The organism is Streptomyces sp. NPDC045701, from assembly GCF_056432045.1.
The window spans coordinates 74,943-129,041 of the sequence record NZ_JBWKJV010000018.1 but is presented as its reverse complement, the minus strand read 5'-3'; the positions used below and the strand labels follow the sequence as shown (position 1 = coordinate 129,041).

Here is a 54,099-nt window from a genome sequence, read left to right as displayed (position 1 = left end):
ACGCACCCACCAGCCACCAGCGGCGGGCCCGCCGCCGGACCCGCACGGTCACGGCCCGGTCCTGGAGGAAGTCCGCCCGCGCCGCCCTCGTCGCCCCGCCGGCGAGCCGGGTGTAGCGCCCGCGCCGGGCCAGCGCCACGACGGCGGCGGTCACCAGGAACAGGGCGGCGCCGGCCGGCAGCCCGGTGCGCCACCCGGTGAGCCCGGGCAGCGGCGCTCCGGCGCCGGCGGCCAGGAGCCCCGCCCACCACAGGGGCGCGGCCCCCGCCCGTACCACCACGGCCACTCTCGCCAGCGACTGTCCGCCCCGCGCCACGTCCGCCTCCCTGTCCCATCCGTCCGGGTGCGGCGGGAGGGTAGCGCCCCTTCCTTAAAGGTTCCTGAGAGGAGGGGCCGGACGCGGACCGGGGCGGCGCGCGCCGACGCGGTGCCGGTGCACGCCGCCCTCGGGCGGAAGGAGTATCGGAGGTCGCGCCGCGCGGGGCCGGCCGGAGGCCGTCCCGGCTACTTCGGGTCGCGGTCGAAGACCGACTTCGACCAGACGTGGCCGAGCGCGGTGAGGGCCAGGCACCAGGCGACGGCGAGCCACCCGTTGTGGCCGATCTCCGAGCCGAGCAGCAGCCCGCGCAGGGTCTCGATGGCCGGCGTGAACGGCTGGTACTCGGCGATCGGCCGGAACCAGCCCGGCATCGAGTCGACCGGGACGAAGGCGCTGGAGATGAGCGGCAGGACGATCAGCGGCATCGCGTTGTTGCTGGCCGCCTCGGCGTTCGGGCTGACCATGCCCATCCCGACCGCGATCCAGGTGAGCGCCAGGGCGACCAGCGCCATCAGCCCGAACGCCGCCAGCCACTCCAGAGCCGTGGCGTTCGTGGACCGGAAGCCGATGGCCAGGGCGACGGCGCCCACGAGGACCACGGCGACGACCGACTGGATCACGCTGCCGACGACGTGGCCGACCAGCACGGACCCGCGGTGGATCGCCATCGTGCGGAAGCGGGCGATGATGCCCTCGGTCATGTCGTTGGAGACGGACACCGCGGTCCCGACCACGGTGCCGCCGATGGTCATCATCAGGATGCCGGGCACGACGTAGGCGATGTACGCGGAGCGGTCGGCGCCGCCGCCCATGCCCGCGCTCATCACGTCGCCGAAGACGTAGACGAAGAGCAGCAGCAGGACGATCGGGGTGAGCAGCAGGTTCAGGGTGAGGGAGGGGTAGCGCCGGGCGTGCAGCAGGTTGCGGCGCAGCATCGTGGACGAGTCGCGCACGGCGAGGGAGAGGGAGCTCATCGGACAGCCTCCTTGGGCTGGTCGGTGCCGCCGGTCAGGGCGAAGAACACGTCGTCGAGGTCGGGGGTGTGCACGGTCAGTTCGTCCGCCTCGATGCCTGCCGCGTCCAGCCCGTCGAGGAGGGAACGCAGCTCGCGCTGGCTGCCGCCGCTCGGGATCTGCAGCGTCAGCGCCTCGTCGTCCGCGGTGACCTCGCGCAGCGCGGAGGCGGCGGACCGGTACGCGGCCGGGTCGGAGAAGCGCAGCCGCACGTGACCGCCGGGGACGAGCCGCTTCAGTTCCTCGGCGGTGCCCTCGGCCGCGATCCTGCCGTCGTTCAGCACGGCGATGCGGTCGGCGAGTTCGTCGGCCTCCTCCAGGTACTGCGTGGTGAGGAAGACGGTGACGCCGCCCGCGACCAGTTCCCGGATGATCTGCCACATGTTGTGGCGGCTGCGCGGGTCGAGGCCGGTGGTCGGCTCGTCGAGGAAGATGATCCGCGGGTCGCCGACCAGCGTCATGGCGATGTCCAGGCGGCGCCTCATGCCGCCGGAGTAGGTGGAGGCGGGCTTCTTCGCCACGTCGGTGAGGTCGAAGCGCGCCAGCAGTTCGGCGGCGGCGCGGCGGCCCTCGCCGCGGGGCAGGTGGTGCAGGTCCGCCATCAGGAGCATGTTCTCCTCGCCGGTGATCAGCCCGTCGACGGCGGAGAACTGCCCGGTGACGCCGATCGCGGCCCGCACGGCCTGGGGGTCGGTGGCGAGGTCGTGGCCCGCGACCTGGGCCTGCCCGCCGTCGGCGGTGATGAGCGTGGACAGGATCTTCACGGCGGTGGTCTTGCCGGCGCCGTTGGGCCCGAGGAGCGCGAACACGGAGCCGGCCGGGATGCGCAGATCGATGCCGTCGAGGACGGTCCTGTCGCCGTACGACTTGCGCAGACCGACGGCGGAGACGGCGGCGGGCGACTGCGGACCGCCACTCCGGCTGGACGTGAGCATGACAGATGAAGGCATGGAGCCCTCCCGTTCGAAGGGTGGAGTGGCTTGGGGCGGGGTGAAGGGGGCGAGTGCGCCAGGGAGGGGCCGGTGGCCGGACCCGGCGGGCGGACGCCGGGAGCCGGTACTCGGACCCGGGCACGGCGGACGCGGGGAGGCGGTACTCAGACCCGGGCACGGCGGACGCGGGGAGGCGGTACTCAGACCCGGGCGCGGCGGACGCCGGGAGGCGGTACTCAGACCCGGGCGCGGCGGACGTCGATGTTGCCGTACCGGGTGCGGGCGCGGACCTTGACGGTGTCCTCCGCCTGCCCCGGGGCTCCCGACTCGGTGAGGCTGTTGCGCACCTGGCCGGAACCCGAACTGACGTCGAGCCAGGCGGCCGTGCCCTCCCGGACGCCGACCTCGATGGCGCCGTAGGAGGTCTCCAGCTGGACGGTGCCACGGACCACGTCACCGACGCGCAGGGTGCCGTGGGCGGTGGTGGCGGTGACCGAGTCCTCGGCCCGCCGGATCTCGATGTCGCCGTTGGCGCCGCTCACCCGCAGCTCGCCGGTCGCGGCGTCGACGGTCGTGGTGCCGTGCGAGTTCTTGAGGACGGCGGGGCCGTCGACGAGACCGACGCGCAGGCTGCCGGAACTGGTGGTGATCTCGGCGGGGCCCTCGACCCGGTCCACGGTGATCGAGCCGTGCGAGGCGGTCAGCTTCAGCGGGCCGGTCGTGTCGAGGCGTACGTCGCCGGATGAGGTCTTCACGCGGACCTCGCCGAGCCGGCCCTCGCCGATCACCTGGGCCCAGGCACCGGTCAGGTCGACGTGCGAGCCGGTGGGCAGTTCGACCGTCACGTCGACGACACCGGTGCGGCCGAGGCCGAGCAGGTTGCCCTTGGGGGTCCGGACGGTCAGCGTGCCGTTCGCGTACGCGGCTCGGGTCTGGTCGGCCGCCCGTACGTCCAGGTCCTTCTTCGGGTCGCGGGGGCGCACCTCGACGACGGTGTCGGAACGGTCGCCGGCGGTGAACTGGATGGAACCGGCCTCCACGTGAGCGGTGACCGAGATCGATTCGGGTGTGTCGAAAGAAGGCATGGCTGTCCCGTCCTCTTGGGTCTTCAGGACGTCCCCGCTGGTGGGACGCGGTGTGGGGTGAAGCGGCGCGGGCAGGGGGCGGCTAGCGCACCCAGCCCGTGAAGCTCTGCCCGAGGGTTTGGGTCCGCTCCGTCGTACGCGGCCGGGTGCCGCCGTCGACCGCGGCCGACACGGCGCGCACCAGCCACGCGTTGACCGACAGGCCCTCGCGGCCGGCGGCCTCCTCGGCGCGGGCCTTGAGGTGGGCGGGCAGGCGCAGGTTGACGCGGGCGATGCCGCCCTCGTCGCCCTCGGCAGCCGGGGCCCTGAGCGGTTCGGCGGACACGGCCGGCTCCGCGGTGGCGCCACCGTCGGTGGGCGGCGGTGTCACCACGAAGTCGGGGTCCAGCCCCCGCAGCCGTACGTCGACCGAGCCGGGCGCGAGCTCGCGGGTGATCTCCGCCATCGCGGCGGAGAGCACGTTGAGCATGGTCAGCCGGGTCGCCGACTCCAGGGGAGCGGTGAGCCGCTCGGCGAGCTCGCGGGCTTCGTCACCGCCGGCCTCGGCGGCCACCGCGAGTTCGCGGCGGAGGTTGTCGACATAGGGGGTGAGGTCCATAGCGCCATCATGGCAGCACAATGGCGCCACACGCAACCGCGTATGGTGCCGAGCTGACGCCGGTCGCCCTGAGAACCTCCCTCACCTGCGGAAATCCCGTGAACGTAACCACGACCACTGCCCGCCGGAGGCCCGCACCGCACCCTACGGCAGCACGAATGGCGCCACATCGCACCGCGTGGCACCAAGTGGCACCAAGTGGCACTGCATGGCATCACGCGGCATTACGCGGCATTACGCGGCCCGAGTGGCGCCACCCGCGCCAGACGCCCCCAGGTGCGAGGCGGCGTGGACCACCCAGCACCCACGCCCCCGGCGGCCGGCGCGCGGCCCGCCCCGGAGGTCGAGGCGGCCCGGTGCGACCGCTACTCCACGAACAGGCCCCGCGCGGCCGCCGCCGCGTCGAACCGCTCCAGCCGCGCCTGCGCGTCCGGCAGCCCGTCGCACATCGCCTCCAGCAGCACCCGGCCCAGAAGCATCGGCGCGCACGCCGTGTCGAAGGCGAGGCCGGTGCCGACCGCGGCCGGGATCAGCAGGTCGCTGTGCTTGGCGACCGGGGCGAACGCGGAGTCGGCGACGGTGACGACGGTCAGTCCCGCGTCGCGCGCGTACGCGAGGGCGTCCACGACCTCACGGGGGTGGCGGGGCAGCGCGAAGCACAGCAACACGGTGGCGCCCGCGCGCACGGCGGCGTCGATCCGGTCGGTGAGCATGGTGCCGCCCTCGTCGAGCAGCCGCACGTCCGGGTGGACCTTCGCCGCGAAGTACGCGAAGCCCCGCGCCTGCGAGGAGGCGGCGCGCAGTCCCAGCACCGGCAGCGGCCGGGAGGAGGCGAGCAGCCGTCCGGCGCGCTCCACCGGCCCCGGGTCGGCGAGCAGTTCGGCGAGGTGCCTGAGGTTCTCGATCTCCCCCAGCACGGCCTGCTGGTACTCGTTGTACGTGGACCCGGCGCCGGCGGCCGGCTCGGCCGGGGCCACCTCGCGCAGATGCTTGCGCAGCGCCGGGTAGCCGTCGAACCCGAGCGCCACGGCGAAGCGCGTGACGGACGGCTGGCTGACGCCGGCCAGTTCGGCCAGCTCCACACTCGACAGGAACGGTACGTCCGCGGCGCGCCGGACCATCGAGTGGGCGATCCGGCGCTGCGTGGGCGTCAGCCGGTGCCCCTCGAAGAGCGCCTGCAGCCGTGCGGCAGGGCTGTCGCTCATCCTGTCCCCCTCGTTCCCGACCGGTTATTCAGCCATCCAAAACTCTGCATGACGATATGCAGCCGGGCAAGCGGCACGGAGGGGTACGGGGGTGGCCAGGGGGGCGAAAAGGGGGGTTAACCCCAGCGACACGACGGCTCCGGCTCCGTACCGTTTACGGCATGGAAGCCCGCGACACGGAGCTCGAGAAGGAGCTCGACGCCACCCTCCAGGCCCGCCGCGAACTGGGGACGGAGTACGAGTCGGCCCTCGTCGAGTCGTTCCTGGAGAAGCTGGAACAGCGCTTGGACGCCACGGTCGACCGCCGCGTCCGCCGTCAGGTCGCCGAGCAGCGGATGGTCGTCGCCCGTGGCGGCCGGCCCGGCGCCGGTTCCGCGGCCGGTGACCACTTCGGCGAGCGCTTCGGCTTCGCCATCATCTCGCTGATCCTCGCGATACCCCTGTCCGCGATCGGTGTGGCCAACGCGGGGTTGAAGGGCCTGATCGTCACCTGGGCGGGCATAGTCGGCGTCAACGCGTTCCAGGTCGCCCGCAGCGCGCCCTGGCGCCACTCCCGGCGGACGGACGACGAGGACCGATAGGGGACTCCCAGGCGCTCGCGCACCGTCTGCACGAGACTCTCACAACCCCCGATCACGCGAGGAGATAGTCCCGTCATCCCGGCGAATCCGGCGCGGGCGGCGGGCGCGACCGGGTCGGTGCCCCGGGACGCCGACATAGGATGCCGACACGAAATCGTGATCACCAGCATCCGGGGGAGGCGCCATGGGATTCGATGAGGAATGGGCCCAGTTGCGGGCCGAGGCCGCGAGCCGCCGGCAGACGTCCATGCGGCTCAACCAGCTGCCCGCCGACCAGGGCGGAGGCGGCAAGGACCTGGTGTCCTCCCCCGCCGAGAAGCGGGCGGCGGCCAACACCATCGAGACCCTCATCGTCCCGGACACGAAGAAGGCGACCGACTGGGCGGACGAGGCCACGACGGGCGCCATCGGGGCGCTCAAGGGCTGGGAGACCGCCGCCGGCCTCAAGACGGTGCAGACCACGTGGGACAAGCAGGTCAAAACCCTCACCGACCGGCTCAACCGGGAGAAGGGCGCCCTGCGGGCCACCGTCACCACCCTGACCGGCGTCGACGTGGGCCGCGGCCAGGACATCGCGAGCATCCCGTCGAACCTCAGCACGTACTGACCCTCGGTTCCGTCGATCCCCGGCCGTCACGTACCGACGGCTGACCCGGCACGTACGTGTCCGACGCCGATGCCCCGTCGCCCCTAGGGAAACCGCATGCTGACGTACCACGAAGTCATGTCCACCGACTTCGGGCCCCTCAACACGGCCGCCGACAAGTGGCAGAAGATGGCCGACGAGATACACAAGGTCGAAGGCGTCTACCGGGACCACGTCCAGAAGATAACCATGGGTCCGACGTGGCTGGGCGAGAGCGCGACCGCGGCACACACGAACTTCGCCGCGACGCGTTACGAGTACCAGGCCGCTCAGACCCAGGCCAAGGCGACCGCCACGCTGCTGCGCAACGCCCACCAGCAGTTCGTCGAGTTGAAGAAGCAGTTGGAGACCGCCCGCGCGGACGCCGTCGAGGCCGGGATGAAGGTGTCCGAGCAGGGCAACGTCGCCTACGACTGGGACAGGCTCACCCCGGCCGAGCGCGACGCCGCCCGGCACGACCCGGATCACGCCAGGACCGTCCGGGAGAGCGAGCAGTCCTGGGCCGAGTACATCAAGGCCTGCGTCAAGGCCGTCGACGACGCCGACAAGGACCTGAAGAAGGACCTGGAAGCGGTCGTCAAGGACGGCCGGGCCGGCAAGGACGACGAAACCCTGGGCACCGGGTTCAACGGTGACGCCGGGAAGGTCTCCGCCGCCGACGACAAGCAGAGGCAGGAGCGCATGCAGCTCAACGAGCTGAGCATGCGCGACGACGAAACGCTGGACGACTACGTGAAGCGCCTGCAGAAGGCGGGCATCGAGAACGTCACCGGCAGCAAGAAGGCCGCCGAACTGTTCGCCGCCGTGCAGAAGGGCACCCTCAGCGCCGCCGCGTTCGCCACCGCGATGGGCACGACGCTCAAGGGCTCGTACAAGCTGTACAAGGCCCTCAAGCACGGCAAGGACGTCACGGCGCCGGGCACCATGCTGGCGAACTTCATCAACAGCCGGCTGCCCGGGGCGCCGGGGAGCATGCTGGCCCGCGTCCCTCCCGGCATGGTGACCGCCATCACCGGCTCCGACGAGGCGGCCATGTTCGGCGGGTTCATGCGGAACGGCGCCTTCCACATGCCCTCGGCGGCCGAGGCCAACCTGGTCAGGGTCGCCCAGAACGGCGGTCTGGCGAACGCCGCGAAGGCGGCCGGCTGGATGCGCGGCGCGGGCGTGGTCGGAGGCGTGGCTGCCACCGCCTACGGTGTGGCGAACCTCGCCACGTACGACATGGACATGATTAAGGCGAACCCGTCGAAATTCGCCACCGACCTCACCGGCACGGCGTTCAGCGCCTCCATGACCGCGCTCACCGTGGCTCCCAACCCGGTGACGCTGGGCCTGGCCGTCGGCACGGGCATCGCGTACGGCGGCGCGGTGATCTGGGAGAACCGCGAGGCCATCGGCGACGGTCTGGAGAAGGCCGGAGACTGGGTGGGCGACAAGGCCTCGGACCTCAAGGACGACATCGCCGGCGGGGCGAAGAAACTGGGCAGCGCCCTCAACCCGTTCGACTAGCGAGGGAAACCATGCACACCACCATCACCCCGTTCACGCTCACCCACTGGAGGGAGCGGACGAAGGGCGAGCGGACCCAGTGGGGCTGGCAGGGCACCTCTCCCGAGTTCGGCGACATCCGCGTGGTCCACCCGGCGGGGCCGTACGTCCGGGAGAAGGTCGTCGCCCAGGTGAGCGGCGGTCTGATCCCCACGGCGACCTTCGAGGCGCGCGGGATCCACACGGAGGGCATGTCCCGGCCCTCGCTCAACCGCGCGGTCCTCCGGGTGGGGGACGGGCACGTCCGGATGAGCCGGAACAGGTGGGGCGTGACCCACCGGGGCCGGTCCCTGCACATGACCTTCCTCGGGGACGGCTACCGGCTGACGGCGATCGACCGCGGCTCGTACACGCTGACCCGGGCGGCCGACGCCGAGGACCCCGGTGTCGTCATCGCCGTGCGGCAGTCGGGGTGGGGCAGGAACAAGCGCATGACGGTGCGGGCGGAGGGCCGGGTGCTGCACGCCGACATCGCCCTCGCGGCGCTCTTCTGCGGAGTCGACCGTTCCGTACTGACCCGGCGAGGGGCCGTGCGGGCGGGGTTCTCCCGGGTCTTCGACCTGTGGGCCGAGTCCCAGTACTGACCGCCCGGCGGCCCGCGACCGGGGCCCGGAGCGGGCCGCGGTGAGTGACTACCAAGTGAGTGGAATATGCCTTCGTTCGACGTTTCCCGGTCCCGCTTCCGGCTGGCCGACGAGCATGTGACGGTGCTCTCCGAGCTGGCCTCCGGGCAGGAGGTGCCCGAGGAGTTCGGGACGGCCCACCAGGAGCTGCTGGAGTGCGGGCTGGTCCACCGGGACGGGAAGCTGTCCCACCTGCTGCTGCCCCTGATGAAGACGGTCCTCTCCCCCGTCGTGGTCATATCGCTGGAGGCGGCCGGGCGGCAGGGCAAGCTGCACCACGGGATGATGATCGGCCAGGACGACGTCGTCGCCCACCAGGCGTGGCCCGGATCCACCGAGGCCGAGTACTCCCTCGTGGAGCCGAAGACGCTGGTCTGGAAGCTCGCCGAGATGGTCAACCTCCAGCAGTCCCCCACTGTCCGGGCGGCGGCGCTCCCGGTCGTCGAGACCACCGTCGGCACCGTCGAGGCGGGGCTCGGCGGGCTGGAGGCCCTGCCGCACGGTGGCTCCGCCGAGCAGGAGCGCGCGTACATCGGCCAGGGTCTGGCCGCCGCCGGCACGCCCGCCGGACCGGCGCTGACGCTGCTCACCGAGCTGATCTCCGAGCTGCGGTCGAGCTGGCGGATGACCGCAGCCTGGCGGTCCGCCCACGAGGGCCGGCAGGGCGTCGAGGGGCGCGGCTTCGCCGTGTGGGACTGCGGGCCGCTGGGCTACTGGCTGCGGGACCTGCCGGAGGAGCCCCTGCCCGCGGACCGCATCACTCCGGAGAGTCCCTTCCGGCTGGTCCGGGTGGACGCGAAGACCCTCTGGACGAGGATCACCGACCTCCTGCCCGGGGAGGGGGACATCCAGCGCGTGGAAGCCCGCTGACGGGCGGGACGCAGGGCGCGGGCGCCCGGCGGAGGAAGGTGGCGCGGGGACCGCCGCACCCCCGTTGCCGGGGGGCGGGACGACGGCGGTCCCCGCGGGGGACACGGGCCCGGGTCAGGGCCGGTCTCCGCGTCCGCGGCGTATCAGGAGGTCCGGGAGCCGCTCCGGAAGTCCGTGACGCCGACACAGATCACGATGCACTACGCGTGTTAAGCGCGTGCTGCCACCACGTGTCGTGCCCGTACCGATCGCGCGAAGCGGCGTTCCCTCCCGGCTACTTGCCGTCCTTCGCGAGGAAGGCGAGCAGGTCCTGACGGCTCACCACACCGGTGGGCTTGCCCTCTACCAGCACGATCGCCGCGTCGGCCGAGCCGAGTACGGACATGAGGTCGGCGACCGGTTCGCCCGAGCCGACCTGGGGCAGCGGCGCGCTCATGTGCTTCTCCAGCGCGTCGTCGAGGGAGGCGCGCTTGGTGAACAGCGCGTCCAGCAGCTCGCGTTCCACGACCGAACCGACGACCTCCGCGGCCATGACGTCGGGGTGGCCCGCGCCCGGCTTGACGATGGGCATCTGGGAGACGCCGTACTCGCGCAGGACGTCGATGGCCTCGCCGACCGTCTCCTCGGGGTGCATGTGGACGAGCTTGGGGATGTCGCCCTCCTTGTGGCGCAGGACGTCACCGACGCTGGCGGACGGGCCGGCCTCCTCCAGGAAGCCGTAGTCGGCCATCCACTCGTCGTTGAAGATCTTCGACAGGTAGCCCTTGCCGCTGTCGGGCAGGAGGACGACCACGACGTCGTCGGGGCCGAGACCCTCGGCGACCCGCAGCGCCGCGACGACGGCCATGCCGCAGGAGCCGCCGACGAGGAGCCCCTCCTCCTTGGCGAGGCGGCGGGTCATCTGGAAGGAGTCCTTGTCCGACACGGCGATGATCTCGTCGGTGACGGTCCGGTCGTACGCGCTCGGCCAGAAGTCCTCGCCGACGCCCTCGACGAGGTAGGGGCGGCCCGAGCCGCCGGAGTAGACGGACCCCTCGGGGTCGGCGCCGACGACACGGACCGCGCCGCCGCTGACCTCCTTGAGGTACCGGCCGGTGCCGGTGATGGTGCCGCCGGTGCCGACGCCCGTGACGAAGTGGGTGATCTTCCCGTCGGTCTGCTCCCACAGCTCGGGACCGGTGGTCTCGTAGTGCGAACGGGGGTTGTTCGGGTTGGAGTACTGGTCGGGCTTCCAGGCTCCCGGCGTCTCACGGACGAGGCGGTCGGAGACGTTGTAGTACGAGTCGGGGTGCTCCGGATCCACGGCCGTGGGGCAGACGACGACCTCGGCGCCGTACGCCCGCAGGACGTTGATCTTGTCGGTCGAGACCTTGTCGGGGCAGACGAAGATGCACTTGTAGCCCTTCTGCTGCGCCACGATGGCGAGGCCGACGCCCGTGTTGCCGGACGTGGGCTCGACGATCGTGCCGCCGGGCTTCAGTGCGCCGCTCTCCTCGGCCGCCTCGATCATGCGCACGGCGATGCGGTCCTTGACCGAACCGCCGGGGTTGAAGTACTCGACCTTGGCCAGGACGGTGGCCTGCAGGCCCTCGGTCACACTGTTGAGCTTCACCAGCGGGGTATTGCCGACGAGGCTGATCATCGAGTCGTGGTATTGCACCGTTAGTCTCCGGGGTCTCCGTAATGGTCACGCCAGCGTATGCGTAGTCGGAGTCGAGTTCGGGGCAGTTAGCTCTTGTACGGAATCGAGGAGGTGGCTGTCCCTATGTCGAGGGCGAGGGTGGCGCGGCGGATCGCCGCCGGTGCGGCGTACGGGGGCGGCGGCATCGGTCTGCTGGGGGCAGCGGCGGTCGGGGTGCTGCTGGCCGAGGTGCGGCTGGCGAAACGCTCGGTGGGCGGCGGTGTGGCGCCGCTGCCGCCGGCGGCGGACGGCCTGTACGGCCGGGGGTACGGGGGCGGCGTCGAGCCCCTCCGGCTGGCCCTCCTGGGTGATTCGACGGCGGCGGGGCAGGGCGTGCGGCGCGCGGGCCAGACGCCGGGCGCGCTGCTCGCCTCGGGGCTGGCCGCGGTCGCGGAACGGCCCGTGGAGCTGCGGAACGTCGCCCTGCCCGGCGCCCGGTCGGACGACCTGGAACGGCAGGTGACGCTGCTGCTGGCCCATCCGGGGCGGACCCCCGACGTGTGCGTGATCATGATCGGCGCGAACGACGTGACGCACCGGATGTCGGCGACGCAGTCGGTGCGCCACCTCGCCACGGCGGTGCGCCGGCTGCGTACGGCGGGCACGGAGGTGGTGGTCGGCACGTGCCCGGACCTGGGCACGATCGAGCCGGTGTACCAGCCGCTGCGGTGGCTGGCGCGGCGGGTGTCCCGGCAGCTGGCCGCCGCCCAGACGATCGTGGTCGTCGAGCAGGGCGGTCGCACGGTGTCGCTGGGCGACCTGCTGGGCCCGGAGTTCGCGGCCAACCCGCGGGAGATGTTCGGCGCCGACAACTACCACCCGTCGGCGGAGGGGTACGCGACGGCCGCGATGGCGGTGCTCCCGACCCTCTGCGCGGTCCTGGGCGTGTGGCCCGAGGAGGAGCGGCTGGAGGCGGACCGCCGGGAGGGCATGCTGCCGGTCGCCAAGGCCGCGGCCGAGGCGGTCGAGGAGGCCGGTACGGAGGTCACCGGCGCCCGCGCCCCGTGGGCGCTGCTCAAGCACCGGCGCCGTCGCCGCCTGCCCTCCGTCCAGGAACCCGCCCCCCTGCCGGACGCCCGCCCCTGACGCCCGGCGCGGCCCGCCGTGCCATGGGGCCGGGCGCGGCGGGTCTCCCCGAGGGGGGCATGGGATGAAACGCCCGGTTCCGGGAAGGCACCAGGTGGCGGGCCGGGGCCCGAGCGACTGAGCGAGCGCTTAGAAATGCGGTCCGCATCACACGCCCGTTCCGATGACCCAGGCGGTACGTACGGGTAACTTCCCTCTCAGTCCTGCCCCTCGCCCCTCTGGAGCCGTGATGCCCGAAGCCGTGATCGTCTCAGCCGCCCGCTCCCCCATCGGCCGGGCCTTCAAGGGCTCCCTGAAGGACCTGCGGCCGGACGACCTGACCGCCACGATCATCGAGGCCGCGCTCGCCAAGGTGCCCGAGCTCGACCCCCGCGACATCGACGACCTGATGCTCGGCTGCGGTCTGCCCGGCGGCGAGCAGGGGCACAACCTGGGCCGTATCGTCGCCGTGCAGATGGGCATGGACCACCTGCCCGGCTGCACCATCACCCGCTACTGCTCCTCGTCGCTCCAGACGTCCCGCATGGCGCTGCACGCCATCAAGGCGGGCGAGGGCGACGTCTTCATCTCCGCCGGCGTCGAGATGGTCTCCCGCTCGGTGAAGGGCACCAGCGACGGCCTGCCGGACACGCACAACCCGCTGTTCGCCGAGGCGGAGGCCCGCACCGCGGCCCGCGCCGAGCAGGCGGGCTCCGACTGGCACGACCCGCGCGAGGACGGCCAGATCCCCGACGCGTACATCGCGATGGGCCAGACCGCCGAGAACCTGGCGCGCCTGAAGGGCGTCACCCGCCAGGACATGGACGAGTTCGGCGTCCGGTCGCAGAACCTCGCCGAGGAAGCCATCAAGAACGGCTTCTGGGAGCGGGAGATCACCCCCGTCACCACGCCCGACGGCACCGTCGTCAGCAAGGACGACGGCCCGCGCGCGGGCGTGACGCTGGACGGCGTGCAGGGCCTGAAGCCGGTCTTCCGCCCCGACGGCATGGTGACCGCCGCCAACTGCTGCCCGCTCAACGACGGCGCCGCGGCGCTGGTCATCATGAGCGACACCAAGGCGCGGGAGCTGGGCCTGACCCCGCTCGCCCGGATCGTGTCGACGGGCGTCTCGGGCCTGTCGCCCGAGATCATGGGGTACGGCCCCGTCGAGGCCAGCAAGCAGGCGCTGCGGCGCGCCGGGCTGACCATCGGCGACATCGACCTGGTGGAGATCAACGAGGCGTTCGCCGCCCAGGTCATCCCGTCCTACCGTGACCTGGACATCCCGCTGGAGAAGCTCAACGTCAACGGTGGCGCCATCGCCGTCGGCCACCCCTTCGGCATGACCGGCGCCCGCATCACCGGCACCCTGATCAACAGCCTCCAGTTCCACGACAAGCAGTTCGGCCTGGAGACCATGTGCGTGGGCGGCGGCCAGGGCATGGCCATGGTCATCGAGCGGCTGAGCTGAGCTGTAGCGGAGGGTAGGGGTCGCCCGAGGTACGAGGGCGGCACCTGCCCGCAGCGGTAGCGAAGCGGAGCGCGACCAGGAAGCCGGAGCGGCTGAGCTGAGCTGTAGCGGAGGGTAGGGGTCGCCCGAGGAACGAGGGCGGCACCTGCCCGCAGCGGTAGCGAAGCGGAGCGCGAGCAAAAGACCCGAGCGGCTGAGCTGAGCCCGTGTAAGGGGCGGGAACCGTCCCAACCCCTTCGCGTCCCAGCCGTGACCGAATCTCCCCCAGGATGTGACCTATCTCCTGGGGGAGATTCGTTTTCCCAGGTCAACGCATGGATGGCGGAAAACCGCGAGACAAAAGAACTGTCCATTTCGTGACGTAATGCACTGACAGGGGGCGCGGAGGCACGACAAGCTGATGTAGGAAGTGCGGGGGATCGATTGAAACCGGGAGTAAGTCAGTGAGCGCCATGTCTCTCGCCCTGCTGCTGACCACGGCCACCGCCACGGCCGTGGGCGCCGCTGCCCTGCACGCGGCCCACGGGCTGCGCCGTCAGGTCACCGCGCTGCGCACGGAGCTCGCCGCCGTGAACACCGCCGAACGCACACCGACCGTGCCCCACGCCCGCACCACCGAGGACATACGCACGGCCGTCGCCGAGGCCCTCGCCGAGGAGCGGGAGCGCGAGCTGGCCGAGGCGAGGGCCTTCTGGGCGGCCCAGGAGGCGCGGGACGCCGGCGACGGCCCCGGGAGTCTCCTCGGCGGGCTGAGCGGCCTGCCCGGCCACCCCGCGGCGCACCCGGGCGAGGACGGGCCGTTCTTCGTGCCCCGTCAGGCGGACTTCGCGGGCCTGGAGGCGCTGGACGCGATGGAGCTGGGCGCCGACTACGCGGAGTACGGCGACGGACTGGACGACCTGGACGCGCTCGCCGAGCTGCCGGACATGCCCGGCATCACCGACAACGCCTTCCCCGAGGACTCCCCCGAGCTGGCCGCCGCCCGCCGCCGGCACCCCTCGCACCCCGACTTCGTGCCGGTCCAGACGCCGGTCGTCACCGACCACGAACGCACCGTGGCCCGCCTGGAGGAGCTCGCCGAGACCCGCACGGCGCTCACCGACGTACGGCCCGGCCCGCTCGGCACCCTGGACGTGTACGTCTTCGCCGACGGCACGACGCTGTGCATGACGCCCGGCCACCGGGAGACCGCCGAGCGCCTCGCGGGGGCGTTGCGCGACGGCGAGACGCCCGTCCTGCTGGGCGGCTCGGGGGTCTCCGGCGCGTACGCGCTGACCTTCTCGTGCGGCAGTCACGCCGGCGCCGAGAACGTCTACATCCTGGCGGACCGCGTCATAGCGTCGCTGTAGCCGCCGTACGCCGCACCGCCGCCACGGCCTCGTCCAGCTCCCGCCGAAGCGGGGGGCCCGCCGGGACCAATCGCAGGATCTCCGCCAAATCGTTGCCGGCCACCACGAGCTGGTCCGCGACCGCGAACACCCCGGCGTCCGGCATGGTCCGCGGCGGCGCGTCCGGCGCCTCCAGCCGCTGCGCCCGCACCGCCAAATCCCTGGCCAGGGCCAGCCCCTCGGCGGCGGCTCCCCGTTGCAGCCGGCTCTGGGGCGCGGCCCGCAGCCGGTCGGCGAGACGGTCGACGGCGGCGGTCAGTTCTGTCGTATCGAGCACCCCGCGACCCTATGCGCCGGGACGGGACTGTTGCCAACGGCCGAACGCTCGGGCACGGTGACGTGAAGGAGCACACGCGCGAAGCGTCCGGAGGCGCCGATGTCCCAAGTCTTCTCCGAAGAGACCCATCGAAATCTGCTCTCCCGCATTCCCCACTGCACGGGCCGGCAAGTGTCCGAGTGGCTTCGCACCGTCGAGGAAGGCCCCTCTCTCGTCCGCTTCGAGGAGAAGGTCAGCTGGCTCCGGGGCGAGCACGACCTCAGTTACGGGCACGCCAAGGCGATCATCCACGAGTACGACCTGCGGCGGGCCGCCCGCAAACTGCTCTGATCCGGCCGCCGACCACGCCGAAGGGCCCGCCCGGCGGTCGCCGGGCGGGCCCTTCGTACGGTCACGGCCGCGTGCTCACGGCCGGGCGAGGCTCGGATCAGTCGTCGCCCTGCAGGATCGACAGCAGCCGCAGGAACTCCAGGTAGATCCACACCAGCGTCATGGTGAGGCCGAAGGCCGCCAGCCACGACTCCTCACGCGGAGCGCCGTAGGCGATGCCGTCCTCGACCTGCTTGAAGTCCAGGGCCAGGAAGCACGCGCCGAGGATGATGCCGATGACACCGAACATGATGCCGAGGCCGCCGCTGCGGAAGCCGAGGCCGTCACCGCCGCCGAACACGGCGAACAGCGCGTTCACCGCCATCAGCAGGATGAAGCCCAGGGCCGCCGCCATCACGAAGCCGTAGAAACGCCGGGTGACGCGGATCCAGCGCATCTTGTAGGCGATCAGCACGCCGGCGAAGACCGCCATGGTGCCCAGCACCGCCTGCGGGACGACGCCGGGAGAGACGTACGTCGAGACGGCACTGGAGATCACGCCGAGGAAGACGCCCTCGAACGCCGCGTACAGCAGGATCAGCGCCGGGGACGCCTTGCGCTTGAAGGACTGGATCATGGCGAAGACGAAGGCCACGAGGGCCGCGCCGATGCCGATGCCGTACGACGTGCTGATGTTCGCCGGGTCGACCGGCAGCAGGAACCAGGCGAGCGTCGCGGTGACGAAGACCGTACCGAGCGTGATCGCGGTGCGGGACACCACGTCGTCGATGGTCATCGCGCCCGAGCGCACCGGCGTCTGCGCGGGCGCGCCGAGCTGGGCGTCCTGCGCGTAGGGGTTGGTCGCGTACGGGTTCGTCGCGTACGGGGCGGTTCCAGCGGCGGGGCCCCCGGCCTGCGGCTGCTGCGCGTTGAAGCCCGCATAGCCGTTGTCGCGGCTGAACCCCCGTCGCGAGAAGACCGGGTTGCTGCTCCTCATCTCACTCCTCCGTGGCCGCCGTGCGCGGCCTTGGAACAAGAGTAATGGGCGAGCAAAGGAAACACCCTAGTGCTCGGGGAGGATCTTTCCCCTCCGGTCACAACGGTGCGTGGCTGATTCCTGCCGGTCGTCCGGTTTTTTGTGGGACCGCTCCCGTGATGTGGATCGGGAGTGCCCGGAACCGGACTCGAACCGGTACGGCCCGAAGGCCAGCGAGGTTTAAGCTCGCCGTGTCTGCATTCCACCATCCGGGCGTTACCCCGCGGCCCCGCGTTGGCACAGGAGCCTATCGGGGCGCGTCCCCCGAACAGCGGAACGGTGGCCCGATGTTGTCTTATTTTATTGACGTCTGAGGGTGCGTCAGTGCTGGTGGGCGGTGTCGCCCGGCAGACCGCGGGGGGTCGCGGCCGCAAAAACGTACGCAAAGGAATGACGGAAAGTCGCCTCCCGCTGTCACCCGGTCGGTGAATCCGGGCGGGAGTCAGGGGTCCCGTCATACCTCAGGAGGAGCCGCGGGCCCCCCGGTCCGACTCCAGACGGCCCCGGGAACGGGCACCCGGACGGACGCCGGGCGGGGTGGCGGGCCATGACGATGGAGGGGTCCTCGCAGAGCAGTCCCCGACAGGAGTCCCCTCGTGACCACGACCCCCACCGCTTACCGCGCCACCGCGGTAGCCGCCCGCGCCACGGATCTGTCCAAGGTCTACGGACAGGGCGAGACCCAGGTGGTCGCCCTGGACCGGGTCACCGTGGACTTCCACCAGGGCGAGTTCACCGCGATCATGGGCCCCTCGGGGTCCGGCAAGTCGACGCTGATGCACTGCGTCGCCGGGCTCGACACCTTCAGCGGCGGGTCGGTCCGCATCGGTGACACCGAGCTGGGCTCCCTCAAGGACAAGCAGCTCACCCAGCTGCGCCGGGACAAGATCGGCTTCATATTCCAGGCGTTCAACCTGCTGCCCACGCTGACCGCCCAGGAGAACATCACGCTCCCCATGGACATCGCGGGCCGCAAGCCCGACAAGGAGTGGGTGCGCAAGGTCATCGACATGGTGGGCCTGTCCGGCCGGCTGAGTCACCGGCCCGCCCAGCTCTCCGGCGGCCAGCAGCAGCGCGTGGCCGTCGCCCGCGCGCTGGCCTCCCGCCCCGAGATCATCTTCGGTGACGAGCCGACCGGAAACCTCGACTCCCGCTCCGGTGCCGAGGTGCTGGGCTTCCTGCGCAATTCGGTACGCGAACTGGGGCAGACCGTCGTGATGGTCACCCACGACCCGGTGGCCGCCTCCTACGCCGACCGTGTGATCTTCCTCGCGGACGGCCGGATCGTCGACGAGATGCTGCACCCGACCGCGGACGGCGTGCTCGACCGCATGAAGGAGTTCGACGCCAAGGGCCGCACGAGCTGACGCCCTCCGAGCGCGGCCGGGCCTGAGTGCCGCCGCCCGGGCCCCGAGCGCCCGCGGCCCGAGCGCCGCACGGCCCCGGCCCACGCCCCGGCCGACGCCCGCCGGGGCGTGGGCCCCGCACCGACGACTCCCCGGTTCACCGCCGGTCCCTCTTCACCCCAGGACTCACACCTCATGTTCCGTACCGCCTTGCGCAATGTGCTCGCGCACAAGGCCAGGCTGCTGATGACCGTCCTCGCCGTCATGCTCGGCGTGGCCTTCGTCTCCGGCACCCTGGTCTTCACCGACACCCTGTCCAATGCCTTCCGCAACCAGTCCGCCAAGAGCTACGACGACGTCGCCGTCGCCGTCACCTCGTACGCCGACCAGGACGACGCCAAGCAGGAACCCGGGCTCTCCCAGAAGACCGTCGACCGGATCGCGGGCCTCGACGGGGTCGCCTCCGTCACCGGGCGGGTCGACGGCTTCGCCGGGGTCGCCGGCCCCGACGGCAAGCTGATCGGCGCCGGCTGGTCCAACAAGGGCTCGAACTTCGCCCCCGGCAAGGACGGCGAGGACGCCGCCTACGACTTCACCCAGGGCTCCGGCCCGGTGAAGGACGACCAGATCGCGCTCGACAAGGACACCGCCGACAAGGGCGAGTACCAGGTCGGCGAACGGGTGCGGGTGGCCACGAACGGGCCGGTCAAGGAGTACACGCTCGCCGGTGTCTTCACCACCGACGACGGCGCGGTCAACGCGGGCGGCAGCCTGGTCCTCTTCGACACCCCGGTCGCGCAGGCCCTCTACCTGAAGCCCGGCTACTACACCAGCCTCACCGTCACAGCCGCGCCCGGGGCCGACGACAGCAGCGTCCTGGCCGCGGTGAAGCCGCTGGTGCCGGAGAGCGCCCAGGCCCAGACGGGCGCGGCGCTCGCCGACGAGCAGGCGAAGTCGATCGAGGAGGGGCTGAGCGGTCTCAACCAGATGCTGCTGGGCTTCGCCGGCATCGCGCTCTTCGTCGGCGTCTTCCTGATCTCCAACACCTTCACCATGCTCGTCGCCCAGCGCACCAGGGAACTGGCGCTGATGCGCGCCGTGGGCGCCTCCCGCAAGCAGATCACCCGCTCGGTGCTGGCCGAGGCCGGCGTGGTGGGCCTGGTCGCCTCCGTGGTCGGTTTCGGCCTGGGCATCGGCCTGGCGGCCGGCCTGCGCTCCGGGATGGCCGCGTTCGGCATGAAGGTGCCCGAGGGGCCGCTCGTCATCGGTACGACGCCGCTGATCGCCGCCCTGGGCGTCGGCGTGCTGATCACGATGTTCGCCGCCTGGCTGCCCGGCCGCCGTGCCGCCAAGATCCCGCCGGTCGCCGCGATGAGCAGCGTCCACGCGATCGCGACCACAAAGTCGCTGGTGGTGCGCAACTCCATCGGCGCCTTCATCACCGCCGTGGGAGCCGCGCTGATCGTGGTGGGTGCCGCGGCCGGCTCCGACGGCCGGTGGACCATCGCCGGCGGGGCGTTCCTGGCACTGGTCGGCGTGATCGTGCTGATCCCGCTGCTGTCCCGCCCGGTCATCGCCCTCGTACGGCCGCTGATGATCCGCGCCTTCGGGGTCTCCGGCAAGCTGGCCGCCCAGAACGCGGTCCGCAACCCGCGCCGTACCGGTGCCACCGCCTCCGCGCTGGCGATCGGCCTGACCCTGGTGACCGGACTGTCGGTGCTGGGCGTCACGGTCGGCGCCGCGCTGGACAAGATGACCACGGACCAGATCAAGGCCGACTACATGGTCGTCATGCCCGGCGGCGGCGACCTCGACCGGTCCGCGCTGACCGCGCTGGAGAGGACGCCGGGCGCCACGGCCGTGTCGCCGCAGCAGGCCGCGTCCTTCGAGATCGGCGGCGAATGGGTGTCCGCCTCGGCCATCACGCCGGGTGACGTCGAGCGGGTGCTGAACGTCGAGGTGGTGAACGGCTCGCTGGCCTCGCTCGGCCAGGGGCGGATGGCGGTCGCCGAGAAGACGGCCACCAAGCAGGGCTGGAAGGTCGGCGACACCCTGCCGGTGACGTTCTCCGACGAGAAGAAGGGCCGGCTGACCCTCGGCGCGGTCTACAAGGACACCGAGTTCCTGTCCCCCGTGCTGGTGGACACCAAGGTCGTCGCCCCGCACGAGGTGAAGCCGTTCATCCCGCAGATCTTCGTGAAGATGGCCGGCGGCGAGACCGCGGCGAACGAGAAGGCGCTGGTCAGCGCCCTGGGTGACAACCCGGCGATCAGCGTGATGGACAAGCAGGACATCCGCGACGAGTTCGGCGGCATGATCAACATGATGCTGAACATCATGTACGGCCTGCTGGCGATGGCACTGATCATCGCGGTGCTCGGCGTCGTCAACACGCTGGCCATGTCGGTCTTCGAACGGCAGCAGGAGATCGGCATGCTGCGGGCGATCGGCCTGGACCGGCGCCGGGTGAAGCGCATGGTGCGGCTGGAGGCCGTGGTGATCTCGGTCTTCGGCGCGGTGGTCGGCATCGGCCTCGGCTCGTTCCTCGGCTGGGCCATCGGCCAGACCATCAAGTCGAGCCTGCCGGGCTACGCGCTGGTCATCCCCTGGGACCGGATCGGCCTCTTCCTCGGCCTGGCGGCCCTGGTGGGCGTCCTGGCCGCGATGTGGCCGGCGCGCAGCGCGGCGAGGCTGAACATGCTCAACGCCATCAAGGCCGAGTAGCCGCCGGCGAGGGACAGGGCCGGGCTCCCGTTTCGCGGGGGCCCGGCCCTCGTCGTGTCAGCGGTCCGCGCGTTCCGTCCACGCCCGGGACCGCAGCGGCAGGCCGGAGACCCCGTCGTCGGGCGTCCGCACGGCGAGGATCTGGTTGACGCCGATGCGGTTGCGTTCGAAGGAGACGGCGCTGGCGGCCATGTAGAGGCGCCACACCCGGGCCCGGCCCGGCGAGGTGAACCGCTCGGCCTCGGGCAGGCGGGCCTCCAGGTTGGCCACCCAGTGCCGCAGGGTGAGGGCGTAGTGCTCGCGGATGGCCTCGACGTCGCGCACCTCGAACCCGGCCTCCTCCAGGGCCGTGGTGGTCCGGCCGACCGGGGCGAGCTCGCCGTCGGGGAAGACGTACCGGTCGATGAAGTCGTCGACGCGGTACGCCGCCTCGTTCTTCTCGGGGCGGCGGGAGATCTGGTGGTTCAGCAGCCGGCCGCCCGGCCTGAGCAGGGCGTACAGGTCGTCGGCGTACTCGCGGTAGCGGACCTGGCCGACGTGCTCGGCCATCCCGATGGACGAGATCGCGTCGTACGGCCCGTCCCCGACGTCCCGGTAGTCCTGGACGCGGATCTCCACCCGGTCGGTCAGGCCCTCTTCGGCGACGCGCTTGCGGGCGTAGGCGGCCTGCTCGGTGGAGAGGGTGACGCCGACGACCCGGACGCCGTACTCCCGGGCGGCGTGGATGGCCATGGAGCCCCAGCCGCAGCCCACGTCGAGCAGCCGGTCGCCCCGCTGGAGGGCCAGCTTGCGGCAGATGAGGTCCAGCTTGGCGGCCTGCGCCTCCTCCAGGGTGCCGCCGGGCGACCAGTAGGCGCACGAGTAGACCATGGACGGCCCGAGGACCAGCTCGTAGAAGTCGTTGCCGACGTCGTAGTGGTGGCTGACGGCCTCCTTGTCACGCCGCTTGGTGTGCAGCGGGCCGCTGCGGCGTCTGACCTCCTCGGCGGGCGGCCGGGGCGGCGGGAAGGGGCCGGCGAGCCGGAGCAGGGCGCGGGCCGCTTCCCGGAGCCGCGGGTCGCGTACGGCGCGGGCGGCGATGCCGGTGCCCCCGGCGCGGCCGGTGCCCTTGGCGTCGTCGCCGCGCGCCCAGACGAGGCCGGAGAGCCGGTCGAGGGCCTCGTACAGGTCGCCCTCCACGTCGAGCTCCCCGGCGACCCAGGCCCGGGCGATCCCCAGCTCCCCCGGCTTCCACAGCAGCCGCCGCAGCGCCTTGCGGCTGCGGACGACGAGGACGGGCGCACCCGGCGGTCCCGCCTCGCTGCCGTCCCAGGCGCGGATCGCGACCGGCAGCGGAACGCCCAGCAGGTCCTCGGCGAGCGCGGTGAGCCGCGACGCGGCGTCGGCCATGGTGCACACCTCCGTGATGAGGAGTCCCAGCAATGCTCAACACCACGAAAACACCCGGGGAGCGGCGACGCAGTCCCGCGGCGAGGCAATGCCACGGCAAAATGCGCGCCGTTGACCGGCCGCGCAACCCTGACGCCCCCTCAGCCCGCCGGAGCCTCCCGCCGCCGCGCCGAGCCACGCGCGGCCCGGGTACGCGCGAGGGGCCGCCCGCACCACGGATGGCGGGCGGCCCCTCGGGGACGCGGGGTGACCGGGGGACCGGTCAGGAGGCCTTGGCCTTCTCCGGCTTCGAGGCGGCCGGAGCGGCCGGAGCCGGCTTGGCGGCCTCGTAGAACTCCTCGCGCGGCGACTCGATGGCGCCGAGCGAGACCACCTCGCGCTTGAGGAACATCGCGAGCGTCCAGTCCGCGAAGACGCGGATCTTGCGGTTCCAGGTCGGCATCGCCATGCCGTGGTAGCCGCGGTGCATGTACCAGGCGAGACGGCCCTTGAGCTTGATCTTCACCTTGCCCATGACGATCATCGCGACGCCCTTGTGCAGGCCGAGACCGGCGACCGCACCCTTGTTGGCGTGGCTGTACTCCTTCTGCGGGAAGCCCCGCATGCCGGAGATCACGTTGTCGCCCAGGACCTTTGCCTGGCGCAGCGCGTGCTGGGCGTTCGGCGGGCACCAGGCATTGGGGTTGCCGGCCTTGCGGCCGACCAGGTCCGGGACCTGGGCGTTGTCGCCGGCGGCCCAGATGTAGTCCGTGCCGTTGACCTGGAGCGTGGCGTCGCAGTCGACGTGGCCGCGCGGGCCCAGCGGGAGGCCGAAGCGGGAGAGCGCCGGGTTGGGCTTGACGCCGGCGGTCCAGACGATGGTGTTGGAGTCGACCTCGAGGCCGTTCTTCAGGACCACGTGGCCGTCGACGCAGGAGTCCATGGACGTCGAGAGGTAGACCTCGACCCCGCGGCCCTCCAGGTGCTCCTTGCCGTACGCGCCGAGCTTGGGCCCGACCTCGGGAAGGATCTTGTCCGCGGCGTCCACCAGGATGAAGCGCATGTCCTCGCGCTTCACGTTCTTGTAGTACTTGGCCGCGTCGCGGGCCAGGTCCTCGACCTCGCCGATGGTCTCCGCGCCGGCGAAGCCGCCGCCCACGAAGACGAAGGTCAGCGCCTTGCGGCGGACCTCCTCGTCGGTCGTCGAGTCGGCCTTGTCGAGCTGCTCGAGGACGTGGTTGCGCAGGCCGATGGCCTCCTCGATGCCCTTCATGCCGATGCCCTGCTCGGCGAGGCCGGGGATCGGGAAGGTGCGGGAGACCGCGCCCATCGCGATGACCAGGTAGTCGAAGGGCAGCTCGTACGACTCGCCGACGAGCGGCGCGATCGTGGCGACCTTGCGGTCCTGGTCGATGGTGGTGACCCGGCCGGTGAGTACCTCCGCCTTGGGCAGCACGCGTCGCAGCGGTACGACGACGTGCCGCGGCGAGATGCTGCCGGCGGCGGCTTCGGGCAGGAAGGGCTGGTAGGTCATGTACGACCGGGGGTCGACGACCGTGACGGTCGCCTCGCCGTAGCGCATCTTCTTGAGAATGCGCCGAGCTGCGTACAGGCCTACGTACCCACCGCCTACTACGAGGATCCTGGGACGCTCCGTGGTGCTCATGCCATCGAGTATCCACCCGGTCGAGGGGGGTCGCTCGTGCGCCCCTTCACAAGGTTCTGGGAGACCTCTGCTACACTGCGCGGCCCACGTGACCGAGGTCATGGCGCCCCAGGGGAACCACGGTGTAACGGAAGACGTTGTTCACCCCCGTTGAACTGGGACAGCGAGCACCTTTTAACCGTGGACCACCACCGGAGTTCACACCTGCGAAACACAGCCGAGGGTGGCTTCCCGGCCTACGAAAGGGCCCCGAAGGCGGCTTCGGAGGCCATTGAGCGGCTCCGTGACCCCCCTCAGGGCCCTTTTCCTTGTGAAGAACTTCACGAACTTTCCCGACCGACTGTCCGACGGCACCGGATCCGGCCGTCGATCAGACGAGCGAGAGGGCGATTCCGTCCAGAATGTCGTGCTCGGAGACGACCACTTCGCGGGCCCCGGTCCGCTCCATCACGGCCAGCAGCACCAGCGCCCCGGAGACGATGACGTCCACCCGGCCCGGATGCATCACGGAGATCCGCGACCGCTCGTCGTGCGTCGCCGCCAGCAGCCGCTCCGTGACCTCGGAGACCTGCTCGTAGGAGACGCGGGAGCGGTGGATGGCCTCGGAGTCGTACTCCGTCAGCCCCAGCGCGATCGCCGCGACCGTCGTGACCGAACCGGCCAGCCCGACGAGCGTCCGCGCCTCCCGCAGCGGGACGGTCTCCTCCGCCAGGTCCAGCGCCGCCTCGACGTCGGCCCGGATCGCCGCCACCTCGGCCTCGGACGGCGGATCGCTGCGGACATGACGCTCGGTCAGGCGTACGCAGCCGATGTCGACCGAGCGGGCGGCACGCGCGTGCGTGGAGCCGACCACGAACTCGGTGGACCCGCCGCCGATGTCCACGACCAGGTACTCGTCCGCCCGTCGACCGCCGTCACCCGTCCCGGGAAGGCGCTCGGCGCCCGCTTCCTCGGCGCCCGTCAGCTCCTTGGTCGCCCCGGTGAAGGAGAACTCGGCCTCCTGGCCACCGCTGATGACCTCGGGCTCCACGCCCAGGACGTCCTTCACGCCGCGGACGAACTCGTCGCGGTTCTCGGCGTCGCGCGAGGCCGACGTGGCCACGAAGCGCAGCTTCTCGACGCCGTACTCCTCGATGACGGCGGCGTACTCGCGGCAGGCCGCGAAGGTCCGCTCCAGCGCCTCGGGCGCGAGCCGGCCGGTCCTGTCCACGCCCTGACCGAGCCGGACGATCGTCATCCGCCGGTCCAGATCGGTGACTTCGCCGGTCGCCGGGTCGATGTCCGCGACGAGCAGGCGGATGGAGTTCGTACCGCAGTCGATGGCGGCGACGCGGGTCATTCCCCGGCCTCCCCGGGGACGCAGGGCGTCACGCAGGGGCCCTTGGCCCACCACTCCGGCAGCATCGCGAGGGCCTCGTCGCCCAGCGGGTTCACGCCCGGCCCGGCGGCCAGCGAGTGGCCGACGAGCACGTGCAGGCACTTCACGCGGTCCGGCATGCCGCCGGCGCTCGGGAAGCCCTCCAGCACCTCGATGGCGTCGCGGCGGGCGATGTAGTCCTCGTGCGCGGCGCGGTAGGCCGCGGCCAGCTCCGGGTCGGACTGGAGCCGCTCGGACATCTCCTTCATCACGCCGTTCGCCTCCAGCGTGCCGATCGCGGAGGCCGCGCGCGGGCACGTGAGGTAGTACGTCGTCGGGAAGGGCGTGCCGTCCGGGAGCCGGGGCGCGGTCTCCACCACGTCCGGGTTGCCGCACGGGCAGCGGTGCGCGATGGCGCGCAGGCCGCGCGGCGGGCGGCCGAGCTGTTCCTTGAACGCCGCGACGTCCGCCTCGGTGGGCTCGGTGCGTTCGGTCTGCGGAGGGGGCGTTTCCATGCCTGCCTTGGGTTCTACTTGCGGTCGGTGCGGTCGGCGGTGTCCACGCCGTCCCAGAGGTTGGAGTACCAGGGGCGGTCGGCCGCGCCCTGGTCGGTGCGGCGCTCGCGCACCGCGTCGGGGTCGATGACCGTGTAGCCGGTCTCCCCCGGGAGTACGTAGTGCAGGTGCTCGCGCGCCAGGCGCCTGACGTACGCGTCGTCCTGGAGCCGCGCCTTCTCGTCGCGCAGCCGTTCGACGCGCTCGCCCGCCTCCGCCGCCAGCCGCTGCTGCTCGGCGATCTCGGCGCGCTGGGACACCCATTGGCGCATCGGGTAGGCCAGGGCCACCACCATGGAGCAGACGACCAGCGCGAGGAACGCCGCGCGGCCGGTGAGCCGGGAGCGGCGGGCCTGCCGGCGGGTCTGGGAGCGGTAGACACGGGCGGCGGTCTGCTCGCCGAGCAGCCGCAGTCTGGTCGCGGTGGAGAACCGGTCCCGGGCCATGTGGTGTTCCCGCCTCCCCTTGCCCGTCACGTACGTACGTCCCCGGACACGGTACGGGACCGCGGCCGGGGACGTACGTAACCCGGGCTGGGAAGGATCAGCCCTTGAAGCGCGGGAAGGCCGAGCGGCCCGCGTACACGGCGGCGTCGTCGAGGATCTCCTCGATGCGCAGCAGCTGGTTGTACTTGGCGACGCGCTCGGAGCGGGCCGGGGCACCGGTCTTGATCTGGCCGCAGTTGGTGGCGACGGCCAGGTCGGCGATGGTCACGTCCTCGGTCTCGCCGGAGCGGTGCGACATCATGCACTTGAAGCCGTTGCGCTGGGCCAGCTCGACGGCGTCGAGGGTCTCGGTCAGCGAACCGATCTGGTTGACCTTGACGAGCAGCGCGTTGGCGGCGCCCTCCTCGATGCCGCGGGCCAGGCGCTCGGGATTGGTGACGAACAGGTCGTCACCGACCAGCTGCACCTTGGTGCCCAGCTTCTCGGTGATGGTCTTCCAGCCGTCCCAGTCGTCCTCGAACAGCGGGTCCTCGATGGAGACCAGCGGGTAGGCGTCGACGAGCTCCGCGTAGTAGTCCGTCATCTCGGCGGCCGAGCGGGACTTGCCCTCGAACTCGTAGGCGCCGTCCTTGTAGAACTCGGACGCTGCGACGTCGAGCGCCAGGGCGATGTCCTTGCCCGGGGCGTAACCGGCCTGCTTGATGGCCTCGAGGATGAGGTCGAGGGCGGCGCGGTTGGAGTCGAGGTTCGGCGCGAAGCCGCCCTCGTCGCCCAGACCCGTGGAGAGGCCCTTCTCCTTCAGGACCTTCTTCAGGGTGTGGTAGACCTCGGCACCCCAGCGCAGCGCCTCGGAGAAGGACTCCGCGCCGATCGGCGCGATCATGAACTCCTGGATGTCCACGTTGGAGTCGGCGTGCGAGCCGCCGTTCAAGATGTTCATCATCGGAACGGGCAGCAGGTGCGCGTTCGGGCCGCCCAGGTAGCGGAACAGCGGCAGGTCGGACGCCTCGGAGGCGGCGTGCGCGACGGCGAGGGAGACGCCGAGGATGGCGTTGGCGCCGAGCGAGGACTTGTCCGGGGTGGCGTCCAGGTCGAACATCGCCTGGTCGATCAGCCGCTGCTCGGTGGCGTCGTAGCCGACGAGCTCCGGGCCGATCTGCTCGATGACGGCGAGGACGGCCTTCTCGACACCCTTGCCGAGGTAACGGTCCTTGTCACCGTCGCGGAGCTCGAGGGCCTCGAACGCTCCGGTGGAGGCACCGGACGGGACGGCAGCACGGCCGGTGCTGCCGTCGTCGAGGCCGACCTCGACCTCGACCGTGGGGTTGCCTCGGGAGTCCAGGATTTCCCGGGCTACGACGACGTCGATGGACGGCACGAGCATCTCCTTCTGGGATGTGACGCAAAATGTGACGCATGCGGTGCAGGGTCTCTTCGGCCTTGCGGCAAGAGCCTAACCGGCCGGGGGGCCGACGCCCGCCGACGCCCGCCTCCTGGGACGAAAAAGGGCTCACGAGGCTGTATTACCGGCAAAACGCCACGAAACTTACCGGTCGGTAGTCGCGGTGTGCGGGAGCCCGCTCAGGGGCGCACCCTCCGGCCCGCCCCGGCCCCGGGGGCTTCCGCCCAAGGAACGGGAAAACCCCGGCCCGGGGTCCCGCCCGGCCCACAGGGCTACGGGGAGGAACGCGCGGGGCCGGGGCGGTCCGGGGGTCAGCTCAGGTGGAGCTGCTGACCCGGGTAGATCAGGTCGGCGTCGTCGACGATGTCCTTGTTCAGCTGGAAGAGCTTCTCCCAGCCGCCGGCGACCTTCTTCTCGGTGGCGATGATGCCGAGGGTGTCGCCGGCCTTCACCTTGTACTCGCCGTCACCCTTCTCGACCTTCTTGCCGGTCGGGGTGGTGACGGTCTTCTTCGACTCGGCCTTCGGCGCGGCCTCGGTCTTCGGCGCGGCCTCGGTCTTCGGCGCGGCCTCGGCCTGCGGCGCGGTGCGCTGCTGGCTGCGCGTGGTGGGCTGCTCGGCCTCGCGCTCCTGCTGCGGCTGGGCCTGCTCGGCGCCACCGCCGTCGTACGCGGCTCCGGAGAGGCCGACGCCGCAGCTCGGCCACGCGCCCTTGCCCTGGCCCGCGAGGACCTTCTCGGCTATCTCGATCTGCTGCGACTTGGACGCCTGGTCGGCGGTCGAGGCGTACGCGGTACCGCCGTACGCGGCCCAGGTGGAGGCCGAGAACTGGAGGCCGCCGTAGTAGCCGTTGCCGGTGTTGATGGACCAGTTGCCGCCGGACTCGCACTGGGCGACCTTGTCCCACTCGGCGGTGGTGGCGGCCGAGGCGGTCGTGGCGCCCATCAGCGGGGCGGCGACGGCGGCACCGGTGATACCGGCGAAGGCGACGAATCGGGCGGCCTTGGAGGGGCGACGGTGCTTGGACTTGCCGGAAAACAGCATGGGACATCTCCTCACCGACGCCTGCGAGGTGAGCTGTCGGGTTCGGGCGAGTGAGTGGCCCGGCCGTGCGGCACAGCTGTGCGCTCGGCTTCACCCCAAGCCGGTTCCCGCCATGTCTCCATGGCCGGACCCGGCACTTACCTTGGGTCCCCCGCTCCTGCCTTCGGCGCATGACGCGACGACTGTTCCCGTCGACCGGCGGCAGGATTCGGCGTTCCGGTCGATGGGGCCCGCGATGGCGAGCGGTCACGACCGTAGACACAGACCTTCCCGAAGTTCAAAGACGGACATCGGGGTCAATCCGCCCTTACTCCCCCACCCTTGACGGGCGTTTACGCAGGTGAAGGGCGGATTGTGCGGTTCGGACGGCCGGGGCGCACCCATCAGGCTGAAGAGATTCATGTCTCACTTACACAGAAGCGGACATACGGTCTCATTCCTTAGGCTGATCCGGCGTCAGTTCCAGGCTCTGGCCAGGGAGGATGAGGTCCGGGTCGGCGCCGACGGTGTCCTGGTTGGCCTCGTAGAGGGCGGACCAGCCGCCGGCGACCTTGTGCTCGTCCGCGATGACCGACAGGTTGTCGCCGGGCCGCACCGTGTACACGCCGGCGCCGACGGTCCCGGGGTCACGTGTCGCCCCGTCACCCCGGGAGGGATGCCCGTCCTTTTCGCGGTCGATGACCGAATTGCCGGTGTCTGCGGGATCGGTGGGCTCCAGGGTGCCTTCGGCCGCCGGAGTGCCGGGCTTGAGCGGCGCGCCGGGGTCGGCGGGGGCGGTCGGCGCGGTGGGGTCGGCGGGGGCGACCGGGTCGGTCACCGCGCCCTCCTCCTTCGCGGGCTCGCCACGGTGCTTGCCGGCGCCGGACGCGGGGCTCCGCGGCGCGTCGGGCGCCGTGGTGACGGGCTCGCCGGGCAGGAGCGGGTCGGCGGGCCGGGTGGCCTCGGGCGTGCCCGGGTCCTCGAGCGTCCCGACCGGGTCCGTAGCACCGGGCGCGGCCGGGGCGGTGCCCGTGGGATCGGCGTCCGGCGTCGCGGTGGCGCCGCCGAGGCCCGCGACGGGGGCGCAGGTCTCCCAGGTCCGGACGCCCGTCGCGGCGTAGACCTTCTCGGCGACGGCTATCTGCTCGGCGCGGCTGGCGAGGTCGGGGCGCGCGGCGTACGCCAGACCCCCGTACGACTCCCAGGTCGCCTGCGACATCTGGAGGCCGCCGTAGAAGCCGTTGCCGAGGTCGGCACTCCACAGGCCGCCGGACTCGCACTCGGCGACCCGGTCCCAGGTGGTGGCGTCGGCCGCCGTCGCGGAGCCCGCGCCGAGCAACGGGAGCGCGATGGCGGATCCGGTCACCCCTGCCGCGACAACGATGGCGGGGGCTTGACGGGGTCGTCGGTGCCGGCCGTTCCCGGAGCGCATGCGGTGCTGCCTTTCGCGTGACTGCTGAGGTGACGGTGAACGTAGCGGCATTCGAACGTCAGTCACAAGTCGATGCAGCGGAGATCACGCGAGGATCACAGAAATGACGGACCGTCAGTTCGCGTCCTTCGCCAATGGGGTGAACTCGACCGGGAGCGTACGCAATCCACGCATGATGAGCCCCCCGCGCCACCGCAAATCGGCAGGATCCACCGCGAGCCGGATGTCGGGCAGCCGGGTCAGCAGCGTCGCGAGCGCGGTCTGCCCCTCCAGCCGGGCGAGCGGCGCGCCGAGGCAGTAGTGGATGCCGTGCCCGTAACCCAGGTGCTGGTTGTCCCGCCGCGACAGGTCGAGCGTGTCCGGCTCGGCGAACCGCTCCGGGTCGCGGTCGGCCGCGGCGAGGACGACGAGGACGGGGTCGCCGGCCGCGATCCGCTCACCGCCGATGGTGAGCGGTTCGGTCGCGAACCGCCACGTCGCCAGCTCCACCGGCCCGTCGAAGCGCAGCAGTTCCTCCACGCCCGTCTCCAGCAGCCCCGGTTCGCCCGCGGCGAGGGAGGCCTGGAGGCGCTCGCGCTGGTCCGGGTGGCGGAGGAGGGAGTGGACCCCGTTGCCGATCAGGTTCACGGTCGTCTCGAAGCCGGCGAACAGGAGGATGAACGCCATCGCGGCGGCCTCGTTCTCGGTGAGGTGCTCGCCGTGGTCCGAGGCCCTGATGAGCCCCGAGATCAGGTCGTCGCCCCCTTCCTCCCGCAGACCTTCCCGCTTGCGGTGGATCAGCTCGGCGAGGTACCCGCGCATCTTCTTGACCGACCGCGCGACCCCACCGCGCGGCCCGCCGCCGTGCCGGATCATCATTCCGGCCCAGTCGCGGAAGTCGTCCTGGTCCTCGCGGGGGACGCCGAGCATGTCGCAAATGGCGTAGATGGGGAGAGGGAAGGCGAACTCGTGGATGAGGTCCGCGCTGCCCCTCGCCGCGAAGTCGTCGATCAGCCGGTCGGTCAGCTCCTGTACGCGCGGGGCGAAGGCGGCGACCCGGCGGGGCGTGAACGCCTTCGACACCAGCCGTCGCAGCCGGGTGTGGTCCGGCGGGTCGATGTTCAGCAGGTGCGTCATCAGGTCGGCCTTGCGCTCGCCCGGGATGCCGGTCCTGCCCCTGGCGTGCTCGGTCCCGTCGTGGTGCGCCGGGTTCTTGCTGAGCCGCTGGTCGGCCAGCGCCTGCCGGGCGTCCGCGTACCGCGTCACCAGCCACGCCTCGACCCCGCTGGGCAGCCGGGTGCGGTGCACGGGCGCGTGCTCCCGCAGCCAGGCGTACGCGGGATAGGGGTCGGTCGCGAACTCCCACGTGAACAGCTCGGGCGCGGTCGCGGCCGGGCACCCCCGCGCTCCGTCCCCCGGGGCGCCCGGGGAGACGCGGGCGGCGCCTCGCGGTTCCGGCGTCGCGTGCGGGTCCTGCGCGGCGCCCGCGTCCTGTGGGGCGTCCGGGTCCTGTGGGGCGTCCGGGTCCTGCGCGGCGCCCGGGTCCTGTGGGGCGCCCGGGTCCTGTGGGTGGCCCGGGGCGGACGGGGTGCCGTGCGCGGGCGGGGCGGCTGCGGCGCCGTCCGGCGGGGAGCAGGGGCGGCGCGGGGCGTCGTGCGGGGCGTCGTGCGGGGCGTTCACCCCTCGACGGTATCCGGCGCCCCCGGGCCCTCCGCCGCGCGGATGGCGTCGCGGTAGGCGCGGCCCGCCGCGCGGAGGGCGGCTTCCGGGTCCACGCCCTCCGCCTCGGCGCGTACGGCGAGGGCCAGCAGCTCGTAGCCGACACCCTCACCGGCCGGGAGGGCGACCTCCAGGCCCGCGGTGCGGACCCGGCTCGCGAGCTTGGCCGCCAGCGCGAGGCCCGGCTGGCCGAGCGGGACGCCGTCGGTCACCGACGCCCGCCGCTTCTCGATCGCCTTGGTGCGCAGCCAGTGCGCCTTGACCTCCTCCGGCGTCTCCGCGCGCTCCTCGCCGAACACGTGGGGGTGGCGGTGGATGAGCTTCTCGACGATCGTGCCCGCCACGTCGTCGACGGAGAACGGCTCCTCCTCGTGCTCCTCGGCGATCCGCGCGTGGAAGACGACCTGGAGCAGGACGTCCCCGAGCTCCTCGCGCAGCTCGTCGCGGTCGCCGTCCTCGATGGCCTCGACCAGCTCGTACGCCTCCTCGATGCCGTACTTCGCCAGACCCCCGTGAGTCTGCCGCGACGACCAGGGGCACTCCCGGCGGATCCGGTCCATGACCTCCACCAGGTCCAGCAGCCGCGCGCCCGGCAGGTCGTACGACCCCGGCAGCAGCTCCAGGTCGGGCATCGCGACCCGGCCGGAGCCCGCCATCCGGGCCAGCCCGTCGGTCAGCGCGCCGTCGCCCTCACCGCCCGCCACGACGACGACCGTGCGGCCTCCCGCGCAGGCGTCCACCAGCTCCCGCGCGGTGGGCGCGGCGATCTCCACGGCGACGCCGGCCTCGCGCAGGTACGGCAATTGCGGGTGCGCGTCGTCGGCGCACAGCACCCGGTCGGCGGCGTGCAGCACCCGCCAAGCCGGCCAGGACAGCAGCCCGGGCGCGACGCGGTGGCTGGCAGTGAGCAGGACGACCCGGCCGGGGCCGTCGGAGTCCGGGGTGTCGGGGGTTTCGGGGGTGTCGGCGTTCACCCCTCGAACCTACATCTGCTGCTTCTCGGCCGGCTGCCGCAGCCAGGGCGCGCGGTACTCGCCCAGCTGGATCTTGTCGTTGTCCCAGGTGCCGTACCGGGGGTTCACGTCGATGTCGAGCGCCTTGGACGCGGCGGCGAAGACCTCGGTGAGCTTCTGCTGCCCCTCCGGGGTGTTCCCCGCGCCCAGCTTCGCGGCGATCTTGTTCATGAGGACGTTGCGCCGCACCACGTCGTCGATCTCGTCCGGCGCGACGCCCTGCTGCTGGAGCAGCATCGCGGCGAGCTGCTCCTCGCCGCCGCTCTGGGCCGCCGCGGCCCGCCGGGTCTCCTGGATCTCCTTGCGGCTGGCGGTGATCCCCTGGTCGGCGGCGACCTTCCGCACCACCCGGTCGAAGATCATGCCGTTGAGCTTCTCGCGGTTCAGGTCACCGGTCGCCTCGATCAGCTGCCTCGCCTGCGGCGACGCCTCCTGGGCGCTGCGTACGTCCCTGACCTGGGCCTGGAGCGCGGCCACCTCGATCCGGTCGCCGTCGACGACGGCCGCCGCGCCGGGATGGGCGTCGCTTCCGCAGGCGGTCAGGAGCGGAGCCGCGGCGAGCAGCGCGGCGGAGACGGAGAGCGCGGTGCGACGGCGGCGATGCAGGCGGTGCAAAGGAGCCTCCCGGCGTGGGTCGTGCGTCAGTGTGAACGACCTTGCGGTGATCGATGGTAGGCAGTGAATGTGGCTCAGGCCACTACTTCGAGGCCACTGCTTCGATCAACGAGTCACCGGTCCGGCGGGTCTCGGGCCGCAGCATGATCGTCCGCGAGACCACGAAGGTGACGGGAACGGCCGCGGCGGCCGCCAGTAGCGGGGCCCAGCGGCTGGAGAAGCCCGCCAGGTCGACCAGCAGCCAGACGCCGCTCGTGGTGATCACGAAGTTCGCGGCGTTGGTGAGCGGGAACAGCACGAACTTCCGCCACGTGGGGCGGGTCCGGTAGGTGAAGCGGCAGTTCAGGAAGAACGACCCGGTCATGGCCAGCAGGAAGGCGGCCACGTGGGCGGCCACATAGGGCAGGCCCAGCGCCAGGAACGACAGGTAGAAGCCGTAGTAGGCGGCGGTGTTCACCACACCCACCAGCGCGAACCTGACGATCTGGCCGCGGACGGTCATCGGCTTACGAGCTCCCCACGGGGTCGGCGGTGCGGTACGGGCGCGCTGGTCGCCTTCACCGGGAAGTGCGGGCGCCTTCGCACCTCGTCATGGGTACGGCCCACATACTCCCCGACGAGTCCCGGCATCACGCCGTACGTCTGCGTACGGGAAAGTGGTGGCGCGGAATTCCACCCCGGCGGAAGGGCCCTTGAAGAAGCGGTGGTACCCGGTCGGTTCCGAGGACCGCGTGCCCGACGTCACCCGCGTAAGGGTCGCCTGCGCGCCACCAAGACTTCACCGCCGCACCACCGGGCCGTGACCCGCCCGGCAGGGGGGCGGCGTAGCTTGCCCCGCATGCCCTCTCTTCTGAGCAACCGGCTGGCGAAGCGGGTCATGCGCCCCGCGTTCGCCCTGGTCGAGCAGCGCATGGAGCGCGCGACCAGCGCGCTCCAGACCGACCTCGACGCCCTGCACCACGCGGTGGCCGACCTGCGCCGCCAGAGCTACGGCCTCGGCCTGCTGCTGGACCAGGCCGGGCGTGACGGGCACCGGATGCCCACCGCCACCCAGGTCGACACCCTCGTACGCGAAGTGCGCGCCGTCACCGGCGACGACGGCGACCGGGCCCGGCACGACGTCACCGTCGCCTACCGCCACCTGGTGGCGCTGGAGGCGCTCGGCGCCGGCGGCCTGGCCGGCTCGGTCTCCGACGTCTGCGGGCGGCTCACGACCGTCCCGCTGCTCGCCCCGCCGAACGGCGAGGTGCTGGAGATCGGCACCGCCCACGGTCTGTTCGCCGCCGCGCTGCGTCGGATGCTGCGGCGCGGCGGCGTCGAGGCGCGGCTGACGATCGTGGACCCGCTGGACGGCTCTCCCACCCGGGAGGACGTGGTCCGCGGCAACCTGGCCCTGGGCGGCGCGACAGGGCCGGCGGACGCGGCGCGCATCGAGCGGGGCGGCTTCGACGACCCGGCCGTGCGGGAACGCATCGCCGACCGCCGCTACGGCGTGATCGTGGTGACCGGCCGGCCCGACCTGGCGGCCGTGCGGGACCTCGCGGCTCCCGGCGCGGTCGTCGTCCTCGGCGACCAGCCGCGCCCGGCGGGGCTCACCGGGCTCGGGCGGGTGGCCGACTCGGTGTACTGCCGGGCGGCCTGAGGCCCCGGCCGGGGGGCGGCGACGGCCGGGACACAGGCGCCCGGGGCGGCGGAGGCGCCCGGGCCGGCCGGCCGCCGGGTCACACGCCGCGCATCTGCCGCTGGCGCTCCAGCGCCCGGCGCAGCTCCGCCGGCAGCGGGTGGTACGGGCCGTACACCCGCTCCGTGTCGTACAGCAGGTTCTGGAACTGCTGCTGGGCCGCGGTGTGGTCGCCCATCGCGAGGAGCAGGTGCCCGATGCGGTGCCGGATGTCGAACGCGCGGGCCGGGTCGGTCGCGGCGGTCCCGCTGGCCGTGTAGTACGGCAGGACCGCCCGGTACTCGGCGAGCGCGGCGGCCGTCTCGCCCAGCTGCTCCAGGCACAGCGCCGCGTCGTACCGGAACTGGAGCGTCTGCGGATCGGCCGGGCCCGCCTCCGCCGCCCGGTCGTCGGCCAGCCTCCGCAACTCGGGCAGGGCCCGCCGGAACTGGCCGTCGTCCATCAGCGTCGTCGCGTACTGCTTGCGCAGGATCCGGACGACCGGGGAGTGCTCGCCGTGCTCGGCGGCGGCGGCCGGGAGGATCCCGCCGAGGATGTCGACCGCCTGCGTGATGCTGCCCTCGCCGAGCAGCCGCTTGACCTCCTCCACGGCGGCCGCGACGTCGGGGCGGGTCGCGGCGGGCGGCTGCGGCACGGGCGCGGGCGTGGTGACCCGGTCCGGCCACGGCGCGTGCGGGCGCAGGAAGGGGCGCGTGGGGTCGAGCGGGCCGGTCGGCACACCGCGCCCGGGAAGCAGCGGGGCGAGCGCCTCGTACACCTCCTGCGCGCCGGACGGGCGGTGCTGCGGGTCCTTGGCCAGCAGCCGCAGGACCAGGGCCTCCAGCGCCTCGGGGACCTCCGGGCGGAGCTGGCGGACGGGCAGCGGCGGCTCGTACAGGTGGCGGTGGAGCACGCCGAGGGCGGTGGAGCCGGCGAACGGCACGTTGCCGCTGAGCAGTTCGTGGAGCAGCGCGCCGAGCGCGTACAGGTCGGTGTACGGGCCGACGGCGCCGCCCATGGCCTGCTCGGGCGCCATGTAGGCGGGGCTGCCGATGGGCGAACCGGTGTGCGTGAGGCGGGTGGTGTCGGTGTCGATGACGGAAGCGACGCCCAGGTCGAGGACGGTGACCGTGCCGTCGGGCTTGACCATGACGTTCCGCGGCTTGAGGTCGCGGTGGACGATCGGCACGGCGTGCACGGCGGCGAGCACCGCGCACAGCTGCGCGGCGACGGACACCGCCCACTGCCAGGGGTACGGGTCGTGCTCGGCGAGGTGGTCGGCGAGGTCGGCGCCCTCCACGTACTGCATCACCAGGTACAGGTCGTCGTCGTCGCTGCCGGCGTCGTGCACGGTGACCAGCCCGGGGTGGGAGACCTGCGCGGTGACCCGGCACTCGCGGACGAAGCGCCGGCGCATCTCGTCGGCGCCGGTGGCGGCGGCCATGTGGTCGGGCCGCAGCAGCTTGACGGCGACGCGGCGGTCGAGCCGCCCGTCGTAGGCGGTCCACACCTGGCCCATGCCGCCCTGCCCTATGACGGTCGACAGCTCGTACCGCCCGGCGATCACCCGGCCGTTCACTTGCCCTCTTCCCAGGGATCCTGCGGCTCCCGGCGGAGGAGGTCGCTGAGCTCGTCGAGCTCGGCGCGCACCTGGTGGATGCGCTGCGACGTGGGCTTGGCGGAGGTCGGCTGCTGGGGTTGGGGCTGGTGCGGCTGCTGCTGGGTCTGCGGCTGGTGCCGGGGCGGGACCGGGCCGGCCGCGGCAGGCGGCGTCGGGTGGTGCGGCTGGGGCTGCACCGGCCGCGGGTAGGTCTGCTGGGCCGGGGGTGCGACCTGCGGGTAGCCGTAACCGGTGGTGGGCGGCGGCCCGAAGACCGCGGCGGGCGCGCTCGCGCGCCCGTAGTGCCGTATCTCCGCGACCAGGTAGTAGATGGTGACGCCCAGGATGGTGACCAGCATCCACCCTCCGAAGAACAGTGCCGAGCCGTCGCTCATCTCCTGCCGCTCGTCCTCCGGCACGGACTCGCCCAGGAAGACGAACATGCCGACGCCGGACAGCAGGACCACGCAGAACAGGACCCAGTCGAGAACCTTGCGGGTGACGACGGCCAGCCTCAGCAGCGGGGTCCAGGCGAGGAACCCGCAGCTCAGCACGGTGAGGGCCACGAAGAGCGTGCGCAGGGCGACCAGCGTGCCGTCGGCGGGTCGCCCTGGCTGAGGCGGTGCGTGGCCGTGGCCGTGCATTACTGCTCCTGGAGGACGTGTGCCGACCCGGCGAGTCGGACGAGAGGACGAGCGTATACATCGACACCGACAGCGGCGCCGGGGTTGTACGAACCGTTGTGGAAATGATCAATCGCCCGGTGCGGCCTCGACCGTGCCGTCCGTGAGCCCGTCGTACATGCCCCGCACCAGCCGCTCACCCAGCCGCCCCGCGAGGCGCAGCGTCTCCTCGAACTCGGCGAGCGCCCGGAACGTCTCCCCGTACCGCCGCTGTTCGGCGAGCGGGAGCCGGGGCAGCTGGAGGCGCCGCACGTCGAGCCGGGTCGCCGTGGACGCGTAGCTGCTGGCCTGCCGGTTGTTGGCGGTGCCGCGCAGGAAGCCGGCCAGGAACCAGGGGTCGATCGCCGCCGGGTCGGGGCGCAGCAGCTGGAGGTTGCGGCCGAGGGCGGCGCCCTCGGCGGTGTCGTCGACGACGCGGGCGACCGACCCGCCGCCCAGCACCGGGACGACGACGTCACCGGCGCGGACGAGCACGGGCTCCTCGCCGGTGCCCTCGGGGAGGGTCCCCGAGGGGGCCTGGCCGGCCAGGACGTCCTGCTCGGTGAGGACGGGCACGGCGGAGCCGGTCGCGGTTCCGGGGGCGGATCCGGTTCCGGGGGCGGTTCCGGATCCGCCCGCGCGCAGTTCCAGGGCGCCGGTGCGGGCCAGTTCGCCCACGGTGACGCCGGGGAGGCGGGCGGCCTCCGGGTGGGAGGCGGTACGGGCGGGCGGCGGGGTCAGCTCGCCGGTGCGGCGCAGTACGGCGGTCAACCGGTCGCGGACCCCGGCCAGTTCCTCCGCCCCGCCGGCGGCGGCCGGGGGCGGCAGGTGGCGGGCGGGCGCGAGGTCGACGTCGTCGTCGAGGAGTTCGATGACCGGGACGCAGCGGTGGGCGCCGGGCCGTTCGGCGACGGTGCCGTGCTTGTCGAAGGGCTGCCAGGCGTCGAGCACGGCGGTGTGGACGGTCGGCCAGTCGAGCTTGTCGCGGCCCGCGCCGGTGTGCTCGGCGGTGTCGACGACCAGCAGCGCGGGCGACGTGGGGGCGCCCGCGACCGGCTTGCGCAGCACCCACAGGTGGAGCGGGATGCCGTACGGGGGTGCCGCCCCGGCCGGCAGTGCGACGACCGCCCGCAGCGCGCCGCGCCGCAGCAGGTCGGCGCGGATGCGGCGGCCGGAGCGGCGCGAAGCGGCGGCGGGGGGCATCAGCAGGACGGCGGTGCCGCCGGGCCGCAGCCGGGCCAGGGCGTGCTGCACCCAGGCCAGTTCGGACTCGGTGCGGGCGGGGAAGCCGTACTCCCAGCGCGGGTCGTAGGCCAGTTCCTCGTGGCCCCAGTTGCGTTCGTTGAACGGCGGGTGGCAGAGCACCGCGTCGGCGGTGAGCCGCGGGAAGGCGTCGGAGCGCAGCGAGTCGCCGGCGTGGGCGCGGACGTCGGCGCCGGAGTGCAGCGCGAGGCGGAGCGCGGTGAGCGCGGCCAGGTCGCGGTCGGTCTCCTGGGCGTACAGGGCGGCGGGCGTGGCGGTGGCGCGCAGCAGGGCGCCGGTGCCGCAGGCGGGGTCGAGGACGGTGTCGGCCGGTCCGGCGAGTTCGGCCATGAGGGCGGCCGGGCCGGACGGGGTGAGGGTGTACTGGCGCGGGTTGGCGTCCAGGTGACGGCCGAGGAGGAACTCGAAGGCCTGCCGGGCGCCCGCCTCGGCGGCGAGCTCGGTGGCGGCACGCAGCAGCGGGACGGAGGGCGCGAGTTCGGTCGGGTTCGGCGTGGGGACGGCCCGCTCGGGGCCGAGGCGGAGCGTGAGGATCTCCTCCAGGGCGGCGGGCAGCAGCTCGGTCATGCGCTCGTCGGACACGGCGGTCATCTCCAGCCAGCCGCTGGACCTCTCCCGTACGAGGAGGAGGGCGCACCCCGCGTGCACCAGGGCGGTGACCGCCCCGGCGGGATGGCCGGCGATCTGCTGCCAGACCCGTTCGCGCAGCGGCACCTCGGCGAGCTTGCCCTGGACGCGCAGCCAGCGCTCGACGTCGGCGAGCGCGAACGACGGACTGGTCTCGGTGCCGCCGACGGGCTTGGGGAAGTCGGCGTGCCGGCGCCGCCAGTTGCTGACCGCGGCCCGTCCCACTCCGGCGAGGCGGGCGATCCCGGCCGCGGTCACCTCTGCTGCGTTGTCCGGCACCGGCCGACTCCCTTCGCCCATGTCTGTCGCTGTGGCGCCGATCCTACAGCTGTACACAAGACCCTCCGCTTCACAATGTGATCGAAGCTCCACACTGTGAACCGTGTTGACTCGGTTCACACACTCTGGTCTTATTGACCCGTCGCCACACGGGGCAGCTGCAAAGCCCCGGTACACAGCTATGTCACTGTCCCGGAGGGCATCCATGTCCGACTTCTCGCAGCAGCCCCAGCACGGCACCCAGCCCTACCCCGGCACCGGCCAGTACGGCGGGGACCCCGGCGGCCAGTACGGCGCCCCGGTCCACCAGCAGCCGCCGCGACCCGCCCGTAACGGACTGGGCACCGCGGCACTGATCCTCGGCATCATCGGCACCCTGGCGGGCGTCATCCCGCTGATGTTCTGGCTGGCCGGCATCCTCGGTCTCATCGCCCTGGTCCTCGGCCTGGCCGGCCGCGGCCGCGTCAAGCGCGGGGAGGCCGCCAACAAGGGCGTCACGACGGCCGGCGCGGTCCTGGGCCTGATCGCGATGATCCTGTCGGTCGTCGGCGCGGTCATCCTCTACAAGGTCGTGGACGACGCGGTGAACGAGGCCACCAAGGCATCGAGCAGCACGGCCCCGAAGGACCCGGCCGCCGGCAAGGGCGGCGCCCCCGCCGCCGGGAAGGACGCCGGATCCGCCGGGACCGCCGAGGACGGCGACAAGGGCAAGCCCCTGGCCGCCGACGACACCTCGGTCTACGACGACGACCTCCAGGTGACCGTCTCCGCGGCCACGTCAGCCAAGGCGGGCGAGTTCGCGATCGGCCACACCGAGGGCAACAAGGTCTACGAGCTGACGATCACCGTCGAGAACGCCGGCAAGAAGAAGTTCTCCACCGACGGCCTCACCGTCGGGGCCCGCGCCGGTGAGAACGGGGTCACCGCCGAGGAGATCTTCGACGGCGAGACCTACGGCACGGGCTTCACCGGCAGCATCCTGCCCGGCAAGAAGGCCACGGTGAAGTACGCCTTCGACGCCCCCGCCGACGCCAAGTCGCTGACCGTCGAGGTCACCCCCGGCTTCGACTACGACGCCACGCAGTGGGACCTGAAGCTCTGACCGGCCCCGCCGCGCCTCCCCTCCCCGCACTTCCCTCCCCCGCTCCCCCTTATCCGGAGAAAGCACCCCCATGTCTTCCACCGTCGCCCGCACCCTCAAGCGTCCCGTCCCGGCCGTCCTCTGCGTCGCCGCCGCGCTGGCCCTCACGGCCTGCGGTACGTCCGGTTCCGCCGGCGGCACGGCGAAGGACGCCGGCCCCTTCCCCGGCCTGTCCGGCCCGCAGATCGCCAACAAGGCCGTCAAGGCGACCAAGACGGCCGGCTCCCTCACCCTCGACGCGAACCTCACGACGGCCGACGGCCCGATCAAGGCCTTCATGGCGCTGGACACCCAGGGCCGGTGCGCGGGGACCATGACCATGGGCGCCACCGGCACCATGGAGCTGATCAAGACCGGCAAGGTCGCCTACATGCGCTTCGACGAGGCCTTCCTGCGCGACCAGAACAAGGGCGGCTCCAAGGAGGAGACGGAAGCCGTCCTGAAGATGCTCAAGGGCCGCTGGATGCAGACCGACGTCACCGACCCGGAGGCCAAGGACAGCCTTGAGATGTGCGAACTGGACGCGATGCTCGCCGAGTTCGAGACAGGCGTCAGTCTCGCGCAGCGGGGCGAGGAGACCACCGTCAACGGCAAGAAGGCGCTGACGCTCACCGAGAAGGACGGTGACACGACGTACAGGTTCTACGTCGCCACCGAGGGGCGGCCCTACCTGCTGAAGATCGAGCAGAAGGGCGGCGAGGAGCCGGGAACCATGTCCTTCCTCGACTACGACAAGCCGGTCCCGGCGAAGAAGCCGGCCGCCAAGGACATCCTCGACCTCGACGAGCTCGGGGCGGAGTAACGAGGCCCACGGGGGGCACGGGGGGCACGGGGGAGCCGGACGGACCGTCGGAGGGGACGGCCTGCCCGGCTCTTCCGTGTGCCCGCGCCGCCTACAGTGCTAGCCGCTGGGCCGGACCGGCGCGACGTCCTCACCGAAGCCCAGCCCCCGCGCGTCGTCCCGCATCGCCGCCGGCATCCGGACGGAGAGACCCTTCCCCCGTACGGAACGCCGAACGGCCGCGCCACCACCGCCCCGTCGGCGCCGGTGGCCACCAGCACGTACTCCGGCAGCTCCGCCACGATCCGCCCGATGGCGGCCCGGCCGATCGGGTCGTGCGGTATGAACCCGGACCACAGGCCACGCATCAGCCACAGCGGCCCCTGCAGCTCACGCCTCAACCGCCGCACTGCCGCAGCATCGCGTCCTTGTCCGCGGCGGTGACCGGCAGCTCGTACTTCTCCGCCACCTGGGCGAACCGCACCGCGTAGGCGCACCGGACCGACGTCTCCGGCGGCAGCCAGGACGCCGGACCGGAGTCGCCCTTACGGCTGTTGGTCGGCCCGTCCACCGGCAGCAGGTTCAACGGGTCGTTGGCCAGGCGGGCCCGCTTGCCCTCCGGCCAGCGGGAGGCTCCCATCTGCCAGCTGTAGGACAGCGGCACGACGTGGTCGATCTGCACCTCGGCCGCCTCGGCCTTCTTCCAGGCGATGTCCTTGCCGGTGTACGGGTCGTGCAGCGTCATCGCCACGACCACGCAGTCGGAACCGGACCGGAAGCGCAGTTCCCTGCCGTCCCGGCGCAGCAGGTCGTTGCGGGTGTCGCAGCCGTTGCGGGCCAGCGGTACGCCGTCGGCGGTGTCCATCCAGGCGTACCCGAACTCGTCACGGTCGTACCCCGTCCTGGGGCCGCGCCCCTTGACGGCGAGCGCCTCGACGAGTCGGCGGGCCTCCGCCCGGTCGGCGTCCGACACGAGGGGCGCGAGGCCCGGCTTCGTGCCGTCCGGGTTGTCCAGCGGGGCGGTCCGCCCCGCTGGCGCCGGTCCGGGCCCCGGCGACCCGCCACCGTCCAACGGGCCGCCCGCCCCGCACCCCGTGACGAGCGACGCGGCGAGCGTCGCGGCGGCGGTGAGCACCGACGGCCGGGGCGGCTTCCGTGTCATGGGCATTCCCGCATGGTAGGCGCCGCGGCTACACCTTGCCGATGCCCAGGGTGTTCTCGCCCGGCAGGAGGCCGCTGCCGATGACGGCGAGCCACACGCCGCCGAGCGCCTCCGCGAGCCGCGCGGTGTCCTGGGCGCCGAGCGCCGCCCAGGGCCCCGCGGCCAACTCGTCGGTACGGCGCTCCACCTCGTCGCGCAGCGCACGTCCCGCCTCGGTCGCGGTGCCCGCCTCCGTGACGAGCCCGCGCGCGGTGAGCCGCTCACGGGCGGCCTCCCACTCCTCGCCGCTCCAGCCCCGGCTCGCGAAGACCTCCCGGGAGGCGGCGCCGACCGCGGCGAAGGAGACCAGCGACTCGGCCGGGTCGAGCCCGGCGGTGAGCAGCGCGGCGAGGTGGCCGTCCCCTCGGTGCTCGCGCAGCACGGTCGCGGCCTGCCACAGCACCAGGTGCGGCTCCTCGGGCCACTCCAGCGCGGCGTTGGCGGCGGCGAGCGGCCGCCCGGCGTGGACGGCCGCCCCGGCGGCGCGCCGGGCGAGGGCGGCGGCCTCCTTCAGCGCGCCCACCTCTTCCCCGAGCAGCCGCCGGTAGAAGCGGTCCACGGCCCGCAGTCGCGCCACCAGGACGTCCCCGGGCGCGGCGACCTGCCACGCGGCCGGCACGTACCGCTCCACCATCGCGGGGCTGAAGCCGTAGAACGCGGACGCCACCGGCCCGGCGCCCACCGGCCCCAGCGGCGCCGCCCGCCACGCGAAGTAGGACGGCCAGCGCTCCTCGGTCCCGTACCCGAGCGCGGCGGCCTCCTCGAAGGCCTCCGGCGCGTAGTAGAGCACCGCGTGCAGGGGCTCCAGCAGGTGCCACAACTGCCGTACGCGACCCAGGTCCTGGTCCATGCCACGCCTCCGTCTAGTCACTGTCCAGATTCAGCGTCCGCCCTCGCCCCCGACTTGTCAATGACTAGATTGAGCGTACGGTGGCCCCATGAGCAGTCAGCGCGCCTACCACCACGGCGACCTGCGGCGGGCCGTGCTCACCGCCGCCCTCGACGTCATCGGCTCCGACGGCCCGGCCGCCCTCAGCCTCCGCGACCTCGCCCGCCGGGCGGGCGTCTCCCACGCGGCCCCGGCCCACCACTTCAAGGACCGCGCCGGCCTCCTCACCGCCGTCGCGGCGGAGGGCTTCGGCCTCCTGGCGGCGAGCCTCGCGGACGCGGCGGGCCTGCGGGACGCGGGCGTGCGGTACGTCCGCTTCGCCATGGACCACCCGGCCCACTTCCAGGTCATGTTCCAGCCGGACCTCCACCGGCCGGACGACCCCGCGCTCCAGGAGGCCAGGTCCCGTGCGGGCGACCGCCTGCGGGAGGCGGTGGCCGGGGCGGTCGACGAGGAGGACCCGCAACTCGCGGGCATCGCCGCCTGGTCCCTGGCCCACGGCTTCGCCACCCTGCTGCTGACCCACAACCTCACCGGCCCGGTGGGCGACCGGGCCCCGGAGGACGTCTTCCTGGCGCTCACCGGCATGCTCTTCAAAGCCTGACCGGCGATCTCCCACGGCCGGCCGATGCGTTCCCGCCCCCGCGCCGGTCCCGGACGCGTCGTCACCGCGGTGGCCGCGCGACCGGGCCGCCGCGGCGCACGGGGCGGGGACCCGGCGCGGCGATGCGCGGGCCGGGGACGGGGCACGAGCGCCCGCCGGGGTTCAGCGGTGGCGCCGCACGTCCAGGCAGCCGACCTCCGTGGAGGCGCCGTACGGATCGATGACGGTCTTCGTGCCGGTGGTGCTGCCCGACAGGCACAACCGTCCGTCCATCATCCGGAGGTCCAGGGTGAACTCCACGGCGCCACCGGTGCTCCGCAGGCCCAGGATCCGCTCGTCGAGGTAGCCGAGGCCGCGCAGGATCTCCTCGACCTTCCGCGGTGTCGGGCCGGTCGTGTCCCTGAGGGCCTGCGTGACGCGGCGGGCGTGCAGGCGGGCGTCGCACTCCTCCGCGGAGGACAGCTCCTGCTCCTGCTTCGCGGCCTCCGGGTCCCGGGGCGCGGACGGGGCGGGAGGCTCGTCCGGTACGGGCAGCGGCCCCCCGGCGGCGGGCGGGGCCACGGGGGGCTGCTCGGATCCCGGCCCGGGTTCCGGCCCCGATCCGGGTCCCGGTTCCGGTCCGAGTTCCGGGGCCGGGCGGTCCCCGGCGCACGGCTCGCCGACGGTGACCAGGAGCTCCATGAACGCCAGGTACTCGGCCTCCTCGGCGGCCGTCGCCCCGTCGGCCGCGTCGGGCGGGGCGACGGCGGGTGCGGCGGCAGCCGGCGAGGTGACGGCCGGTCCCGCCGCGGCCGGGGCGGCCGGGTCCGGGGATCCGGCGCCCGCACCCCGTTCACCGGCTCGTTCGGTGCCGCAGGCGGCGAGGGCGAGCGCGCACAGCACGGCGAGCGCGGCGCCCCGCCGCCCGCGGGACGGTCCGCGTGTCCGGCCCCCGAGGGCGGATGGGGCGGGCGGGGCGCTGTCCCTGGAAAGTGTCATGACCGCAGTCTTGATCGCGGACCGGCGGCCGGCCACAGGTATTCCTGCTCAGCGCCCGGCACCCCGTACTCACCCGCCCGGCCGCGCCCCTCCAGGCCCTACGACCCCAGGATCGTGGTTAGGAACTCGCCCGTCCACGACAGCAGCTCGCGGCCCACCACCGGCTTGCCGCCGATCTTGCCCGTGGTGGGGCGGGGGACCAGGATCTGGCGGGCGGGCGCCTTGATCACCGTACGGGGGTGGAGGCGCTTCAGGCGCAGCTCCTGCGACTCCCGCAGCTCCACCGGGGCGAACCGGATGTTCGGGCCCTGGAGGACGATCTCGCCGACACCGCACGCGCGGGCCAGCATCCGCAAGCCGGCCACCAGCAGGAGGTTCTCCACCGGCTCCGGGAGCTTGCCGTAGCGGTCGGTGAGCTCCTCGCGCACCGCCTTGATGTCCTCCTCCGAGTTCGCGGAGGCGATCGCCCGGTACGCCTGGAGGCGCAGTCGCTCGCCCGGCGCGTAGTCGTGCGGGACGTGCGCGTCGACCGGCAGCTCGATCTTGACCTCCAGCGGCGGCTCCTCCTCCGCACCGCCCTCCAGGGAGGCGCGGTAGTCGGCGACCGCCTCGCCGACCATGCGCACGTACAGGTCGAAACCGACGCCCGCGATGTGGCCGGACTGCTCGCCGCCCAGCAGGTTGCCCGCGCCGCGGATCTCCAGGTCCTTCATGGCGACGTACATGCCGGCGCCCATCTCGGTGTGCTGGGCGATCGTCGCGAGCCGCTCGTGGGCGGTCTCCGTGAGCGGCTTCTCCGGCGGGTACAGGAAGTACGCGTACCCCCGCTCGCGGCCACGCCCGACCCGGCCGCGCAGCTGGTGGAGCTGCGACAGGCCGAAGTTGTCACCGCGCTCCACGATGAGGGTGTTGGCGTTGGAGATGTCGATGCCCGACTCGACGATGGTCGTGGAGACCAGGACGTCGAACTTCTTCTCCCAGAAGTCCACCACCACCTGCTCCAGGGCCTGTTCGGTCATCTGGCCGTGGGCGATCGCGATGCGGGCCTCGGGGACGATGTCGCGGAGGCGGGCCGCCGCCCGGTCGATGGACTCCACCCGGTTGTGGATGTAGAAGACCTGCCCCTCGCGCAGCAGCTCGCGGCGGATCGCCGCGCCGATCTGCTTCTCCTCGTACGGGCCGACGAAGGTGAGGACCGGGTGCCGCTCCTCCGGGGGCGTGGTGATGGTCGACATCTCCCGGATGCCGGTCACCGCCATCTCCAAGGTGCGCGGGATCGGGGTGGCGGACATGGTGAGCACGTCGACGTTGGCGCGCAGCTTCTTCAGCTGCTCCTTGTGCTCGACGCCGAAGCGCTGCTCCTCGTCGACGACGACCAGGCCCAGGTCCTTGAACTTGGTCTCGGACGAGAACAGCCGGTGCGTACCGATGACGATGTCGACCGAGCCGTCCTTCAGGCCCTCCAGCGTCGCCTTCGCCTCCGTGTCCGTCTGGAAGCGCGACAGCGCCCGTACGACGACCGGGAACTGCGAGTACCGCTCCGAGAACGTGCCGAAGTGCTGCTGCACGAGCAGCGTGGTCGGGACGAGGACCGCGACCTGCTTGCCGTCCTGCACCGCCTTGAACGCGGCGCGCACGGCGATCTCCGTCTTGCCGTAGCCGACGTCGCCGCAGACCAGCCGGTCCATGGGAACCGTCTTCTCCATGTCCTCCTTCACCTCGGCGATGGTGGACAGCTGGTCGGGGGTCTCCGCGTACGGGAAGGCGTCCTCCAGCTCCCGCTGCCACGGGGTGTCCGGGCCGAAGGCGTGGCCGGGCGCGGCCATACGGGCGCTGTACAGCTTGATCAGGTCGGCGGCGATCTCCTTGACCGCCTTCTTGGCGCGGGCCTTGGTCTTGGTCCAGTCGGCGCCGCCGAGCCGGTGCAGGGTCGGGGCCTCGCCGCCGACGTACTTGGTGACCTGCTCCAGCTGGTCGGTGGGGATGTACAGGCGGTCGCCGGGCTGGCCGCGCTTGGCGGGCGCGTACTCGACGAGGAGGTACTCGCGGGTGGCGCCCTGCACGGTGCGCTGCACCATCTCGATGTAGCGGCCCACGCCGTGCTGCTCGTGGACGATGTAGTCCCCGGCCTCCAGGGTGAGCGGGTCGATCGTCTTGCGGCGCCGCGTCGGCATCCGCTGCCCGTCCTTGCCGGCCGCCTTCTGCCCGGACAGGTCGGTCTCGGTGAGGACGGCGAGCTTGAGCACCGGGTCGATGAACCCGTACTCGATCGAGCCGCAGGCCACGTGCACCACGGACGGCGTGATGTCCTTCAGGTCGCCGTCCAGGCGGGCCGCGATGCCCTCGCCGCCCAGCACCTCGACCGTGCGGGCCGCCGGGCCGTGCGCCTCGGTGACGTACACCGTCCGCCAGCCGTCGGCCAGCCAGCCCTTGGTGTCGGCGAGGGCGCGGGCGGTGTCGCCCCGGTACGACTCGGGGGCGTGCATGCCGAGCTTCAGCGTGTCCTCGTCGAGCTCGTCGTCCGCCGCGAACGGCGACACCGTCCACCACATCATGCCCAGCTCGCGCGCCCGGTCCCGGACGTCCGCGATGCCCCACAGCGAGGCCGCGCCGACGTCGATGGGCGCCTGGCCGCCGCTCGCGGTCGCCGCCCACGAGGCGTGCAGGAACTCCTGCGAGGTGGCCACCAGGTCGGCCGCCCGGGTGCGCACCCGCTCCGGGTCGCACACCACCGCCATGGAGCCCTCGGGCAGTACGTCGAGCAGCAGCTCCATGTCGTCGACCAGGACCGGGGCCAGGGACTCCATGCCCTCCACCGCGATGCCCTCGGCGATCCTGCCGAGCAGGTCGCCCAGCTCCGGGTGGGCCTCGGCGAGTGCCGCCGCCCGCGCCTTCACCGGCTCCGTCAGCAGCAGCTCGCGGCACGGCGGCGCCCACAGGCCGTGCTCGGCGACCTCCAGGGACCGCTGGTCGGCGACCTTGAAGTACCGGATCTCCTCGACGTCGTCGCCCCAGAACTCGACGCGCAGGGGGTGCTCCTCCGTCGGCGGGAACACGTCCAGGATCCCGCCGCGCACCGCGAACTCGCCGCGCTTCTCGACCAGCTCCACGCGGGTGTACGCGGCGGCGGCGAGGCCCTCCACGATGTCGTTCAGATCCGCCTGCCGCCCGGTGCGCAGCGACACGGGCTCCAGGTCGCCCAGGCCCTTGACCTGCGGCTGGAGCACGGAGCGGACGGGCGCCACGACCACCGAGACGGGGCCGGTCGCCGGGTCGTCCGCCGACGGGTGGGCCAGGCGGCGCAGCACGGCGAGGCGGCGGCCCACGGTGTCGGAGCGGGGCGAGAGGCGCTCGTGCGGCAGCGTCTCCCAGGACGGGTACTCCACGACGGTGTCCGGGTCCAGCAGGGTGCGCAGCGCGGCCGCCAGGTCCTCCGCCTCCCGGCCGGTCGCCGTCACGGCGAGCACCGGGCGGCCGGCGTCCCGGGCCAGCGCGGCGAGCGCGAAGGGACGGGCCGCGGGCGGGCCGACCAGGTCGACGTGGGCCCGGTGACCGTCGGCGGCGGCCTTCACCGCTTCGGCGAGGGCGGGGTCCTTGACGACGGCGTCGAGCAGACCGTGCAGGCTCATGAAGGCTTCCATCCGAGGGGGGTGGGCAACGCGAACCGCCCGACACGTCTCACGGGCCGGGGGGTTTCCAGCGTACGACGTCGGTCCGACACCCGCCCCCGAAACCTCTCCCGCCCCACGGAGCGCCCCCCGAAGCGTCCGAAAATCCGTGCGGCAAAGTGTCAACCGCAACCGTCACCCCGGACGTATACGCCAGGGGCCCCTCCGGCCCCACCGGAAGCCCACCGACCACCCCACCGGGCCCCGCACCCGCACGTGACCCGAAGGAGCCCCCCACCCATGCGTGGAGCCGTCCTCGCCCCGCCCGCCGGTGGCACCGGAAAGATCCGAATACCCGGCGCGCGCCGTCCGTCCCCGCCCGGAACCCGGCGGCGGACCTGGCCGGACCGCGCGCCGTACCTCCTCGCGCTCGCGCTGTTCGCCGCGTACGGCACCCTCTCCGTGCTGCGGTACCGCCGCATGGAGACCCGCTCCTGGGACCTGGGCATCTTCGAGCAGGCCGTCCGCGGCTACGCCCACCTCCAGGCACCGGTCGCCGACCTCAAGGGCCCGGGGACCAACATCCTGGGCGACCACTTCAGCCCCGTCACCGCCCTGCTCGCACCCGCCTACCGGCTCTTCCCCACCCCCGTCACCCTCCTGCTCGCCCAGGCCGCGCTGTTCGCCCTCGCCGCGATACCCGTCACCCGCGCCGCCACCCGGCTGCTGGGCCGGACGTCCGGGCCGGCGACCGGCGTCGCGTACGGCCTGTCCTGGGGCATCCAGCAGGCGGCCGACTTCGACTTCCACGAGATCTGCTTCGCCGTCCCGCTGATCGCCTTCTCCCTCGAGGCCGTCCTGCGCAGGCGGTGGCGGACCGCGCTCCTGTGGGCCGCGCCACTGGTCCTGGTCAAGGAGGACCTGGGCGCCACCCTCGCCACGATCGCCCTGGTGGTGGCCTGGCGGGCGCGCCGGGACTCGCGCCGCGCCGCCGCGTACGCGACCGGCGTCGCCGTCCTCGGCGCGGCCGCCGTGATCCTCACCCTCACCACCGTCATCCCCGCCTTCAACACCACCGGCGGCTACGACTACTGGACCAAGGTCGACGACGGGCCCTCCCCCTTCGCCGGCGCCGACACCAAGCTGCGCACCCTCGTCTGGCTCCTGCTGCCCACCACCGGGCTGCTCGCGCTGCGCTCCCCCCTCCTGCTGGCCGGCGCCCCCACCCTGGGCTGGCGGTTCCTGTCCGGCGACGACCACTACTGGTCCACCGACTGGCACTACAGCGCCGTGCTGATGCCCGTCCTGTTCCTCGCCCTCGCCGATGCCGCCGACACCTCGCGCCGCAGCGCGCGCCCCTGGCTGCGCGAGTACGCCGACCGGCTGCCCGCCTGCGCCGCCGCCGCCGCGCTCGCCCTCACCCCCTCGCTGCCGCTCTCGGCGCTCAGCGAGACCGCCACCTACCGCACGTCCCCGCGGGTCGTCGCGGCCGGGGAACTCCTCGCCCGCGTCCCCGACGGTGCGACGGTCGAGGCGAACGTCGGGCCGATCAGCCGCCTGGCCGGCCGGTGCCGGGTGCTGTGGGTGGGTGCCAGCCGGGGCGAGACGCCCGACTGGATCGCGCTCGACAACTCCTCCGGCTGGGTGCGCGACCCGCACGCCTACGCCCGGCAGCTCCACCCCGCGGCCCGCTACCGCCTGGCCGGCGAGGCGGGCGGCTACCTGCTCCTGCGACTGCGCACCTGACGATCCCCCGGTCCACGGTCCGGTACACCCCCGTGACGCCACCACCCCCGCATGGAATGCTGCCGCATACATGCATCCCGACGTCTGGGGGAGAACGTGAGCGGCGCCGCCGGCCGAGCAGACCGTACCGACGACGGCGCCACCCCCCGCCGGGCGCACGGCCCCGCAACCGCCGCCGCACCCCGCGGGCGCGGACCGGTCGTCGCGGCCCTCATGATGGGCATGGCCCTCGCCGCCCTGGACGGCACGATCGTCTCCACCGCCGTACCGCAGATCGTCGGCGACCTGGGTGGGCTGACCGTCTTCTCCTGGCTCTTCTCCGGCTATCTGCTCGCGGTGACCGTCACCCTCCCGGTGTACGGCAAGCTCTCCGACACCTTCGGCCGCAAACCCGTCCTGGTCGCCGGCACAGTCCTGTTCCTCATCGGCTCGCTGCTGTGCGCCGCCGCGTGGAGCATGGAGTCCCTCATCGCCTTCCGGATCGTCCAGGGGCTGGGCGGCGGCGCGCTCCAGGGCACCGTGCAGACCATCGCGGCCGACCTGTACCCGCTCAAGGAGCGTCCCAGGATCCAGGCCCGGCTCTCCACCGTCTGGGCCACCTCCTCCGTGGCCGGACCGGCCCTCGGCGGACTGCTCGCCGGGTACGCCGACTGGCGCTGGATCTTCCTGGTGAACCTGCCCGTCGGCGGCGTCGCCCTCTGGCTGATCGTCCGCCACCTCGCCGAACCCGCCCGCACCCGCCGCACCAAGGTCCGGGTCGACTGGCCGGGCGCCCTCGCGATCTTCTCCACCGGTACGTTGCTGCTGACCGCCCTCGTCCAGGGCGGCGTGGCCTGGCCGTGGCTCTCCCCGCCGTCCCTGGCGCTGTTCGCGGGCGCGGCGGTCCTCATGGCCGCCACCGTCCTGATCGAACGCCGCGCCGCCGAACCGATCATCCCCGGCTGGGTCTGGCGCCGCCGCACCATCGCCGCGGTCAACCTCTCCCTCGGCGCGCTGGGCCTGCTGATGGTCGCGCCGACGGTGTTCCTCCCCACCTACGCCCAGACCGTGCTGGGCCTCGGACCCATCGCCGCGGGGTTCGTGCTGTCCGCGATGACCCTGTCCTGGCCCGTCACCGCGGCGCTGTCCGACCGCGTGTACAACCGCATCGGCTTCCGCCTCACGGCCGTCACCGGCATGTCGTTCGCCGTCCTGGTCCTCCTCGCCTTCCCGCTGCTGCCCTATCCCGGCGAACCGTGGCAGCCGGCCCTCCTCATGCTGCTGCTGGGCGCGGCCCTCGGCCTGTTCCAGCTGCCGCTCATCGTGGGCGTCCAGTCCACCGTCCCCTGGGCCGAACGCGGCACCACCACCGCGTCCGTCCTCTTCTGCCGCCAGGTCGGCCAGAGCCTCGGCGCGGCGCTCTTCGGCGCCGTCGCCAACGCCGTCCTCGCCACCCGCCTCACCGAGGGCGGCCTCGACGACCCCGCCGCGCTCACCCCCGGCGCGGTGGACGCCGCCGTGGAGTACGTGTACGTCGGCGCCGCCGCGGCCGGGACCCTGGCGCTCGTGGTCCTCCTGACCCTCGCCCCGCGCCGCTTCCCCGTCCGCACGGACGACGACCGGCCCGCCTGACCCCGGTGCCCCGCCGGGCGGGGCGCCGGGGTCACTCCGTACGGCCCGTCAGCGCCGCCAGGCTGCTGCGGACGTGCGCCATGTGCGCCCGTACCTCGTCGCGGGCCGTCTCGTGCTCCCGAAGGATCCGCTCCGTCTCCCGCTCCACCCGCTCGGCCCGCAGCCGCGCCTCCGCCAGCAGCGCCCCGGCCCGCGCGTCCGCCTCCTCCTGATCGTGCCGCGCCCGCTCGGCCACCGCCGCCAGCAGCCGCTCCGCCGCCGCGAGCCGCTCCTCGGCCCCGCCGATCAGCTCCGCGAGGCGCCGCGCCAGCTCCGCCTCCCGCCCGGCCGCCTCCCGCTCCACCGCCTGCCACCGCTCGGCATGCCGGGCCTCCTGCTCGGCCAGCAGCCGCTCCGCGCGCTCCCGGGCCTCCCGCAGCGCGGCCAGCCCCTCGCCCCGCCGCTCCTCCGCCTCGGCGAGCGCGCCCGCCGCGAGCTCCGCCGCCGTGCTCCGCGCCGCCGCGACGGTCTCCTCCGCCCGCTCCTCGGCCCGGCCCCGTACCGCCCCGGCGGCCTCGCGCGCCGCGTCCCGCAGCGACCGCGCCGCCGCCTCCGCCTCGTCCGCCAGGCGTCGCGCCTCCTCCAGCGCGTCCGCCCGCAGCGCGTCGGCCTCCTCCTCCGCGAGCGCCAGGATCCGCTGCGCCCGCCGCCCCAAGGTCTCGTACCGCTGCGGCGGCAGCTCCGCGATGAACTCCCGCAGGCGCACCGCCTCCGCCGCCAGCTCCCCGGCCCGCGCGGCCAGTTCGTCCGCCCGGCGCCGCGCGGCGTCCCTATCCGACTCCAGCCCGGCGACGGCCCGGTCCACCTGCTCGGCCCGGTAGCCGCGCCCCCATACGACAGCGAATCCGCTCATGACTGACGCCCCTTTCCCCGGCTCAAGGATGCAACAACCGGAACCGGGGGAAAGGGGCGCCCGTGCGCCAAGCTCCGTCCTAAAGCAGCCCGTCCCACATCTGCTCCAGCAGCACCGACCACCAGCTCTCCGGCGACGACAGCGCCGCCGGGTCCAGCATCGCCAGCTGCGCCTGGAAATCGACCGTCCAGCGACCCGCCTGTTCCGGCGTCAGCCCGAACCGCAACCGCCACATCCGCCCCAGCAGCCCCAGGGACCGGGTGAACTCCGGCAGCCCGCTGTTGACGAACTGCGGCGCCACCGGCCGCCCGTCCGGACCCGCCTCCACCGGCACGGCCACGATGTGCGCCGTCCCGTACTGGACACAGATCGCCCGCCCGAAGTCCGACCCGATCACCAGGTACGAACCCGCGTCGGACGCCGGCCGCACCTGCCGCTGCGCGGCCAGCTCGGCCAGCGTCGGCACCACCGGCTGGGCCGGCTGCGCCCAGAAGAACGGCCCGAAGTCCGCCGGCAGCCCCGCCCACACCAGCGTGCGGGCCACCAGCTCCGGCACGCCCTGGCGCGACACGGCCCGCTGGTCGAACCGGCAGATCCCCTGCGGCCCGAACGCGCCGACCAGCTCCTGCGCGACGGCCTCCGGCGGAACCGGCGGCACGGGCTGCACCGGCGGCAGCGGCACCCGCAACGGGGCCGGACGCGCCGGCCCGTCCGCCACCTGGTGCAACTCACCCTGGTGGGCGATCAGTTGCCCCATTCCCTGCTGACGGCTCGCGTGGTCGCGCCCGTACGGGGCGATCGACGTGATCCGCGCCTGCGGCCACGTCTCCCGGATCATCCGGGCGCAGTAACCGCCGGGCAGCTCGCACGACTCCAGCTCGGTGTGCAGCTCCAGAACCTGCTGCGGCGGCACGTTCATCGCCCGCAGCTCGTGCAGGATCTGCCACTCGGGGTGCGGCGTACCGGGCGCCGAGCGGCGGATCAGCTGGGCCTCGGACCCGTCGGGCGCGCGGTAGCGCAGCACGGCCTGGTAGCCGGGGCCCACGGTCGGCAGACCGGTGGGCGGCGCCTGCGGGTAGCCGTACGCGGGCGGAACCGGCCCCGGCGGCGGCAGCGGACCGGGCCCGCCGCCGGGGCCCGGCTGCGCCAGCATCGTCGCCGCGTGGTGCACCCCACCACCGGGAGGGCCGGGAGGCGCCGGCGGCGGCGGAGTACCGGGACCACCCGGCGCGCCCGGAGGACCGGGCGGGGGAGGCGTGCCGGGACC

At 72.9% G+C, this 54,099-nt stretch carries 46 protein-coding genes, 1 tRNA gene, 1 pseudogene and 1 riboswitch; of the genes and pseudogenes, 17 read left to right on the top strand and 31 right to left on the bottom strand.

Features of this window, described 5'->3' with window-relative positions:
• The 6 genes and pseudogenes from AC07DW_RS20315 to AC07DW_RS20290 form a co-directional block, all read right to left on the bottom strand.
• A pseudogene (locus AC07DW_RS20315) lies at nucleotides 1–316 on the bottom strand (hypothetical protein); the annotation flags it as partial.
• A gap of 188 nt (nucleotides 317–504) precedes the next feature.
• On the bottom strand, nucleotides 505–1,293 hold the full coding sequence (locus AC07DW_RS20310; protein WP_478859044.1) for an ABC transporter permease: 789 nt from the start codon (nucleotides 1,291–1,293) through the stop codon (nucleotides 505–507).
• The gene (locus AC07DW_RS20305; protein ID WP_478859043.1) at nucleotides 1,290–2,282 is read right to left on the bottom strand and encodes an ATP-binding cassette domain-containing protein; all 993 of its coding nucleotides are present in this window, start codon (nucleotides 2,280–2,282) and stop codon (nucleotides 1,290–1,292) included. Before AC07DW_RS20305 ends, AC07DW_RS20310 begins: the two co-directional genes overlap by 4 nt.
• A gap of 218 nt (nucleotides 2,283–2,500) precedes the next feature.
• Entirely contained in the window at nucleotides 2,501–3,349 is an 849-nt protein-coding gene (locus AC07DW_RS20300) for a DUF4097 family beta strand repeat-containing protein (RefSeq protein WP_478859042.1), read from the bottom strand.
• A gap of 82 nt (nucleotides 3,350–3,431) precedes the next feature.
• A complete protein-coding gene (locus AC07DW_RS20295) occupies nucleotides 3,432–3,947 on the bottom strand; it encodes a hypothetical protein (RefSeq protein ID WP_478859041.1) in 516 nt (171 codons plus the stop codon).
• A 365-nt stretch (nucleotides 3,948–4,312) separates the two neighbouring features.
• Nucleotides 4,313–5,152 carry a MurR/RpiR family transcriptional regulator gene (locus tag AC07DW_RS20290; protein ID WP_478859040.1) on the bottom strand — a complete coding sequence of 280 codons (840 nt, stop codon included), beginning with the start codon at nucleotides 5,150–5,152 and terminating at the stop codon, nucleotides 4,313–4,315.
• Nucleotides 5,153–5,313: 161 nt separating this feature from the next.
• On the opposite strand from AC07DW_RS20290, the gene AC07DW_RS20285 reads away from it, so the two are divergent.
• The 5 genes from AC07DW_RS20285 (at nucleotide 5,314) to AC07DW_RS20265 (ending at nucleotide 9,420) form a co-directional block, all read left to right on the top strand.
• Entirely contained in the window at nucleotides 5,314–5,733 is a 420-nt protein-coding gene (locus AC07DW_RS20285; RefSeq protein WP_478859039.1) for a hypothetical protein, read from the top strand.
• Nucleotides 5,734–5,917: 184 nt separating this feature from the next.
• Nucleotides 5,918–6,340 (top strand): hypothetical protein, encoded by a 423-nt coding sequence (locus tag AC07DW_RS20280; protein ID WP_478859038.1) that lies wholly within the window; start codon nucleotides 5,918–5,920, stop codon nucleotides 6,338–6,340.
• A gap of 96 nt (nucleotides 6,341–6,436) precedes the next feature.
• Complete coding sequence (locus AC07DW_RS20275; RefSeq protein ID WP_478859037.1) at nucleotides 6,437–7,888, top strand: hypothetical protein; 1,452 nt, start codon at nucleotides 6,437–6,439, stop codon at nucleotides 7,886–7,888.
• An 11-nt stretch (nucleotides 7,889–7,899) separates the two neighbouring features.
• On the top strand, nucleotides 7,900–8,511 hold the full coding sequence (locus AC07DW_RS20270) for a hypothetical protein (RefSeq protein ID WP_478859036.1): 612 nt from the start codon (nucleotides 7,900–7,902) through the stop codon (nucleotides 8,509–8,511).
• 66 nt (nucleotides 8,512–8,577) lie between these two features.
• Nucleotides 8,578–9,420 carry a histidine kinase gene (locus AC07DW_RS20265; protein ID WP_478859035.1) on the top strand — a complete coding sequence of 281 codons (843 nt, stop codon included), beginning with the start codon at nucleotides 8,578–8,580 and terminating at the stop codon, nucleotides 9,418–9,420.
• Between the two features lie 274 nt (nucleotides 9,421–9,694).
• Here the strand turns inward: AC07DW_RS20265 and AC07DW_RS20260 are convergent, their stop codons facing one another.
• Nucleotides 9,695–11,080, bottom strand: coding sequence for a cystathionine beta-synthase (locus AC07DW_RS20260; RefSeq protein WP_478859034.1), 1,386 nt, complete (start codon nucleotides 11,078–11,080; stop codon nucleotides 9,695–9,697).
• A gap of 120 nt (nucleotides 11,081–11,200) precedes the next feature.
• Between AC07DW_RS20260 and AC07DW_RS20255 the strand changes: the two genes are divergently transcribed.
• From AC07DW_RS20255 to AC07DW_RS20245, 3 genes are all read left to right on the top strand, one after another.
• Nucleotides 11,201–12,187 carry an SGNH/GDSL hydrolase family protein gene (locus AC07DW_RS20255; protein ID WP_478859051.1) on the top strand — a complete coding sequence of 329 codons (987 nt, stop codon included), beginning with the start codon at nucleotides 11,201–11,203 and terminating at the stop codon, nucleotides 12,185–12,187.
• Nucleotides 12,188–12,416: 229 nt separating this feature from the next.
• A complete protein-coding gene (locus AC07DW_RS20250) occupies nucleotides 12,417–13,637 on the top strand; it encodes an acetyl-CoA C-acetyltransferase (RefSeq protein ID WP_478859033.1) in 1,221 nt (406 codons plus the stop codon).
• A gap of 452 nt (nucleotides 13,638–14,089) precedes the next feature.
• Complete coding sequence (locus tag AC07DW_RS20245; RefSeq protein WP_478859050.1) at nucleotides 14,090–14,986, top strand: hypothetical protein; 897 nt, start codon at nucleotides 14,090–14,092, stop codon at nucleotides 14,984–14,986.
• Here the strand turns inward: AC07DW_RS20245 and AC07DW_RS20240 are convergent.
• Complete coding sequence (locus AC07DW_RS20240; protein ID WP_478859032.1) at nucleotides 14,970–15,302, bottom strand: hypothetical protein; 333 nt, start codon at nucleotides 15,300–15,302, stop codon at nucleotides 14,970–14,972. The genes AC07DW_RS20245 and AC07DW_RS20240 overlap by 17 nt on opposite strands.
• A gap of 99 nt (nucleotides 15,303–15,401) precedes the next feature.
• Here AC07DW_RS20240 and AC07DW_RS20235 point away from each other — a divergent pair, with 99 nt between their 5' ends.
• Entirely contained in the window at nucleotides 15,402–15,632 is a 231-nt protein-coding gene (locus AC07DW_RS20235; RefSeq protein WP_156693972.1) for a DUF4287 domain-containing protein, read from the top strand.
• Nucleotides 15,633–15,729: 97 nt separating this feature from the next.
• On the opposite strand, the gene AC07DW_RS20230 is transcribed toward AC07DW_RS20235, so the two are convergent.
• Complete coding sequence (locus tag AC07DW_RS20230; protein ID WP_478859031.1) at nucleotides 15,730–16,608, bottom strand: Bax inhibitor-1/YccA family protein; 879 nt, start codon at nucleotides 16,606–16,608, stop codon at nucleotides 15,730–15,732.
• A gap of 172 nt (nucleotides 16,609–16,780) precedes the next feature.
• Nucleotides 16,781–16,862: transfer RNA gene (locus AC07DW_RS20225), tRNA-Leu, on the bottom strand.
• Between the two features lie 381 nt (nucleotides 16,863–17,243).
• Here AC07DW_RS20225 and AC07DW_RS20220 point away from each other — a divergent pair.
• Together AC07DW_RS20220 and AC07DW_RS20215 are read left to right on the top strand one after the other, a co-directional pair.
• Nucleotides 17,244–18,014 (top strand): ABC transporter ATP-binding protein, encoded by a 771-nt coding sequence (locus tag AC07DW_RS20220; RefSeq protein ID WP_478859030.1) that lies wholly within the window; start codon nucleotides 17,244–17,246, stop codon nucleotides 18,012–18,014.
• 174 nt (nucleotides 18,015–18,188) lie between these two features.
• Nucleotides 18,189–20,717 carry an ABC transporter permease gene (locus AC07DW_RS20215; protein WP_478859029.1) on the top strand — a complete coding sequence of 843 codons (2,529 nt, stop codon included), beginning with the start codon at nucleotides 18,189–18,191 and terminating at the stop codon, nucleotides 20,715–20,717.
• A 57-nt stretch (nucleotides 20,718–20,774) separates the two neighbouring features.
• On the opposite strand, the gene AC07DW_RS20210 is transcribed toward AC07DW_RS20215, so the two are convergent.
• From AC07DW_RS20210 to AC07DW_RS20155, 12 genes are all read right to left on the bottom strand, one after another.
• Entirely contained in the window at nucleotides 20,775–22,106 is a 1,332-nt protein-coding gene (locus tag AC07DW_RS20210; RefSeq protein WP_478859028.1) for a class I SAM-dependent methyltransferase, read from the bottom strand.
• A 262-nt stretch (nucleotides 22,107–22,368) separates the two neighbouring features.
• Nucleotides 22,369–23,751, bottom strand: coding sequence for an NAD(P)/FAD-dependent oxidoreductase (locus AC07DW_RS20205; protein ID WP_478859027.1), 1,383 nt, complete (start codon nucleotides 23,749–23,751; stop codon nucleotides 22,369–22,371).
• A gap of 370 nt (nucleotides 23,752–24,121) precedes the next feature.
• Entirely contained in the window at nucleotides 24,122–25,090 is a 969-nt protein-coding gene (locus tag AC07DW_RS20200; protein WP_478859026.1) for a Ppx/GppA phosphatase family protein, read from the bottom strand.
• A complete protein-coding gene (locus AC07DW_RS20195; RefSeq protein ID WP_478859025.1) occupies nucleotides 25,087–25,623 on the bottom strand; it encodes a DUF501 domain-containing protein in 537 nt (178 codons plus the stop codon). Before AC07DW_RS20195 ends, AC07DW_RS20200 begins: the two co-directional genes overlap by 4 nt.
• 14 nt (nucleotides 25,624–25,637) lie before the next feature.
• Nucleotides 25,638–26,108, bottom strand: a complete 471-nt coding sequence (locus AC07DW_RS20190; protein WP_478859024.1) for an FtsB family cell division protein — start codon at nucleotides 26,106–26,108, stop codon at nucleotides 25,638–25,640.
• A 97-nt stretch (nucleotides 26,109–26,205) separates the two neighbouring features.
• Nucleotides 26,206–27,486: a phosphopyruvate hydratase gene (eno, locus tag AC07DW_RS20185; RefSeq protein WP_478859023.1), complete on the bottom strand. Its 1,281-nt coding sequence runs from the start codon at nucleotides 27,484–27,486 to the stop codon at nucleotides 26,206–26,208.
• A 335-nt stretch (nucleotides 27,487–27,821) separates the two neighbouring features.
• A complete protein-coding gene (locus AC07DW_RS20180; protein ID WP_478859022.1) occupies nucleotides 27,822–28,553 on the bottom strand; it encodes a transglycosylase family protein in 732 nt (243 codons plus the stop codon).
• Between the two features lie 3 nt (nucleotides 28,554–28,556).
• Nucleotides 28,557–28,732, bottom strand: a riboswitch (cyclic di-AMP (ydaO/yuaA leader).
• Between the two features lie 254 nt (nucleotides 28,733–28,986).
• Nucleotides 28,987–29,898 carry a transglycosylase family protein gene (locus AC07DW_RS20175; protein ID WP_478859021.1) on the bottom strand — a complete coding sequence of 304 codons (912 nt, stop codon included), beginning with the start codon at nucleotides 29,896–29,898 and terminating at the stop codon, nucleotides 28,987–28,989.
• Nucleotides 29,899–30,078: 180 nt separating this feature from the next.
• On the bottom strand, nucleotides 30,079–31,317 hold the full coding sequence (locus AC07DW_RS20170) for a cytochrome P450 family protein (protein WP_478859049.1): 1,239 nt from the start codon (nucleotides 31,315–31,317) through the stop codon (nucleotides 30,079–30,081).
• 302 nt (nucleotides 31,318–31,619) lie between these two features.
• Nucleotides 31,620–32,636 (bottom strand): nucleoside triphosphate pyrophosphohydrolase, encoded by a 1,017-nt coding sequence (locus tag AC07DW_RS20165; RefSeq protein WP_478859020.1) that lies wholly within the window; start codon nucleotides 32,634–32,636, stop codon nucleotides 31,620–31,622.
• Between the two features lie 9 nt (nucleotides 32,637–32,645).
• Nucleotides 32,646–33,281, bottom strand: a complete 636-nt coding sequence (locus AC07DW_RS20160) for a SurA N-terminal domain-containing protein (protein WP_478859048.1) — start codon at nucleotides 33,279–33,281, stop codon at nucleotides 32,646–32,648.
• A 91-nt stretch (nucleotides 33,282–33,372) separates the two neighbouring features.
• Nucleotides 33,373–33,792 (bottom strand): GtrA family protein, encoded by a 420-nt coding sequence (locus AC07DW_RS20155; RefSeq protein WP_478859019.1) that lies wholly within the window; start codon nucleotides 33,790–33,792, stop codon nucleotides 33,373–33,375.
• A gap of 336 nt (nucleotides 33,793–34,128) precedes the next feature.
• Here AC07DW_RS20155 and AC07DW_RS20150 point away from each other — a divergent pair, with 336 nt between their 5' ends.
• Complete coding sequence (locus AC07DW_RS20150) at nucleotides 34,129–34,932, top strand: class I SAM-dependent methyltransferase (RefSeq protein WP_478859018.1); 804 nt, start codon at nucleotides 34,129–34,131, stop codon at nucleotides 34,930–34,932.
• A gap of 79 nt (nucleotides 34,933–35,011) precedes the next feature.
• Here AC07DW_RS20150 and AC07DW_RS20145 read toward each other — a convergent pair whose 3' ends face one another.
• The 3 genes from AC07DW_RS20145 to AC07DW_RS20135 all read right to left on the bottom strand — a co-directional run bounded on the left by AC07DW_RS20145 (nucleotide 35,012) and on the right by AC07DW_RS20135 (nucleotide 39,402).
• Nucleotides 35,012–36,529 (bottom strand): protein kinase domain-containing protein, encoded by a 1,518-nt coding sequence (locus AC07DW_RS20145; protein WP_478859017.1) that lies wholly within the window; start codon nucleotides 36,527–36,529, stop codon nucleotides 35,012–35,014.
• Nucleotides 36,526–37,194 (bottom strand): hypothetical protein, encoded by a 669-nt coding sequence (locus AC07DW_RS20140; RefSeq protein WP_478859016.1) that lies wholly within the window; start codon nucleotides 37,192–37,194, stop codon nucleotides 36,526–36,528. The genes AC07DW_RS20145 and AC07DW_RS20140 overlap by 4 nt, the downstream gene beginning before the upstream one ends.
• Before the next feature lie 108 nt (nucleotides 37,195–37,302).
• Nucleotides 37,303–39,402 carry an N-6 DNA methylase gene (locus AC07DW_RS20135; RefSeq protein ID WP_478859015.1) on the bottom strand — a complete coding sequence of 700 codons (2,100 nt, stop codon included), beginning with the start codon at nucleotides 39,400–39,402 and terminating at the stop codon, nucleotides 37,303–37,305.
• 184 nt (nucleotides 39,403–39,586) lie between these two features.
• Here AC07DW_RS20135 and AC07DW_RS20130 point away from each other — a divergent pair, with 184 nt between their 5' ends.
• Both AC07DW_RS20130 and AC07DW_RS20125 read left to right on the top strand, forming a co-directional pair.
• Nucleotides 39,587–40,483: a DUF4190 domain-containing protein gene (locus AC07DW_RS20130; RefSeq protein WP_478859014.1), complete on the top strand. Its 897-nt coding sequence runs from the start codon at nucleotides 39,587–39,589 to the stop codon at nucleotides 40,481–40,483.
• Nucleotides 40,484–40,553: 70 nt separating this feature from the next.
• Nucleotides 40,554–41,324 (top strand): hypothetical protein, encoded by a 771-nt coding sequence (locus AC07DW_RS20125; RefSeq protein ID WP_478859013.1) that lies wholly within the window; start codon nucleotides 40,554–40,556, stop codon nucleotides 41,322–41,324.
• 376 nt (nucleotides 41,325–41,700) lie between these two features.
• On the opposite strand, the gene AC07DW_RS20120 is transcribed toward AC07DW_RS20125, so the two are convergent.
• Both AC07DW_RS20120 and AC07DW_RS20115 read right to left on the bottom strand, forming a co-directional pair.
• Nucleotides 41,701–42,471, bottom strand: a complete 771-nt coding sequence (locus tag AC07DW_RS20120; RefSeq protein WP_478859012.1) for an HNH endonuclease family protein — start codon at nucleotides 42,469–42,471, stop codon at nucleotides 41,701–41,703.
• Nucleotides 42,472–42,493: 22 nt separating this feature from the next.
• Nucleotides 42,494–43,354: an SCO6745 family protein gene (locus AC07DW_RS20115; RefSeq protein ID WP_478859011.1), complete on the bottom strand. Its 861-nt coding sequence runs from the start codon at nucleotides 43,352–43,354 to the stop codon at nucleotides 42,494–42,496.
• 88 nt (nucleotides 43,355–43,442) lie between these two features.
• On the opposite strand from AC07DW_RS20115, the gene AC07DW_RS20110 reads away from it, so the two are divergent.
• On the top strand, nucleotides 43,443–43,997 hold the full coding sequence (locus tag AC07DW_RS20110) for a TetR/AcrR family transcriptional regulator (protein WP_478859010.1): 555 nt from the start codon (nucleotides 43,443–43,445) through the stop codon (nucleotides 43,995–43,997).
• 162 nt (nucleotides 43,998–44,159) lie between these two features.
• On the opposite strand, the gene AC07DW_RS20105 is transcribed toward AC07DW_RS20110, so the two are convergent.
• Nucleotides 44,160–44,975: a hypothetical protein gene (locus tag AC07DW_RS20105; RefSeq protein ID WP_478859009.1), complete on the bottom strand. Its 816-nt coding sequence runs from the start codon at nucleotides 44,973–44,975 to the stop codon at nucleotides 44,160–44,162.
• 98 nt (nucleotides 44,976–45,073) lie between these two features.
• The gene (gene mfd, locus AC07DW_RS20100) at nucleotides 45,074–48,604 is read right to left on the bottom strand and encodes a transcription-repair coupling factor (protein WP_478859008.1); all 3,531 of its coding nucleotides are present in this window, start codon (nucleotides 48,602–48,604) and stop codon (nucleotides 45,074–45,076) included.
• Between the two features lie 279 nt (nucleotides 48,605–48,883).
• Here mfd and AC07DW_RS20095 point away from each other — a divergent pair, with 279 nt between their 5' ends.
• Both AC07DW_RS20095 and AC07DW_RS20090 read left to right on the top strand, forming a co-directional pair.
• The gene (locus AC07DW_RS20095; protein ID WP_478859007.1) at nucleotides 48,884–50,329 is read left to right on the top strand and encodes a DUF2079 domain-containing protein; all 1,446 of its coding nucleotides are present in this window, start codon (nucleotides 48,884–48,886) and stop codon (nucleotides 50,327–50,329) included.
• Nucleotides 50,330–50,380: 51 nt separating this feature from the next.
• A complete protein-coding gene (locus AC07DW_RS20090; protein WP_478859006.1) occupies nucleotides 50,381–51,940 on the top strand; it encodes an MFS transporter in 1,560 nt (519 codons plus the stop codon).
• A 31-nt stretch (nucleotides 51,941–51,971) separates the two neighbouring features.
• Here the strand turns inward: AC07DW_RS20090 and AC07DW_RS20085 are convergent, their stop codons facing one another.
• Together AC07DW_RS20085 and AC07DW_RS20080 are read right to left on the bottom strand one after the other, a co-directional pair.
• Nucleotides 51,972–52,832, bottom strand: coding sequence for a cellulose-binding protein (locus tag AC07DW_RS20085; RefSeq protein WP_478859005.1), 861 nt, complete (start codon nucleotides 52,830–52,832; stop codon nucleotides 51,972–51,974).
• Between the two features lie 79 nt (nucleotides 52,833–52,911).
• The coding region (locus AC07DW_RS20080) for an SUKH-4 family immunity protein (protein ID WP_478859004.1) at nucleotides 52,912–54,099 on the bottom strand (1,188 nt) is incomplete at its 5' end.

What these genes read in the sequence shown, in the direction of transcription:
- AC07DW_RS20155 (WP_478859019.1), bottom strand. Translation starts at nt 33,792, where the DNA reads ATGACCGTCCGCGGCCAGATCGTCAGGTTCGCGCTGGTGGGTGTGGTG.
- AC07DW_RS20195 (WP_478859025.1), bottom strand. Translation starts at nt 25,623, where the DNA reads ATGGAAACGCCCCCTCCGCAGACCGAACGCACCGAGCCCACCGAGGCG.
- AC07DW_RS20305 (WP_478859043.1), bottom strand. Translation starts at nt 2,282, where the DNA reads ATGCCTTCATCTGTCATGCTCACGTCCAGCCGGAGTGGCGGTCCGCAG.
- AC07DW_RS20215 (WP_478859029.1), top strand. Translation starts at nt 18,189, where the DNA reads ATGTTCCGTACCGCCTTGCGCAATGTGCTCGCGCACAAGGCCAGGCTG.
- AC07DW_RS20130 (WP_478859014.1), top strand. Translation starts at nt 39,587, where the DNA reads ATGTCCGACTTCTCGCAGCAGCCCCAGCACGGCACCCAGCCCTACCCC.
- AC07DW_RS20090 (WP_478859006.1), top strand. Translation starts at nt 50,381, where the DNA reads ATGGAATGCTGCCGCATACATGCATCCCGACGTCTGGGGGAGAACGTG.
- AC07DW_RS20245 (WP_478859050.1), top strand. Translation starts at nt 14,090, where the DNA reads ATGTCTCTCGCCCTGCTGCTGACCACGGCCACCGCCACGGCCGTGGGC.
- AC07DW_RS20125 (WP_478859013.1), top strand. Translation starts at nt 40,554, where the DNA reads ATGTCTTCCACCGTCGCCCGCACCCTCAAGCGTCCCGTCCCGGCCGTC.
- AC07DW_RS20285 (WP_478859039.1), top strand. Translation starts at nt 5,314, where the DNA reads ATGGAAGCCCGCGACACGGAGCTCGAGAAGGAGCTCGACGCCACCCTC.
- AC07DW_RS20235 (WP_156693972.1), top strand. Translation starts at nt 15,402, where the DNA reads ATGTCCCAAGTCTTCTCCGAAGAGACCCATCGAAATCTGCTCTCCCGC.
- AC07DW_RS20180 (WP_478859022.1), bottom strand. Translation starts at nt 28,553, where the DNA reads ATGCTGTTTTCCGGCAAGTCCAAGCACCGTCGCCCCTCCAAGGCCGCC.
- AC07DW_RS20310 (WP_478859044.1), bottom strand. Translation starts at nt 1,293, where the DNA reads ATGAGCTCCCTCTCCCTCGCCGTGCGCGACTCGTCCACGATGCTGCGC.
- AC07DW_RS20295 (WP_478859041.1), bottom strand. Translation starts at nt 3,947, where the DNA reads ATGGACCTCACCCCCTATGTCGACAACCTCCGCCGCGAACTCGCGGTG.
- mfd (WP_478859008.1), bottom strand. Translation starts at nt 48,604, where the DNA reads ATGAGCCTGCACGGTCTGCTCGACGCCGTCGTCAAGGACCCCGCCCTC.
- AC07DW_RS20200 (WP_478859026.1), bottom strand. Translation starts at nt 25,090, where the DNA reads ATGACCCGCGTCGCCGCCATCGACTGCGGTACGAACTCCATCCGCCTG.
- AC07DW_RS20085 (WP_478859005.1), bottom strand. Translation starts at nt 52,832, where the DNA reads ATGAGCGGATTCGCTGTCGTATGGGGGCGCGGCTACCGGGCCGAGCAG.
- AC07DW_RS20190 (WP_478859024.1), bottom strand. Translation starts at nt 26,108, where the DNA reads ATGGCCCGGGACCGGTTCTCCACCGCGACCAGACTGCGGCTGCTCGGC.
- AC07DW_RS20250 (WP_478859033.1), top strand. Translation starts at nt 12,417, where the DNA reads ATGCCCGAAGCCGTGATCGTCTCAGCCGCCCGCTCCCCCATCGGCCGG.
- AC07DW_RS20265 (WP_478859035.1), top strand. Translation starts at nt 8,578, where the DNA reads ATGCCTTCGTTCGACGTTTCCCGGTCCCGCTTCCGGCTGGCCGACGAG.
- AC07DW_RS20210 (WP_478859028.1), bottom strand. Translation starts at nt 22,106, where the DNA reads ATGGCCGACGCCGCGTCGCGGCTCACCGCGCTCGCCGAGGACCTGCTG.
- AC07DW_RS20275 (WP_478859037.1), top strand. Translation starts at nt 6,437, where the DNA reads ATGCTGACGTACCACGAAGTCATGTCCACCGACTTCGGGCCCCTCAAC.
- AC07DW_RS20110 (WP_478859010.1), top strand. Translation starts at nt 43,443, where the DNA reads ATGAGCAGTCAGCGCGCCTACCACCACGGCGACCTGCGGCGGGCCGTG.
- AC07DW_RS20230 (WP_478859031.1), bottom strand. Translation starts at nt 16,608, where the DNA reads ATGAGGAGCAGCAACCCGGTCTTCTCGCGACGGGGGTTCAGCCGCGAC.
- AC07DW_RS20290 (WP_478859040.1), bottom strand. Translation starts at nt 5,152, where the DNA reads ATGAGCGACAGCCCTGCCGCACGGCTGCAGGCGCTCTTCGAGGGGCAC.
- AC07DW_RS20270 (WP_478859036.1), top strand. Translation starts at nt 7,900, where the DNA reads ATGCACACCACCATCACCCCGTTCACGCTCACCCACTGGAGGGAGCGG.
- AC07DW_RS20300 (WP_478859042.1), bottom strand. Translation starts at nt 3,349, where the DNA reads ATGCCTTCTTTCGACACACCCGAATCGATCTCGGTCACCGCTCACGTG.
- AC07DW_RS20095 (WP_478859007.1), top strand. Translation starts at nt 48,884, where the DNA reads ATGCGTGGAGCCGTCCTCGCCCCGCCCGCCGGTGGCACCGGAAAGATC.
- AC07DW_RS20280 (WP_478859038.1), top strand. Translation starts at nt 5,918, where the DNA reads ATGGGATTCGATGAGGAATGGGCCCAGTTGCGGGCCGAGGCCGCGAGC.
- AC07DW_RS20140 (WP_478859016.1), bottom strand. Translation starts at nt 37,194, where the DNA reads ATGCACGGCCACGGCCACGCACCGCCTCAGCCAGGGCGACCCGCCGAC.
- AC07DW_RS20115 (WP_478859011.1), bottom strand. Translation starts at nt 43,354, where the DNA reads ATGGACCAGGACCTGGGTCGCGTACGGCAGTTGTGGCACCTGCTGGAG.
- AC07DW_RS20150 (WP_478859018.1), top strand. Translation starts at nt 34,129, where the DNA reads ATGCCCTCTCTTCTGAGCAACCGGCTGGCGAAGCGGGTCATGCGCCCC.
- AC07DW_RS20120 (WP_478859012.1), bottom strand. Translation starts at nt 42,471, where the DNA reads ATGCCCATGACACGGAAGCCGCCCCGGCCGTCGGTGCTCACCGCCGCC.
- AC07DW_RS20205 (WP_478859027.1), bottom strand. Translation starts at nt 23,751, where the DNA reads ATGAGCACCACGGAGCGTCCCAGGATCCTCGTAGTAGGCGGTGGGTAC.
- AC07DW_RS20105 (WP_478859009.1), bottom strand. Translation starts at nt 44,975, where the DNA reads ATGACACTTTCCAGGGACAGCGCCCCGCCCGCCCCATCCGCCCTCGGG.
- AC07DW_RS20135 (WP_478859015.1), bottom strand. Translation starts at nt 39,402, where the DNA reads ATGGGCGAAGGGAGTCGGCCGGTGCCGGACAACGCAGCAGAGGTGACC.